The 57,671-nt window shown below is 69.6% G+C and carries 42 protein-coding genes and 1 tRNA gene (1 of these 43 only partly in view); 11 read left to right on the top strand and 32 right to left on the bottom strand.

Annotated features, from left to right (window positions below; translation table 11 throughout):
• Both ACFFIO_RS03770 and mfd read right to left on the bottom strand, forming a co-directional pair.
• Positions 1-318 carry the 5' portion of a GntR family transcriptional regulator gene (locus ACFFIO_RS03770; protein ID WP_378040262.1) on the bottom strand. 78 nt of this gene lie to the left of the window's left edge, so the window shows 318 of its 396 coding nt (coding positions 1-318); its start codon is at positions 316-318; its stop codon lies beyond the left edge, outside the window.
• A gap of 167 nt (positions 319-485) precedes the next feature.
• Complete coding sequence (mfd, locus tag ACFFIO_RS03765) at positions 486-4,211, bottom strand: transcription-repair coupling factor (protein ID WP_378040261.1); 3,726 nt, start codon at positions 4,209-4,211, stop codon at positions 486-488.
• A gap of 91 nt (positions 4,212-4,302) precedes the next feature.
• Between mfd and ACFFIO_RS03760 the strand changes: the two genes are divergently transcribed.
• Positions 4,303-4,809 (top strand): DUF2505 domain-containing protein, encoded by a 507-nt coding sequence (locus ACFFIO_RS03760; protein ID WP_378040260.1) that lies wholly within the window; start codon positions 4,303-4,305, stop codon positions 4,807-4,809.
• 154 nt (positions 4,810-4,963) lie between these two features.
• On the opposite strand, the gene ACFFIO_RS03755 is transcribed toward ACFFIO_RS03760, so the two are convergent.
• Entirely contained in the window at positions 4,964-5,944 is a 981-nt protein-coding gene (locus tag ACFFIO_RS03755) for a ribose-phosphate diphosphokinase (protein WP_378040259.1), read from the bottom strand.
• An 82-nt stretch (positions 5,945-6,026) separates the two neighbouring features.
• Positions 6,027-7,583, bottom strand: a complete 1,557-nt coding sequence (gene glmU, locus ACFFIO_RS03750; protein ID WP_378040258.1) for a bifunctional UDP-N-acetylglucosamine diphosphorylase/glucosamine-1-phosphate N-acetyltransferase GlmU — start codon at positions 7,581-7,583, stop codon at positions 6,027-6,029.
• A gap of 294 nt (positions 7,584-7,877) precedes the next feature.
• Here glmU and ACFFIO_RS03745 point away from each other — a divergent pair, with 294 nt between their 5' ends.
• Together ACFFIO_RS03745 and ACFFIO_RS03740 are read left to right on the top strand one after the other, a co-directional pair.
• A complete protein-coding gene (locus ACFFIO_RS03745) occupies positions 7,878-10,121 on the top strand; it encodes a hypothetical protein (protein ID WP_378040257.1) in 2,244 nt (747 codons plus the stop codon).
• 162 nt (positions 10,122-10,283) lie between these two features.
• Positions 10,284-15,113: a DUF4082 domain-containing protein gene (locus ACFFIO_RS03740; RefSeq protein WP_378040256.1), complete on the top strand. Its 4,830-nt coding sequence runs from the start codon at positions 10,284-10,286 to the stop codon at positions 15,111-15,113.
• Positions 15,114-15,146: 33 nt separating this feature from the next.
• On the opposite strand, the gene ACFFIO_RS03735 is transcribed toward ACFFIO_RS03740, so the two are convergent.
• Positions 15,147-16,526 carry an MDR family MFS transporter gene (locus ACFFIO_RS03735; protein ID WP_378040255.1) on the bottom strand — a complete coding sequence of 460 codons (1,380 nt, stop codon included), beginning with the start codon at positions 16,524-16,526 and terminating at the stop codon, positions 15,147-15,149.
• A gap of 240 nt (positions 16,527-16,766) precedes the next feature.
• On the opposite strand from ACFFIO_RS03735, the gene ACFFIO_RS03730 reads away from it, so the two are divergent.
• The 5 genes from ACFFIO_RS03730 to ACFFIO_RS03710 all read left to right on the top strand — a co-directional run bounded on the left by ACFFIO_RS03730 (position 16,767) and on the right by ACFFIO_RS03710 (position 19,254).
• The gene (locus tag ACFFIO_RS03730) at positions 16,767-17,351 is read left to right on the top strand and encodes a TetR/AcrR family transcriptional regulator (protein WP_378040254.1); all 585 of its coding nucleotides are present in this window, start codon (positions 16,767-16,769) and stop codon (positions 17,349-17,351) included.
• Between the two features lie 32 nt (positions 17,352-17,383).
• Complete coding sequence (locus ACFFIO_RS03725) at positions 17,384-17,854, top strand: hypothetical protein (RefSeq protein ID WP_378040253.1); 471 nt, start codon at positions 17,384-17,386, stop codon at positions 17,852-17,854.
• Between the two features lie 28 nt (positions 17,855-17,882).
• Positions 17,883-18,047, top strand: coding sequence for a hypothetical protein (locus ACFFIO_RS03720; RefSeq protein WP_378040252.1), 165 nt, complete (start codon positions 17,883-17,885; stop codon positions 18,045-18,047).
• Positions 18,048-18,100: 53 nt separating this feature from the next.
• Complete coding sequence (locus ACFFIO_RS03715; RefSeq protein ID WP_378040251.1) at positions 18,101-18,565, top strand: alpha/beta fold hydrolase; 465 nt, start codon at positions 18,101-18,103, stop codon at positions 18,563-18,565.
• A 380-nt stretch (positions 18,566-18,945) separates the two neighbouring features.
• A complete protein-coding gene (locus ACFFIO_RS03710; RefSeq protein WP_378040250.1) occupies positions 18,946-19,254 on the top strand; it encodes a DUF421 domain-containing protein in 309 nt (102 codons plus the stop codon).
• A gap of 42 nt (positions 19,255-19,296) precedes the next feature.
• Here the strand turns inward: ACFFIO_RS03710 and ACFFIO_RS03705 are convergent, their stop codons facing one another.
• The 3 genes from ACFFIO_RS03705 to ACFFIO_RS03695 are packed head-to-tail and all read right to left on the bottom strand — an operon-like array spanning position 19,297 to position 22,484.
• The gene (locus ACFFIO_RS03705; RefSeq protein ID WP_378040249.1) at positions 19,297-20,376 is read right to left on the bottom strand and encodes a TolB-like translocation protein; all 1,080 of its coding nucleotides are present in this window, start codon (positions 20,374-20,376) and stop codon (positions 19,297-19,299) included.
• The gene (locus ACFFIO_RS03700; RefSeq protein ID WP_378040248.1) at positions 20,373-21,746 is read right to left on the bottom strand and encodes an MFS transporter; all 1,374 of its coding nucleotides are present in this window, start codon (positions 21,744-21,746) and stop codon (positions 20,373-20,375) included. The genes ACFFIO_RS03705 and ACFFIO_RS03700 overlap by 4 nt, the downstream gene beginning before the upstream one ends.
• A 30-nt stretch (positions 21,747-21,776) precedes the next feature.
• Entirely contained in the window at positions 21,777-22,484 is a 708-nt protein-coding gene (locus tag ACFFIO_RS03695) for a hypothetical protein (RefSeq protein ID WP_378040247.1), read from the bottom strand.
• A gap of 385 nt (positions 22,485-22,869) precedes the next feature.
• Here ACFFIO_RS03695 and ACFFIO_RS03690 point away from each other — a divergent pair, with 385 nt between their 5' ends.
• From ACFFIO_RS03690 to ACFFIO_RS03680, 3 genes are read left to right on the top strand one after another with little or no spacing between them, the layout of a single operon-like run.
• Complete coding sequence (locus ACFFIO_RS03690) at positions 22,870-23,541, top strand: acyltransferase (RefSeq protein WP_378040246.1); 672 nt, start codon at positions 22,870-22,872, stop codon at positions 23,539-23,541.
• Entirely contained in the window at positions 23,538-24,083 is a 546-nt protein-coding gene (locus ACFFIO_RS03685) for a VanZ family protein (protein ID WP_378040245.1), read from the top strand. Before ACFFIO_RS03690 ends, ACFFIO_RS03685 begins: the two co-directional genes overlap by 4 nt.
• Positions 24,080-26,932, top strand: a complete 2,853-nt coding sequence (locus ACFFIO_RS03680) for a WecB/TagA/CpsF family glycosyltransferase (RefSeq protein ID WP_378040244.1) — start codon at positions 24,080-24,082, stop codon at positions 26,930-26,932. Before ACFFIO_RS03685 ends, ACFFIO_RS03680 begins: the two co-directional genes overlap by 4 nt.
• Positions 26,933-26,941: 9 nt before the next feature.
• Here the strand turns inward: ACFFIO_RS03680 and ACFFIO_RS03675 are convergent, their stop codons facing one another.
• From ACFFIO_RS03675 to ACFFIO_RS03560, 24 genes are all read right to left on the bottom strand, one after another.
• On the bottom strand, positions 26,942-28,273 hold the full coding sequence (locus tag ACFFIO_RS03675) for a hypothetical protein (RefSeq protein WP_378040243.1): 1,332 nt from the start codon (positions 28,271-28,273) through the stop codon (positions 26,942-26,944).
• Positions 28,274-28,327: 54 nt separating this feature from the next.
• A complete protein-coding gene (locus tag ACFFIO_RS03670) occupies positions 28,328-29,113 on the bottom strand; it encodes a YveK family protein (RefSeq protein WP_378040242.1) in 786 nt (261 codons plus the stop codon).
• 11 nt (positions 29,114-29,124) lie between these two features.
• Positions 29,125-30,501 carry an O-antigen ligase family protein gene (locus ACFFIO_RS03665; protein WP_378040241.1) on the bottom strand — a complete coding sequence of 459 codons (1,377 nt, stop codon included), beginning with the start codon at positions 30,499-30,501 and terminating at the stop codon, positions 29,125-29,127.
• Positions 30,498-30,734, bottom strand: a complete 237-nt coding sequence (locus tag ACFFIO_RS03660) for a hypothetical protein (protein WP_378040240.1) — start codon at positions 30,732-30,734, stop codon at positions 30,498-30,500. The genes ACFFIO_RS03665 and ACFFIO_RS03660 overlap by 4 nt, the downstream gene beginning before the upstream one ends.
• Entirely contained in the window at positions 30,731-32,041 is a 1,311-nt protein-coding gene (locus ACFFIO_RS03655; protein ID WP_378040239.1) for a CgeB family protein, read from the bottom strand. Before ACFFIO_RS03655 ends, ACFFIO_RS03660 begins: the two co-directional genes overlap by 4 nt.
• Entirely contained in the window at positions 32,038-33,201 is a 1,164-nt protein-coding gene (locus tag ACFFIO_RS03650; protein WP_378040238.1) for a glycosyltransferase family 2 protein, read from the bottom strand. The genes ACFFIO_RS03655 and ACFFIO_RS03650 overlap by 4 nt, the downstream gene beginning before the upstream one ends.
• Entirely contained in the window at positions 33,198-34,787 is a 1,590-nt protein-coding gene (locus ACFFIO_RS03645; protein WP_378040237.1) for a lipopolysaccharide biosynthesis protein, read from the bottom strand. Before ACFFIO_RS03645 ends, ACFFIO_RS03650 begins: the two co-directional genes overlap by 4 nt.
• Entirely contained in the window at positions 34,784-35,953 is a 1,170-nt protein-coding gene (locus ACFFIO_RS03640) for a glycosyltransferase (protein ID WP_378040236.1), read from the bottom strand. The genes ACFFIO_RS03645 and ACFFIO_RS03640 overlap by 4 nt, the downstream gene beginning before the upstream one ends.
• Positions 35,950-37,158 carry a DegT/DnrJ/EryC1/StrS family aminotransferase gene (locus ACFFIO_RS03635; protein ID WP_378040235.1) on the bottom strand — a complete coding sequence of 403 codons (1,209 nt, stop codon included), beginning with the start codon at positions 37,156-37,158 and terminating at the stop codon, positions 35,950-35,952. The genes ACFFIO_RS03640 and ACFFIO_RS03635 overlap by 4 nt, the downstream gene beginning before the upstream one ends.
• Positions 37,155-38,081 carry a DUF6492 family protein gene (locus tag ACFFIO_RS03630; RefSeq protein ID WP_378040234.1) on the bottom strand — a complete coding sequence of 309 codons (927 nt, stop codon included), beginning with the start codon at positions 38,079-38,081 and terminating at the stop codon, positions 37,155-37,157. The genes ACFFIO_RS03635 and ACFFIO_RS03630 overlap by 4 nt, the downstream gene beginning before the upstream one ends.
• Positions 38,078-39,274: a glycosyltransferase family protein gene (locus ACFFIO_RS03625; protein WP_378040233.1), complete on the bottom strand. Its 1,197-nt coding sequence runs from the start codon at positions 39,272-39,274 to the stop codon at positions 38,078-38,080. The genes ACFFIO_RS03630 and ACFFIO_RS03625 overlap by 4 nt, the downstream gene beginning before the upstream one ends.
• Positions 39,271-39,975: an acetyltransferase gene (locus ACFFIO_RS03620; RefSeq protein WP_378040232.1), complete on the bottom strand. Its 705-nt coding sequence runs from the start codon at positions 39,973-39,975 to the stop codon at positions 39,271-39,273. The genes ACFFIO_RS03625 and ACFFIO_RS03620 overlap by 4 nt, the downstream gene beginning before the upstream one ends.
• A gap of 2 nt (positions 39,976-39,977) precedes the next feature.
• The gene (locus ACFFIO_RS03615) at positions 39,978-41,141 is read right to left on the bottom strand and encodes a DegT/DnrJ/EryC1/StrS family aminotransferase (RefSeq protein WP_378040307.1); all 1,164 of its coding nucleotides are present in this window, start codon (positions 41,139-41,141) and stop codon (positions 39,978-39,980) included.
• A 17-nt stretch (positions 41,142-41,158) separates the two neighbouring features.
• Positions 41,159-42,211: a dTDP-glucose 4,6-dehydratase gene (locus ACFFIO_RS03610; protein WP_378040231.1), complete on the bottom strand. Its 1,053-nt coding sequence runs from the start codon at positions 42,209-42,211 to the stop codon at positions 41,159-41,161.
• Positions 42,208-43,326, bottom strand: coding sequence for a Gfo/Idh/MocA family protein (locus ACFFIO_RS03605; RefSeq protein WP_378040230.1), 1,119 nt, complete (start codon positions 43,324-43,326; stop codon positions 42,208-42,210). Before ACFFIO_RS03605 ends, ACFFIO_RS03610 begins: the two co-directional genes overlap by 4 nt.
• Entirely contained in the window at positions 43,326-44,954 is a 1,629-nt protein-coding gene (locus ACFFIO_RS03600; RefSeq protein WP_378040229.1) for a sugar transferase, read from the bottom strand. Before ACFFIO_RS03600 ends, ACFFIO_RS03605 begins: the two co-directional genes overlap by 1 nt.
• Positions 44,955-45,327: 373 nt before the next feature.
• Entirely contained in the window at positions 45,328-47,988 is a 2,661-nt protein-coding gene (locus tag ACFFIO_RS03595; protein ID WP_378040228.1) for a helix-turn-helix transcriptional regulator, read from the bottom strand.
• A complete protein-coding gene (locus tag ACFFIO_RS03590; RefSeq protein WP_378040227.1) occupies positions 47,985-50,699 on the bottom strand; it encodes a helix-turn-helix transcriptional regulator in 2,715 nt (904 codons plus the stop codon). Before ACFFIO_RS03590 ends, ACFFIO_RS03595 begins: the two co-directional genes overlap by 4 nt.
• A gap of 291 nt (positions 50,700-50,990) precedes the next feature.
• Positions 50,991-51,065, bottom strand: a tRNA-Gln gene (locus ACFFIO_RS03585).
• A gap of 129 nt (positions 51,066-51,194) precedes the next feature.
• Complete coding sequence (locus ACFFIO_RS03580; RefSeq protein WP_378040226.1) at positions 51,195-53,063, bottom strand: ABC-F family ATP-binding cassette domain-containing protein; 1,869 nt, start codon at positions 53,061-53,063, stop codon at positions 51,195-51,197.
• Entirely contained in the window at positions 53,064-54,032 is a 969-nt protein-coding gene (locus tag ACFFIO_RS03575) for a 4-(cytidine 5'-diphospho)-2-C-methyl-D-erythritol kinase (RefSeq protein ID WP_378040225.1), read from the bottom strand.
• Positions 54,029-54,958 carry a 16S rRNA (adenine(1518)-N(6)/adenine(1519)-N(6))-dimethyltransferase RsmA gene (gene rsmA, locus ACFFIO_RS03570; RefSeq protein WP_378040224.1) on the bottom strand — a complete coding sequence of 310 codons (930 nt, stop codon included), beginning with the start codon at positions 54,956-54,958 and terminating at the stop codon, positions 54,029-54,031. Before rsmA ends, ACFFIO_RS03575 begins: the two co-directional genes overlap by 4 nt.
• 95 nt (positions 54,959-55,053) lie before the next feature.
• Complete coding sequence (locus tag ACFFIO_RS03565; RefSeq protein ID WP_378040223.1) at positions 55,054-56,046, bottom strand: resuscitation-promoting factor; 993 nt, start codon at positions 56,044-56,046, stop codon at positions 55,054-55,056.
• Positions 56,047-56,233: 187 nt separating this feature from the next.
• Complete coding sequence (locus tag ACFFIO_RS03560; RefSeq protein WP_378040222.1) at positions 56,234-57,253, bottom strand: TatD family hydrolase; 1,020 nt, start codon at positions 57,251-57,253, stop codon at positions 56,234-56,236.
• Positions 57,254-57,671 lie beyond the last annotated feature (418 nt).

Here is a 57,671-nt window from a genome sequence, read left to right as displayed (position 1 = left end):
AGCTCTGGCGAAGGCCAGTGCCTCCGCCATCGCCGGTTCGGCCAGTCCCCGGCCGGGATTCACTCGCGTCCCGGCCGCTCGGCCGGTCCGGACCAAATCGGCCGCTTCCAGTTCCTTGTAGGCCTTGGCTACCGTGCCGACCGCCAGGCGCAGGTCCCCCGCGAGCTGGCGCACCGGCGGCAACCTGGTGTCCGCGGCCAGCTCTCCACTCTGGATCAACGCAGTGAGCTGGCCACGGACCTGCTCCGCCGGTCCTATCGGGCTGGCTGGGTCCACCGTCACCGCACCAGCACCGATGGCCTCTGAGAGCTTCGCCATGGCCGACCGTCCCTTCGTCGGTACCGAACAGGGCAGCCCCGCTTGTACCAGTGGATCAATACAAACAGCCGATCGCGTTGGTGTCAAGGGCATCGAGGCAGCTCGAGGGCGGAAGTCCCACGGGCTGGCCGGGTTGCCCGCGCCAGTCTGGTGGGTGCAGGTCAGGCTCAGGAGGCCGGAGCGTCCGGCAGGAAGATCGCCTTGAGGACCTGGGCGGCCCAGTCCAGCAGGGGCAGGTCCGTCAGGTCCTTGCCGCCCACCGGCGCCGTCTTCGGCCGCGGGATCATCACGGCGTTCAGGGCCGGCTTGACGGCGGCACCCTTGTACATGCGCTGGAGCCGCATCTGGCGGGACTCCGGCAGGTCCGCCGGGCCGAACTTCACGTTCTGGCCCATCAGCATGACCTCGGTGACGCCGGCGGCGCGGGCGGCGTTGCGGAATCGGGCCACCGCCACCAGGTTCTCGGCGGCGCCCGGCAGGTCCCCGTAGCGGTCCTTGAGCTCCTCCACCACGGCGTCCACGGCGGCGTCGTCGTTGGCCTGGGCCAGGTTGCGGTAGGCCTCCAGGCGCAGCCGCTCCCCCGGCACGTAGTCGTGCGGCAGGTGCGCGTTGATGGGCAGCTCCACCTTGACCTCGGCCGGCGTGGTGTCCTCCCCGCCCTTGAAGTCCGCCACGGCCTCCCCGACCATCCGCAGGTAGAGGTCGAAGCCGACTCCGGCGATGTGCCCGGACTGCTCCCCGCCGAGCAGATTGCCGGCGCCGCGGATCTCCAGGTCCTTCATGGCCAGCTGCATGCCGGAGCCGAGCTCGTTGTGCGCGGCCACCGCCTTGAGCCGTTCCAGGGCCGTCTCGTTGAGCGACTTCTCCGGGTCGTACAGGAAGTACGCGTAGGCACGGTCCCGGCCGCGGCCCACGCGTCCGCGCAGCTGGTGCAGCTGGGACAGCCCGTAGGCGTCGGCACGGTCGATGATCAGGGTGTTCGCGTTGGCGATGTCCAGCCCGGTCTCGATGATCGTGGTGGACACGAGCACGTCGAACTTCCGCTCCCAGAAGTCCTCCATGACCCGCTCCAGCCGGGTCTCGCCCATCTTGCCGTGGGCCACCACCACGCGGGCCTCCGGGATGAGCTCCCGGATCTCCCCGGCCACCTTGTCGATCGAGGACACCCGGTTGTGCACGAAGAAGACCTGGCCCTCACGCATCAGCTCGCGGCGGATGGCGGCGGTGATCTGCTGATTGGTCTTCGGGCCCACGTAGGTCAGCACCGGGTGACGCTCCTCCGGGGCCGTGGCCAGGGTGGAGGTCTCACGGATGCCGGTCAGGGACATCTCCAGGGTGCGCGGGATGGGCGTGGCAGACATGGAGAGCACGTCCACGTTGGTGCGCATGGTCTTGAGCACCTCCTTGTGCTCCACGCCGAAGCGCTGCTCCTCGTCCACGATCACCAGGCCGAGATCCTTGAACTGGATCTCCTTGGACAGCAGCCGGTGGGTGCCGATGACCACGTCCACGGTGCCCTCCGCCATCCCGTCCAGCGTCTCCTTCGAGTCCTTGGCGTTCTGGAACCGGGACAGCGGCTTGACCTTCACGGGGAAGCCCGCAAAGCGCTCGGTGAAGGTCTCATGGTGCTGGCGCGCCAGCAGCGTGGTCGGGACCAGCACGGCCACCTGCTTGCCGTCCTGGACGGCCTTGAAGGCGGCCCGGATGGCGACCTCGGTCTTGCCGAAGCCGACGTCGCCGGAGATCAGCCGGTCCATGGGCACGGTCGATTCCATGTCCTTCTTGACCTCGTTGATGGTGGTCAGCTGGTCCGGGGTCTCGATGAACGGGAAGGACTCCTCCAGCTCGCGCTGCCACGGGGTGTCCGGGGCGAACGTGTGCCCGCGGGAGGCCATGCGCGCCGAGTACAGGCGGATCAGCTCGCCGGCGATCTGCTTCGTCGCCTTCTTCGCCTTGGACTTCGTGGACGCCCAGTCGGAGCCGCCCATCTTGGACAGGCTCGGCGCCTCCCCGCCCACGTACCGGCTGACCTGATCCAGCTGGTCCGTCGGGACGAACAGCCGGTCCCCCGGTGCCCCGCGCTTGGACGGCGCATACTCCAGCACCAGGTACTCGCGGTAGGAGTCGGCGCTCCCGCCCGCACTGGCGCCCGCGCCCGCACCACCGGCACCCACCGTCCCGGAGGCGACCTTGCGGCGCTGCAGCTCCACGAACCGGGCGATGCCGTGCTGGGTGTGCACCACGTAGTCGCCCTCGGTCAGCGTCAGCGGGTCCACGGCGTTGCGGCGCTTGCGCGCCAGCGTCTTGGTGCCGCCCCGGGCTCCGGCCGCCCGGTTGCGGCCGAACAGGTCCTGCTCGGTCAGCAGCGCCACCTTGGCCACGGGCAGGGCGAAACCGGAACCGGCGACGGCGGTGGTGATGGTCACCTGCCCCGGTTGCCGCTCGGAGGGCACGGCATCCACCACGACGGCGGCCAGGCCGGCCTCACCGAACAGTTCCGCCAGACGGCGGGCCGGGCCCGGACCGTCCGTGGCGACGACGGCCTGCCAGCCGTCCTGGCAGCGCTCGGCCACGTGCCGGGTCATGGCCTCCACGTCCCCGGCGAAGCCCCGTGGCTCGGCCAGGGAGGTGCGCAGGGCGGAGGCATCCGGCAGCAGCTCGACATCCGTGCCGAGGCTGGTGAGCTGCCACCACCCCTGAAAGCGGTGCAGGGCCGCGGTGCGGGTCTCGGCAAGCGTGGCGAAGCCGCCGGCGTCCGCCTGGCCTCCCGGCCCGGAGCCCGGCCCCGCCGCCCCGGAGCCGATGTCCACGGGGGCGACCCCGCCCATCGCGGCGGTGGCCCAGGCGGCCTGGAGGAACTCCTCGTTGGTGCTCAGCAGGTCATCGGCGCGGTGACGAATCTTCTCCGGCTCCACCAGCACAGTCAGGGAGCCCTCAGGCAGCAGGTCCACCAGCGGGACCATGCCCTCGGCCAGGATCGGCGCGAGGGACTCCATGCCCTCCACGGCCATGCCCTCGGAGATCCGCTCGAGCATGTCCACGGCGCCGGGAAGCTGCGGCATGAGTTCCTTGGCCCGGCGCCGGACCGCGTCCGTCAGCAGCAGCTCGCGGCAGGGCGGGGCGTACAGGGTGGTGGGGTGGCCGGTGCCGTCCCCGCTGGTGTCCTCCAGGGAGCGCTGGTCCGCCACGGAGAAGTAGCGCAGCTGCTCCACCTCGTCCCCGAAGAACTCGATGCGCAGGGGGTGGGACTCGGTGGGCGGGAAGACGTCCAGCAGGCCGCCGCGCACCGCGTACTCGCCGCGGCGGGAGACCATGTCCACCCGGGAGTAGGCGGCGTCCGCGAGGGCCTGGACCACCCCGTCGAAGTCGTGGTCCTCCCCCACGGAGATCCGCACCGGCTCCAGGTCGCCGAGACCGGTGACCATGGGCTGCAGCACGGAGCGGACCGGGGCGGTGACCACGGCCAGCGGCGCACGGCCATCCTCCCCGGGGTGGGCCAGCCGGCGCAGCACCGCCAACCGGGTGCCGACCGTGTCCGAACGGGGGGACAGCCGCTCGTGCGGCAGGGTCTCCCAGGACGGGAAGTGGGCCACGGTGTCCGGGGCCATCCAGCCGGCCAGGTCGGCGGCGAGGTCCTCGGACTCCCGGGAGGTGGCGGTGACGAGCAGGACGGCGGCGGGGCGGGACAGGCCGGGGGCCTCGGCTCCGGCGATCCCGGCCGCAGCGCCGGCGAGCAGGGCCACCAGGGGCGGCCGGGCGCCGTCGGGAAGGCTGATCTCCAGGTCCTCGGTGCGGTCGGCACCGGTGCGGGCAGCGGAGATGGAGGCCGCAGCGATGGCCTGGTCCTGCAGCAGGGCGGGGAACATCCCTGCCAGAGGGTGGGGAGTGGTCATTCATCCCAGCATAGTTGGTCGATATAGGCTCGGGCGTGGTGTCCGCCGCAGGCGGAGACACCGGAACAGACCGAACCCCCAGGAGGACCCCATGGCGTTCAAGGAATCAACCACCATTGCCCACCCGCCGTCCGACGTGTTCGCGGCCCTGGTCGACGAGGCCTTCAACCGCAAGGTCACCGAGGGCCTCGGCGGAGCGCTGGTCGCCTTCGAGCGCCAGGGCGAGCTCACCGGGCCCGTGAGCGTCACCATGGTGCGCTCCGTACCGGTCAACAAGCTGCCGGACGCCGTGCAGAAGGTCGCCGGCAAGTTCCTCGGAGACAAGCTGAGCGTGGAGCAGCAGGAGACCTGGTCCGCCCCCGCTGCCGATGGCTCCCGCACCGGCCAGCTGGTCGTCACCGTGGGCGCCGCCAAGACCACGGCGACCGCCGAACAGCTGCTGCTGCCCACGGATGACGGCACCGAGGTGCGCGTCACGGGGACCCTGGAGTGCAGGATCCCACTGCTCGGCAAGAAGATCGGCCAGGCCGCCGAACCCAGGGTCGGCCACGTGCTGGGACGTCAGGCCCGCGAAGTGGCCACCTGGTTGAAGCGGTAACCGTTCAGACCGGCCAGACGGGCTGGCGACCACGAGAGGACATTGCCCCGGTGGATCCCACCGGGGCAATGTCCTCTCGTGGTGACATCGGGTGAGCCGGCGGCACGTCCCGCATGTCCCGCATGTCCCGCGTGGCTCTGGGTCAGCGGACGGCTCAGGCGTTGCCGTCGAACAGGCTGGTCACCGAGCCGTCCTCGAAGACCTCGCGGATGGCACGGGCCAGCAGCGGGGCGATGGACAGCACGGTCAGGGAGTCGAAGCGCTTCTCCTCCGGGATCGGCAGGGTGTTGGTCACCACGACCTCGCGGGCGCCGGACTCGGACAGGCGCTGCGCGGCCGGGTCCGAGAAGACGGCGTGGGTGGCGGCGATGATGACGTCCTTGGCGCCGGCCTCCTTGAGCACGCGCACGGCGCCGGCGATGGTGCCGCCGGTGTCGATCATGTCGTCGATCAGCACGCAGGTGCGGCCCTCGACCTGGCCGACGACCTGCTTCGACACGGCCTGGTTCGGGACGGTGAGGTCACGGGACTTGTGCACGAAGGCCAGCGGGGCACCGCCGAGGCGCTCGGCCCACTGCTCCGCCACCCGCACGCGGCCGGTGTCCGGGGAGACCACGGTGAGGTCCTCCCCCTCGGTCTTGGTGCGGATGTAGTCGCTCAGCAGCGGCACCGCGAACAGGTGGTCCACCGGGCCGTCGAAGAAGCCCTGGATCTGGGCGGTGTGCAGGTCCACGCTCATGATGCGGTCCGCGCCGGCGGTGCGGTACATGTCAGCGACCAGCCGGGCGGAGATGGGCTCGCGGCCGCGGCCCTTCTTGTCCTGCCGAGCGTAGGGGTAGAAGGGTGAGATGGCGGTGATGCGCTTGGCGGAGGCCCGCTTGAACGAGTCCAGCATGAGCAGCTGCTCCATGAGGTGGTTGTTCAGCGGCGCCGGGTGTGACTGCATCACGAAGATGTCCTTGCCGCGCACGGATTCACCTGAGCGGACGTAGATCTCCCCGTTCGCGAAGTCGTAGGCGCTCATCGGCAGCAGTTCGGTGCCGAGCTCCTCGGCCACCTGTGCCGCCAGCTCGGGGTGTGCCCGGCCCGCTGCCAGAACCAGCTTCTTCTCGCTGTGCTGGGTGATCTCGTTCATCACTGTGTACTTCCTGATTCTGACTGGGATGGCCGGCCGGTGGTGGGGTGATCGGGAGGGAGGTGTGACATCGGCCGGGGGCTCAAGCGCCGGCGTCGGGCTGTGGGGGGTTTGACGTGGCGTGGCCCACGCGGGCCTGGGCGGCGGCGTCGGCGGCCGGTGAGCCGGGGCGGCGGTCCTCGACCCATCCCTCGCTGTTGCGCTGCGGGGCGACGGTCAGGGCGAGCGCGCCGGCCGGGACGTCCTTGCGGACCACGGCACCGGCCCCGGTGTAGGCGCCGTCCCCCACGGTCACGGGGGCGATGAAGACGGTGTTGGACGAGGTCCGCACGTGGTTGCCGATCACGGTGCGGTGCTTGTTCACGCCGTCATAGTTGGCGGTGATGTTGCCGCAGCCGATGTTGGTGTACTCCCCGATCTCCGCGTCCCCCGCATAGCCGAGGTGGGAGAGCTTGGAGCCGCGGCCGATGATCGCGTTCTTGGTCTCGTAGAACGCCCCGATCTTGCCCTGCTCGCCGAGCACGGTGCCCGGGCGGAGGTAGGTGAAGGGCCCGACGGCGGCGCGGTCACCGATCACGGCGCCAGTCGCCTGGGTGCGGGTCACGGTGGCGCCGATCCCCACGGTGGTGTCCACGAGTGTGGTGTCCGGGCCGACGACCGAGTCCTCGGAGAGGTGCGTGGCGCCCTGCAGGTGCGTGTTCGGCAGGATGGTGGTGTCCGGCTCCAGCGTCACGGTGGAGTCGATCCACGTGGTGGCCGGGTCCTGGATGGAGGTTCCGGCGCGCATGTGCCGCTGGAGGGTGCGGCGGTTCATCTCCGCGCCGAGCGCCTGCAGCTGCACGCGGTCATTCGCGCCCTCCACCTGCCACTGGTCCGTGGTGGTCACCGCCGCCACGCGGCCGCCGGCGGCGCGGGCGATCTGCAGGACATCGGTCAGGTACATCTCGCCCTGGGCGTTGTCCGTGGTGACCTCGGCCAGGGCGGTGGCCAGCATGTCCCCGTCGAAGGCGTAGATGCCCGAGTTGACCTCGTTGACGGCCCGCTGCTCGGCGGTGGCGTCCTTGTGCTCCACGATCCCGGCGACGGTGCCGTCCGCCTCGCGGAGGATCCGGCCGTAGCCGGTGGGGTCGGCTAGCAGGGCGGTGAGCACGGTGACGGCGTTGCCGTCCGCCTCGTGCGTGGCGACGAGCTCGGCGAGCAGCTCGGTGGTCAGCAGGGGGACGTCGCCGTAGGTGACCACCACGGTGCCGAAACCGTCCACGGGGGCGGCCGGGCCGGCGTCGGGCGCGGGGGTTGCGGCGGCCGTGAGGGCCTCGAGGCCGCACTGCACAGCCCGGCCGGTGCCCGGCATCTCGTCCTGGTCCGCGATGACCGGAGTGGTGCCGAGTGCCTCGGACAGGGAGAGGATATGGTCGGCGACCAGGTCACGCTGGTGGCGGACCACGGCGACCAGCTCACCCGGGTTCAGCCCCGCGGCAGCGGTGAGGGCGTGGCCGATCATGGACCGGCCCCCGATCGGGTGCAGGATCTTGGGGGTCTTGGACTTCATCCGGGTTCCCGCCCCGGCGGCGAGGACGATGACTGCTGCTGGCGCAGCCGGTCCTGCCGGCTCTGCGGGTACCACGGTGGATTCGGTCAAGGATCTGCGCTCCTGCTTCGATCGTCCGGAGTCGGCCCAACCAGAGGTGGTAGACCGCCGCCGGTCAGTCTAGACCTTCGAGTGCGAGGGGTCCGAACCGAGTGGTGATACTCAGGTCCGTTGAAGGGAAGGCACGTGCTCCGTCCCGTGCCCACCACGTACGCCACGGCGGGGGCGAAAAGCCTGTCACTCCATTGATGCCTGATTCTCCCGAAGCCGGCTCCCTCCGTCCCCTCTTTGACCCAGACTGTATCCGGCACCTGAGGATTCGCACCGTAGTTAGGGATTCACACCGTGAGCACAAACGTGCGGTCACCGTACTCGCAGAAGATCCGGACCGTCTTGCTGGTCCTGGCCACGGTTCTGGCCTTGCTGACCACGGGCCTCGTGACCTTCTCCCTCGCGGAGGGCGCGCAGTCCGATTCGATGGCCCGCTACCCCGGGTCCGGCGCCCAGAGCGTGCCCCGCTCCACCGAGATCCTGCTGCAGCTCAGTCCAGGATGGGCGGATGCCGCGGATGACCTGTCCATACAGGTCACGGGTTCGGACGGATCGCCCGTGCCCGGGCACACGGCGGTGAACAGCTCGGGCATCCTATCCTTCGTCCCCGAGGACCAACTCGACGCTGGACGGACCACCGTGGAGGTCCTCCATCACACGGCGACCGGCGACGGCGAGGATCAGACGCTGGATTCCTGGCAGTTCACCGTCAATCAGGCACGGGACCTCACGGAGGGTGCGGGCGGCAGCCTGTTGCTCATCGCCCGTGACGGCACGGCGGACTCCTACCTGGCGGAGATCCTCCGTGCCGAGGGGTTCATGTCCTTCGACACCGTGGCACCGGACGAGGTGACGGCTGACCTGCTGGCCCATCATGCGGTGGTCGTCGTCGGTGCCGGAAGCGCCAGTGGCAGCCACGTGGAGGCCCTGGAGACGTGGGTGGCCAAGGGCGGTGACCTGGTGACCCTGCGACCCGAGGGACAGCTCGCCACCCTGGGCGGTCTGACGCCTGCCGGAGGAGCCGTGCAGGACGGTTACCTCACCATCGACACCTCGAGCAGCGTGGGTGCCGGGCTGACCGGTGAATCCATGCAGTTTCACGGTGCGGCCGGGATCTATGAGACCAACGCGGCTGCAGGCGAGGGCGCCGCTGACGGGCACTCCCCGGAAACCGCAGTCGTCGCCGTCCTTTCCTCCGCTGTTGACGACCCCACTGTCCACCCGGCCGTGACGTGGAATGACGTCGGAACCTCCGGCGGTCACGTGGTGACCTTCACCTATGACCTGGCGACCTCAGTTCTGCTGACCCGCCAGGGGAACCCCGCATGGGCCGGGCAGGAACGGGACGGTTCGGCGCCGATCCGCCCCAATGACCTGTTCACCGGGGGTGCTGACGAGGACGACTACCTGGACCTGTCCAGGATCGGCGTCCCGCAGGCGGACGAGCAGATGCGGTTGCTGGGCAACACACTGGTCATGCTCCATGACGACACCGGCCCGCTTCCCCGCTTCTGGTACCTGCCGCACGGGAAGAACGCGGCGATCGTCATGACGGCGGACGACCACGGGACCGACGACGGAACCCGGGAGTCCTTCGAACGGATGCTGGGCCTTGACGCACCCGGCTGTGAAGTGCGGCTCTGGGAGTGCCACCGGGCAACCTCGTGGTTCTACCCCGAGTCCCCCCTGACCGATTCCCAGGCGGCGAGCTACCAGGAACAGGGCTTCGACCTCGGTGTGCATGCCACCACCGACTGTGCCGACTGGACACCGGAATCACTCAATGCCGCGTTCCAGACCTCTCTGATGGAGTTCCGGGACAAGTACTCCTCGCTCCGGGACCAAAGGGGTCACCGCCTGCACTGCATCGCGAACTCACAGTGGCTGGAGCAGGCCTCCATCGGCCTCCGCTGGGGTATCCGGTTCGACATGAATTACTACAACTGGCCGCCGGGCTGGATCCAGGATCGTGCCGGTTACATGACGGGTTCCGCGCTGCCGATGAGGTTCTCCGACGTGGACGGACGGATCATCAACGTCTTCCAGCAGGAGTCGCACCTGGTGAACGAGACCTGGAACGGTTCCTCGGCCGCCATCGAGCAGCTGATCGATGCAGCCGAGGACGAGCGCGGCTACTACGGCGCCTTCGGCACCCACTACGACTTCAGCGACGCCTTCGACCGGCAGCTGATGGAGATCGCCGCGGAGCGGGACATCCCGATGGTTTCCGCCCAGCAGCTCTTGGACTTCACCGAAGGCCGCAACGCGTCCTCGTTCGCGAATGTCTCCTACACCGATCCCGGGGCTGCCGCGTCCGGTGCGGACGAGGACACCCTGGAGATGACCTGGGAGATCGACGTGGACGACCGGGCCAGTGACCTGCTCCAGGCCATGGTGCCGCTGCGGTCCGGTGACAGGCTCCTGGCCTCGATCAGCAAAGATGGCACGCCGCTGGACTTCCACGTGCGGCAGATCAAGGGCATCACCTACGCCTTCTTCCCGGCCGCCAACGGCAGCTTCGAGGCCCGGTACAGGTGAAAGCCCTTCCGATCCTGCGCCGGGGTCACCAGCCCGATGACACGGTGGGCATACTCGGGAACCACCTGTCCCGGCCTGAACCCGTGTGGCCCGTCACCCGTCCGACGCGAGTCCTGACGCGGAGTCGTTCCGGCTGGGCTCGGAGAGTCCTAGGTTGATGCCGTGGCCAATTTTCGAGAGACTCGCCCCTCCTTCCCGACGCGGACCCGGACCCCGTGGGGCACTTGGCGATTCGCGCGTTCGAAGACCGCCATGGTCCTCGCTCTCCTGGCGTCCGTGGCGCTCTTCCTGCCGTTCGCCATGGCACCGGGTGTCCAGGCCGCCGGCCCCTGTGGACCGGACTCGAATCCCATCGTCTGCGAGAACTCCAAGGCCGGTGCGCACTGGTCCGAGTGGGAGATCGACGGCGCCGGTGACGAGTCGATCCAGGGCTTCGCCACGGACATGTCCGTCAACGCGGGGCAGACGATCGACTTCAAGATCGATACAGACGCCAGCGACTATGACATCGACATCTACCGGACCGGCTGGTACCAGGGCCTGGGTGCCCGCAAGGTGGGTTCCGTCCAGCCGAGCGCCGCGCTGCCCCAGAACCAGGACGAGTGTCTGACGGACCCGACCACAGAGCTCACCGACTGCGGGACCTGGGCCGTCTCCGCCTCCTGGCAGGTGCCGGCCGATGCCGTGTCCGGCGTCTATCTCGCCAAGCTCACCCGCACGGACACGGGCGGTGCCAGCCACATCACCTTCGTGGTGCGCAATGACGGCTCCACCTCTGAGGTGCTGTTCCAGACCTCGGACACCACCTGGCACGCGTACAACTCCTACGGCGGCTCGAACTTCTACCAGGGCGCGGACAACGGCCGGGCCTACAAGATCAGCTACAACCGTCCGTTCGCCACCCGCGGCGGGATCGAGGCCCGGGACTTCTACTTCGGCAGCGAGTACCCCATGGTCCGGTTCATGGAACGCAACGGCTACGACGTCTCCTATTTCTCCGGGATCGACACCGACCGCTTCGGAGACCAGCTGACCAACCATGAGGTGTTCCTCTCGGTGGGCCATGACGAGTACTGGTCCGGCCAGCAGCGGGCCAACGTGGAGGCCGCCCGGGATGCCGGGGTGCACCTGCAGTTCCTCTCCGGCAACGAGATGTACTGGCGGGTCCGCTACGAGCCCTCCCCCGCAGATCAAGGCGGTGGCGACCACCGGACCCTGGTCAGCTACAAGGAGACCTGGTCCGATGACAAGATCGACCCGGCCCAGGAGTGGACGGGCACCTTCCGCGATCCCCGCTTCGCCGCCGTTCAGGACGGTGGCGGAGTACCGGAGAACACCCTGACCGGCACGGCGTACGTGGTCAACTACGGCGACTTCCCGGTGACCGTGGACGACCGGGAGGGAGATCTGCGGCTCTGGCGGGACACCGGCCTCGAAGACCTGCCCACCGGCTCCAGCGAGGAGCTGGCCCCGCACACCGTGGGCTACGAGTCCAACGAGGACCTGCTCAACGGGTTCCGTCCGCCCGGACTGATCCGGCTGTCCACCACCACGGGCTCCGTGCCTGAGTACCTGCAGGACTTCGGCAACACCGTGGCCCCGGGCGAGACCACCCACCACGTCACCCTGTACCAGGCGCCCTCGGGTGCACTCGTGTTCTCCGCGGGCAGCGTGCAGTGGACGTGGGGCCTGGACGAATGGCACGACGGCGACGGCGAGGCCGCGGACCCGCGCATGCAGCAGGCCCAGGTCAACCTCTTCGCGGACATGGGCGTCCAGCCCACCACCCTCATGGACGGCCTCGTCCCGGCGACGGCCTCGGCGGACACCACCGCGCCCACCGTCCAGGTGACCGAGCAGCCGACGGAACCGGTCCCCCACGGTCAACCGGTGACCGTCTCCGGAACCGCCACGGACGGCACCGGGGCGGGGGCCGGCGTCGTGGCCGGGGTGGAGTACTCACTCGATGCAGGATCCACGTGGGCCCCGGCCGAGGGCACCACGAACTGGTCAGTCAGCTACCTCCAGCCGGGCATGGGAGACCACACCGTGCTCGTACGAGCCATCGACGACAGCGCCAACTATCCAGCGGAGACCGCCGACGCTGCCGCCGTCACCATCGCAGTGGAAGGACCCTACAGCACCTTCGGTGAGCGCACCCCGAAACTACCGGACAGCGGCGACCCGGCCGGTGTGGAACTGGGCCTGCGGTTCAGCCCCACGGTGGACGGCCAGGTGACCGGGGTCCGCTTCTACGGCGCCGCCGCCAACTCCGGTGCCCATACCGGAACACTCTGGTCGCTCGACGGCACGGCGCTGGCCACCGTCGCTTTCCCTGCGAGCACCGGCGAGGGGTGGCGGACGGCTGAACTCTCCGAGCCCGTGGCGATCTCGGCCGGTACTGACTACGTGGTGTCCTACACGGCGCCCCAGGGCCGCTACGCAGCGGACTCTCACGCCTTCGCCTACCGCGGCGTCGACGGTCCGCCGCTGAGCGTGGCGGGCGGCTTCGGCGCGCCCGCGGCCGGTGTGTTCGCTGCTCCCGGCGAGTACCCGTCCACTGCCTGGTACAACACCAACTACTACGTGGATGTCCTGTTCGTTCCGGAGGCAGAGTCACCGCTGGCCGCACGATCTCAGCAGCCGGCCAACACGGCCGCCAGCGTTCCGGTGGACACACCCATCTCCGCTGTGCTGTCCCGTGAGATCGATCCGGACTCCCTCGCCATGACCGTCTCGGCAGCGGGCAGTGCCACCCCGGTGGCCGGGACGGCCTCGTACGCTCCGGCGACCCGTACCGTGACCTTCACCCCGGAATCGCCCCTGGCTGAAGGAACCGAGCACACGGTGTCGCTGGCGGCCGCGGACACGGCCGGTGAGAGCCTTGCCCACGGCGGTACGTGGACGTTCCGCACCTGGAGCACCACCACCGGAACGGCCCCCTACGGGTTGCTGGCCGAGACTATGGTGCCGGAGACGGCCTTGGTCGACGACGGCGTCTCGGTCACCCTGGGCACCGCGTTCACCGTCACGGAGGCCGGCACCGTCTCCGCCCTCGAGTTCTACCGCGCCCCCGGCAACACCGGGCCTCACACCGGGACCCTTTACGCGGCGGACGGCACGGTTCTGGCCACCGCTGACTTCCCCGACGATTCCGTCTCCGGGTGGCAACAGGCAGCATTGGCCGCCCCAGTCCGGATCGTTCCGGGGACCGAGTACACCGTGGCCTACACCACCCCCTCGAAGTACTCCCTGACCGCCGGCCACTGGGCCCAGCCGCGGACCTCCGGATCACTGCGGACCAGCGAGAATGCCGGGCGGTACACCTATCAGGGCGGCATGCCCACGGAGGCCGTGTCCACGGACTACCTGGTGGACGTCCACTTCACACCCGACCCCACCGCCCCGACGATCACCGACCGTTCGCCCGCCCCGGGAGCGCTGGACGTGGACCCGTCAAGCACCGTGACCGTCACCTTCGACCAGGCCGTCCACCCCGATGCCGCCGTGACCGTGGCGGTGGGCGGATCAACCGGTGGAACCGAAGCTGGAACCCCCGTGACTGGAGCGGCCTCACGCACCAAGGACGGGACCGGTCTGTCATTCAACCCCGCCGATCCCCTGCCGACCGGCTCCCTCGTCACCGTCTCCGTGACCGGTGCCACCGATGCAGCCGGATCATTTGAGGCACCGGTCCACACGTGGTCCTTCCGCACCGCCCTGCCGACGGGAGAGACCGCGTCCTTCCTCGACGATGCCGCACCCGAGACCCTGGTCTCCGGCGACGGTGCTGCCGTGGAGCTGGGAATGGCCGTGACCACCGACCGGGACATCACCGTCCACGCCCTGCGCTACTACCGGGGAACGGAGCCAGGCTCTGCTGGCACGGGCTCCGTGTGGGACTCAGACGGTGACCGGATCGCCCACGTGGCCTTCCCCGCCGGAACGGCTCCCGGCTGGTACACGGCCTTCCTGGACGCCCCGGTCCATCTGACGGCTGGAAGCACCTTCACGGTCTCCCGTCATGCCCCGGACGGCGGGTATGCCCATACGTCAGGCGACTTCGCGCAGCCGCGGACGGTCGGGGCCTTGACCCTGGCCGGAGACAACGGTTTGTTCCGGTACGGTGACGGCTCGGCATCCCCGAACGAGACCTGGGATAGCACCAACTACTTCGTGGACCTGCTGTACGCCGAGGCGGCGGCGGCCCCGCTGTCAGCGACCTCGCACCAGCCGGCGGACGGGGCCGCCCGGGTGCCGGTTGACGCCCGGATCAGCGCCGTATTCTCCGGAGAACCCGTGCCGGATACGGTGGAGGTCTCGGTGACGGCCGCGGCATCGGAGGAGCCGGTGGCGGGGTCCACGGAGTATGAGACAGCCACCAGGACTGTGACCTTCACGCCCGAGGGCCCCTTGGCCGGGTCGACCACCTACACGGTGACCGTGGCGGCAGAGGATGCCTCCGGGACGTCCATCAGCCGCGGACACCAATGGTCCTTCCAGACTGCGCTCGCTGACGGTGCTGCCACGTCCTTCCTGAACGATTCGACGCCGAGTTCCCTGGCCTCAGGTGAAACTGACCCGGTGGAGCTGGGAGTGGCGTTGGCCACGGACCGGGACATCACCGTCCACGCCCTGCGCTACTACCACGGCACCGACCCCGGTGCGGCCGGAACCGGCTCGATCTGGGACGCCGACGGAACGCGGCTGGCCCGTGCGGCCTTCCCCCCGGCCACCGCCCCCGGGTGGCAGACCGTCTTCCTCGAGACTCCGGTGCAGATGGCGGCGGGGACCACCTTCACCGTGTCCCGGTATTCGCCCCAGGGTGGGTATCCCCACACCCCCGGCGACTTCGCGACGTCCCGGACCGTCGGTGCCCTCACCCCGGCGGGAGAGAATGGGCTGTTCCGTTATGGCGACGGCACTGCCGTCCCGGATCAGACCTGGGAGAACGCCAACTACTTCGTGGACCTGCTGTACACGGAGGACTGACCGGCTCACTGCCGCTGATGGTCCCGCGGGAGGTCAGGCGCGCTGCGGGCCCTTGATGAACGGGGCACAGAGGACGGCGATCGTCGCGAGGATCCCGCCGACGATGAACGCGAAGTGGGCGCCGTGGAACAGCCCGTCGACCAGGGCCGAGCCGGCACCGGTCTCGGCGGCCGCAACGGCGCTCATGACGGTCACGAAGATCGTGGTTCCCACGGCGCCACCGAGCTGCTGTCCGGTGTTGAAGATGGCCGAGCCGTGACCGTAGAGCTGATGAGGGACTCCACTCAGTGCCGCGGAGAGCAGGCCGGTCATCAACATGGCCAGCCCGATGCAGAAGATCGTGTGGAAGGCGACGATCAGGCCGGGCTCGGTGCCCGGATGGATGGTGGTGAACAACCACTGGCCCAGCGCCAGCATCAGGGCGCCGGGGATCAGCACCGGTCGGGGGCCATGGCGGTCGAAGACGCGGCCGAAGATCGGGCCCACGGCAATCTGCACCAGCCCACCGGGAAGCAGCATCATGCCGATGGTCATGGTGCTCAGGCCACTGCCGTTCTGCAGGAGGATCGGCAGGATGACCACGGTGCCCAGCAGCGTGCCCATGGCGATCATGATCATGACGACGCTGAGCGTGAAGGTGCGGTTCTTGAAGGGCCGCAGGTTCAGCAGCTCACGGTCGGTGCGGGTCAGACGAACCTGGCGGGTGATGAACAGTACCAGTGCGGCCACGCCGATCGCGCCGCTGACGAGGGGAACGGTGGGGTTCTCCAGTGCGCCGCCGATCGTGGACAGTGCGTAGACCAGACCGCCGAAGGCCAGAGCCGAGAGGATCACGGAGAAAACATCGACCGGAAGCCTGCGGGTGGCCGAGGGCACCTTGATGAAGATGATGCCCAGCACCAGGATGATGACGACGAGTGGAGTCATGAGGCCGAAGATCCAGTGCCAGGACAGCGAGTTGACGATGATCCCGGACACGGTGGGTCCGATGGCCGGGCCGACCGAGATCACGATCGAGTTCAGGCCCATGACCATCCCTCGGTGCTGGAACGGCACGAGCGTCAGGGTGGTGTTCATGAGCAGCGGCATCACGATGGCGGTGCCGACGGCTTGAATGACGCGGGCGCCCAGCAGGACACTGAAGGACGGCGCGATGATGGCCAGGACGGTGCCGGCCAGGAAGCTGCACAGCGCGAAGACGAACAGTCCGCGCAGGGTGTACCGCTGCAGCAGGTAGCCGGTCAGAGGGATGACCACGGCCATCGTGAGCAGGAATCCGGTGGTGAGCCACTGACCCGCCGCCGCGGAGACCCCGTAGTCGGCCATGATCGACGGCAGTGCCACGGTGAGCACCGTTTCGTTGAGGATCATCACGAAGGCACCGAGGGCCAGTGCGCCGATGATGCCGGTCAATTGTTTCCTCGACAGGGCTGGCGGTGCCTGGTGAGCGGGGGCGGCCGGTGGAGAAATCGTGTCTTCGGCGGCGTGAGCCATCGGGATGTACCTCTTCTGTCAGATGCGAACAGTAGAATCATGTCACGGCCTGACAGCTTTCGGATGCCAAATCTGTCAGACTGTGACACAACAGATAGTTCCGGCGAGCCTCGCGGCCTGCCGGGCCTCTCTCCTCCCCTCCCAGAAACGAGCTGAGCATTGGGTATCCGTGAAGAACACCGCGTCCGCATGCTGCGGGACATCCAACGTGCCGCCCTGGATCTGGTGGAGGAGCAGGGCCTGGAGGCCACAACGGTGGGGGACATCGCCGTTCGCGTGGGCGTCTCCGAGCGCACGGTCTTCCGCTATTACCCCTCCAAGGAGCACGCGCTCGTGCCCGGCCAGCAGGGACTGATTGACGCCCTGGTGTCCTGCGAGAGCGCGCACCACACTCCCTCCGGGATCCTGGAAGACCTCTTGGCCGTGTGCCGCGAGCTCTTTTCCCATGAGGTCGAACAGCGCGATTTCCGCAGGATCTCCCGCCTACTGGTCCAGGAGCCGGAAATGCTGCGGGTCGTCACTCGGCAGGAGCGAAGCCTGGTCGAGGCGCTGAGCTCAGCACTGGTCCACCGCGGCGTGCTGGGGACCCTCCAGTCGCTCCTGGTTGCGGAGATCGTCACGGCGTGCTGGCGGGTCGCCTGGCAGTCCTTCGCCCGGGACGATGTCGACGGGATGGACTCCGACCCGGTGGCTCTGTTCGACCAGACCGTACGTGAGTTGGGCCAGCTGTTTCCCAGCACGTGAAATCTCGGGGTGATCCTTGCCATGATGGCGTCATGTCCGAACACGTTGGAGATCATCGTCCTTCATCAGCCGGCCCCGATGCGGAGCACCGGCGGCCACCAGGAGTCAGCGACGCGACCGTCGAAGCCCTCGGCAAGCTCTCCGAGGCCTTGGAGGTGGTGGAACACGCCCGCGGCCTGCTCTACGGGTTCCACCGGCTGACGGGGACCGCGGACCTGGCCCTCGACGACGCCGTAAGCCTGCTCCGCAGCGCCGGCCATGCGGACCTTGCCGAGCGAGTCGAGCAGGAGATCATCGGCCGTAATGTCATCCACGGCCGGTGGACGTTCCAGATCGTTGAGGACTACGACGATCACTACTACTCGGCCTTCAAGGACCTTGAACGACAGGTTCGAGACGAGTTGGCCGGGGGTAAGCGCCACCTGTTCGAGGCGGAGATGAAGGAAAGCCGCCGCTCGGCCGGCCGGCCCCACCACGAAGCGCTTCCGACTAGTGCAGACTGAAGCTCCGACCAATTCTCAGGAGGACACGATGAGCACTGATCCCCTCAACCCGGCTGCTGCCGAAGAGGAACGCCGCGACGAGACCCGATCCACCGAGGAGGCCCGATCCACGAACGGCCCGGACACGGAGCAGGAGTTGGACGAACAGGTCGAGGAATCGTTCCCCGCCTCTGACCCACCAGCCAATTACTGAGTCCACGAAAAGGGCCCCGGAGACCTCGTGACGGTCTTCTGGGGCCCTTTTCGGTGCCCGAGGTACCCCGTTGCCGACTCTCCGATGTGGCTCGGCAGCTGATCCATGGGTTGCACGGCCATCCCCGGACCTCCTCCACCTGGCACCTGGTGGCTCCGCGGCTCGTCGAGCAGGGGTTCACGGTGGTGTGCGCTGATCTTCCTGGCTACTGCCGGTCGGGCAAACCCACACCGACGCCTGACCACGTCCCTCACTCCAAGCGGGTTGGAGCCGAGTTGTTGGTGAGAGCCATGCAGGAGCTCGGCCACGGGCGCTTCGCCGTCGCGGGCCATGACCGGGGGGAGCTACGTCGCCCTGCGGATGGCACTGGATCACCCGGACCGCGTCACGCGCGTGGCGCTAATGGACTGTCTGCCGATCGGCATCGACTCCCCTCATCACATGGCCGAACAGGCTCCGGAAAACCTCGCGCGAGCACTCGGCAATTTCTTCATGACACCTCCAGCTGGCGAACGTAGTCCGGCAGGACGTTGACGTTCCACCTAGGCCGCTACACTCCGCGTCATGCTCGTGGCGTGATCGCCTGCGTCGCGGGTGCCGTGCCGATTGTTCCGCCTCCGCGGACGGTCCACCGACTATGGCGGTGCCAGGGTCCCTGGCTCGCCTCATACCAGAGGAGGACAGATGCTGGATTGGAGTGCATTCCTGGAGTTGAGTGTCCCCGTGGGCGAGCTCCTCGTCCGGGGAACGATCACGTTCCTGGGACTGATGTTGCTGCTGCGCCTCGTGGGCCAGCGAGAGTCCGGTGGCCTGGGGATGACGGACCTGCTGGTCATCATCCTCATCGCCGACGCTGCCAGCGCCGGGCTCACCGGAGACGCCCAGACCGTCGCCGACGGTGCCGTGCTCGTCGGCACGATCCTGTTCTGGAGCATCCTGCTCGACGCCGTGTCCTTACCGGTGGCCGACGGTCGGACGACTGCTCAAGGCCCGCCCCAAGCCGCTCATCGAGAACGGCCACCTCAACCGACGCGCGATGAGACGGGAGTTCATGGCCGAGGCAGAGGTCACCTCTCAACTCAGACTTCACGGGATCGAGGACATCCGCGAGGTCAAGCGCGCCTACATCGAACCCAACGGGATGATCAGCGTCATCCCACGCCAGGGCGCTGAGACCACCGATACACCCGAGTCGCCTGCGACCTGATCGAGTTGACCACTTTTCGTGGAGTCGACCGTTTCACCAGGACTACCGGACCACCGAGGGCGACCAGGCGTGCTCGATGAACAGCTCGGGTTCGGCGTCCGCCTCGGCCTCCAGTGCGAACACGTCGGCATCCCAGCCGGCCTCCTCGCGGGGCAGCCCGTAGAGCAGGGTGTCCTCGTCCAGCCATTCCAGCTGATCGTCGATGCCGCGCTCGAGCTCGATCACGGTCCGCTCCCCCGAGGCCAGGTCCAGTACGGCGACGTCCCAGTGCACGCCCGATCCGCCGACCATGTCCCCGCCGGAGTCCCGGCGGACCTTGAAGGCCACTCGGCTGCCGTCCGGGGACACCGAGGGGCATTCGGCCTCGGTCGCCACAGAGGTCATGGTCCGCGCCCCCAGGTCTCCCTCCATGAGCCAGGTCGTCCCGCCCGAGGCCACCGTGGCGAAGAAGCGGTCACCGCCGGCGAAGCTCACGCCCCACACGTTGCGATCGATCGCGGTCAGCGGTTCACCGTCCACGGTGATCTCGAAGTCCTGCAGGTTGCCGTAGTCCCGGCCGTCCGGGTCCTTGGCTCCCCTCACGGTGGTCTCGGTGGAGAAGGAGTCGGCGGCGTAGGAGTGCCCGGTGACGAACGCGGTGGTGGCGACCAGTCCGTCGTCGGACACCCGGGTCCGGCTGGGGATCCCGGCCAGCGGCCACGTGGTGACCGGGCTGCCGCCGAGGTCCTGGCCATAGTCGTAGACCTGCGTCTCGAACGTGGTGGGGATCCCGCGCAGGGTCCGCAGGCAGGACAGGTACTCCCCCGCCACGTCCACCCGGTCGCAGGCCTGGCCACTGACCTGCCGGGCCCCGTCCGGATCCGCCAAGGCCACCGAGGACACCATGCCGTACCCCTCGCCGGAGGCGGTGTTCCTGAACGTGACGTGCGGGCCGTCCGGGAGGGAGACGGCGAGTTCCGCGGCCGAGGCACCCGTGGTCCGCTCCTGGTGGTCCTGCAGGGCCTGGACACCGTAGACGCCCACGGCGCCGAGGGACACGGCGGCCACGCCCCCCAGCGCCCACCATCGCGCGCGCCGGGACAGCCCTCCCCGCACCCCTGCCCGCTCCTTCACCGGCTTCACCGGCGGACCACCAGCCACCACGCCAGCGGCAACACCAACACCAGCACGACGGCGGCGCCCACCATGGTGGGCACGGCGCCGAACAGCACCCACAGCGCCCCGAAGCCGGTGGAGGCCACGAGCCGGGTGATCGCGACGACGGTCTGAGCGGCCCCGATGCCCGTGGCCGTCCGGCCCTGTGGGGACAGTTGGCCGGCGAGCGCGGCGAGGACGCCGTCCGTGGCGGCATAGAAGATGCCCAGCATCAGCAGCGCCAGCCCGAGCGCGATCCAGCTCCCGCCCATCGCCGCCGCGACGTACGCCCCGGCCAGGAACAGGTGCCCGCCGATCAGGACCGCGGCGCGGGAGGTCCGGTCGGCGATCCGGCCCACGGGGATGGCGAGCAGCAGGAAGACGCCGTTGGTGCCGACGAAGAGTAGGGGGAACCACAGTGGATCGAGGTGGCCGTGGGACATGATGGCCAGGTAGATGAACCCGTCCCCCACGGTGAGCAGGCCGAGGACGCCCGCAGCCACCAGGAGCCGCTTGAGGGGACCGTCCAGGGTGTGCCAACGCGGGCGCCGGGGTGAACCCGACCGGGGTGCGCGGGACCGGAGCGTGCGGGACCGGAGCGTGCGGGGCCGGACCACCGGCGAGGTCTCCGCGGCCGCCGGGACCGGTGCGGCCGGCGTCGTGGTGGAGGTGGTGGTGGTTCTGCTGAACCGGACGTTGGGGACGAAGAGGATCAGTGCCGCCACGCCGATCAGGGCGGCGGCGAGGGAGACGGCGAAGACGACGCGGTAACCGTCCGGGACCAGCAGCAGCACCACGAAGGCCAGCAGCGGGCCGACGGTGGCGCCGATCGTGTCCAGCATGCGGTGGACCCCGAAGGAGCGCGCGAGGTGCTCGGACTGGGAGACCTCCTGGATCATGGCGTCCCGCGGGGCGGTGCGGATGCCCTTGCCGACCCTGTCGATCCCCACCAGCACGGCGATGCCCACGAAGCCCTGCACCACCAGCAGTCCCGCCCGCGTGAGCATGGACAGGCCGTAGCCGGCCACCGCGATGGCCTTGGGCCGGTCGGTCCGGTCCGCGGCGTAGCCGGCGGCGATCCTCACCACCGCGCTCACGCCCTGGTGGAGTCCCTCGAGGAATCCGTAGGCCACCATGGACAGCCCGAGCGCGCCGGTGACGTAGAGCGGCAGGATCGCCGCGACGGATTCGGAGGAGACATCCGTCAGCAGGCTGACCATCCCGAGCGCGACGACGGTCGGGGCCACCCGGAAGGCGACGGTCCGGCCGGAGCGCAGACCTGGAGGGCCGGGGTGAGCGTCTGCGCCGGAGTGAGAGTCTGCGCCGGGGCGAGGCCGGTCGGCCAGGGAGATGTACATGGGTCAGCCCCTTCGAAGTGCTGGTGTGGGTTATCCGGCGTCCACCACGAAGGCGCCGCTGGCCGAGAGGCCGACGCGCCCGGTGGGCAACGTGGGCGCCGTGACGGTCAGGGAGTCCGGGCCGAACCCGCACTGCATCCGCGGCGCCCCGTCCGGAGCCGGCGTCCGCGTGACGGGCCACCCCAGGTCCTCGCAGCGCCGGGCGTAGAAGTCCAGGAGCTCTTGCGGATCGTCATCGCTGAGGACGTGCAGGCCGACCACGACGCGCTGGCCCTGCGGGGACACGGAGGAGGACTGGACCTCCGAGCCGTCCGGCACCGGCACCACGTGGTCCGGGAAGCCGGCCACCAGCTCGTGGTCGCCGACGGCGGCCGCCGGGACCTCGGTGAGGGCCGGCTCCCGGGGGGAGGTGGACGGCAACCGGTACGGCTCCGTGCCCTCGCCGTTCGGCACCTTGGGCTCCTGGCCGGCGCCTGCCGGCTCCCCCGCGGCCGGGTCCCACGTGGGGTGGGATCCGTCGTCCACGCCGGTGGGGGCCACTGAGCCGGACGGCGCGGCCGCCACGGACCCCGGCGTGGGGGTGGCGGGTGATGAGGTCGTGGGCGTCGGCGAGGCCGGATGGCCCTTGTACCCGTCCGCGACCGGGCGGGATGGGTGGGTGAGGTGGACGGCCAGCACGGCGATCAGGGCCAGGACCACCACGGCGGCTGCTGCGGTGGCCCATCTGCGGACGGACATGGGGTCTCCCTGGCGTGGTTCCGGGTACTGGTGGCGGCGCTACTGAGCTACTGGTGGGTGTTGGTGACGAGCGCTGTTGGAGGGCGCTGATCGGGTTCTGCCGCCAGAATATGGCGGTTGTTCCGGCCGGCCCAGAGTGGTTCATCCTCGCCGTGACCCGTGACCGACGCGGCTCCCACGTGGTCTGCGGGTGTTGCCACCCACAGCCCCACGTACCCGGGCCGAACCGCTACTCCATTACCGCGCGATTCACCCGGATGACGGGGATTGCCGTTGCCCGGGGCAGAAATCCGGTCCTACGTTGAGACCCACGGCCCGCCCTCTCATCCCCAGCAGGGCATCCGGCCGACCGCCTTTGGAACCTGCCACCGCCCGGGAGCACGTGATGACAGAAGTGAATGAAGAGTCTTCTACGGCGAGCAACGGCATCCAGATGTCGGCGGATGTCGATCCCCGGGCCTGGATCGGCCGCCGCGTCCGGGTATGGCATCTGGCTCAGGTTCGCGAGGAGGCGGTCGTCGGTGACGGATGCCAGATCGGGCGCGGCGCCTACGTCGGCCCCGGGGTGGTGATGGGCCGGAACTGCAAGCTGCAGAACCACGCCCTGGTCTACGAGCCGGCCCGCCTGGCTGACGGTGTCTTCGTCGGCCCGGCAGCGGTACTGACCAACGACGAGTTTCCCCGGGCGGTGACCCCGGACGGAGCCCTGAAACGGCATGACGACTGGGTCCGGGTCGGCGTCACTGTCGGCACCGGGGCCGCCATCGGTGCCCGGGCCGTGTGCGTGGCCCCTCTGGTGATCGGCGCCTGGGCGATGATCGCCGCCGGTGCCGTGGTCACGCGTGACGTTCCGGACTATGCGGTGGTCGCCGGCGTTCCCGCTCGGCGCCTGGGCTGGGTCGGGGAAGCCGGCCGCCGTCTCGAAGCCGTGGGACTGGACGGCCCTCAGGCGTCCACCGGTGCCACCGCACCGGGCGGCCTCTGGCGCTGCCCTGCCACGGGGCAGCTCTACCGGGAGACCGAGGCCCGCCTGGAGAAGCTGGAGACGCGCTCATGACGGCCCTCCAGGGCAGCCCGGTCTCACGCCGCAACGTCACCTCGGAGAACGAGCAGGTATCCGCCCCTCCACGCAAAGAGCACCGAAGGTGGGCCGGTTGGAGCCTGCTCGCCTATCTGGTTCCGTTGACCGCTCTCGTCCTCTCGGCACGCCTCGGCGACCACGGCATTCCCCAGGTCGCCGAGTCCCTCTTGCAGTGGTTCAGAGAGACCCGCTGGTTCTCCGAGATACGGTTCGGTCATCTCGAGGCGGCAGCCAACGTCCTGCTCTTCATTCCCATCGGCTTCCTGTTCGCAGGGCTCTGGGGCCGCCGCACCCGCACCCCGAGGATCCTCCGATCAGGTCTCCCGGATTTCGTGGTGTGGCTCCTGGCCGTCCTCCTGTCCGCGGGGATCGAGCTGACCCAGATGTTCCTCCTCGCGGAACGCTCGGGTACCTTCCGTGACCTCCTCTGCAATGCCACCGGTGCCCTCGCCGGAGTCCTGACCTTCCGACTCGTCCAGACGGCCCGTAGCCGGACCTCCCGAAGGAACACACCATGATCCCCCCGCATCCCCGCGTAGACCTGGCCGGCATCGTCGTCGACCTGATGGACGAGCGGGCAGCCATCGATGCCCTCGTCCACCGGCCGGCCGATGGCAACCCGCTGGCCGTCATCTCGGCCAATCTGGACCACATCGTCCAATTCGGACAGGGTGGCCGCTGGCGCCGCACCCTGGGTGATTCCCTGCACCCGACCCGTACCGACGCCGATGGCCAGTCCCGCCCCCTGGAGTGGCTGACCCTGCTGGACGGTGCACCCCTGGTAGCCCAAGCCGATCGGCTCACGGGTGCTTCCTGGCCCCGCTTGGCCGGCAGCGACCTCGTGGGTCCGTTGCTGGACGCCGCTGAGAAGGAGGGACTGTCAGTGGGCTTCCTGGGCGGGTCCTATCTGATCCAGCGCCTCCTGTCCCGTCGGCTCATCGCGACCCGGCCAGGGCTCGTGATCGCCGGGATGTGGTCACCGGACCGCAGTGAACTGGCGGACGAGCAGTCCTCCCTGAAGCTGGCCGAGGACATCGCCGCAGCCGCTCCCGAACTGCTGATCGTCGGGCTGGGCAAGCCCCGCCAGGAACTCTGGATCTCCAAGTACGGACCCGCCACCGGGGCCACAGTCCTGTTGGCCTTCGGTGCCGTGGTCGATTTCCTGGCCGACGCGATCCAACGGGCTCCCGCTGTGGCGAGCGACCACGGCCTGGAATGGGCATGGCGCCTGGCCCGGGAACCACGTCGGCTGGCCAAGCGCTACCTCCTGGACGACCCGCCTGGACTGGTCCAGCTGCGGCGCCACAGCAGCCTGTTGCCGGCGGACGCCACTGTCTCGCCACCGCCTGCCGTTGCCGGTCCGCTCCGTTCCCCCCGCCGGACGCATCCCTCCAGCGGGACCGGCCACGATCCAGCACCGGCTGCCGTGCCCCACCACGGGAGACCGGGACAATTCTCGGCCTTGGGCCGTCCGGTGGACGTAGCCGTCCTCGTGGTGACCTACAACAACCAGGACCACCTGGGAGCCCTCATCTCCAGCCTCCGCCAAGAAGCCCGTACACTCCGGATCCGGCTGGTCATAGCGGACAACGACTCCACGGACGGCACCCTCGCTGAACTCAACAGGCACGCCGATATCCTGCAGGTCCAGACAGGCGGCAACCTCGGCTATGCGGCCGGAGTCAACGCCGCTCGGCGAATGGCTGGAGACGCCGAGGCGATCCTGGTGCTGAATCCGGACCTCGAGGTCCTCCCCGGTGCCATCTCGGCGCTGCTGGAGGTGTTGCGCTCGGGTGAGGCCGACGTCGTGGTCCCCCGCATCGTGGACGGGGAGGGGAACCTCACGCCGTCCCTCCGCCGTGAGCCGAGCCTGGGCACGGTCTTCGGCGATGCCCTCTTCGGTGGCCACTGGCCGCAGCGTCCCGCGGTGCTGGCCGAACAGGACTCCGCGCCCGAGAGCTATCAGTTCGGCCATGAGGTCGATTGGGCCACCGGAGCCGCCGTCATGACGAGTGCGGACGTGGACCGCCGGATCGGTGCATGGGATGAACGCTTCTTCCTCTACTCCGAGGAGACCGACTACTTCCGCCGGGCACGAGAGTCCGGTGCCCGGATCTGGTACGAACCAGCAGCCACCGTGGCCCATGCCGAGAACGGCTCCGGCTCCTCCGTGCAGCTGCAGGCCCTGATGGCCGTCAACCGGGTCCGCTACATCCGGAAACACCACACGGACGTCACGGCCGAGGTATTCCGCTGCGGCGTGGTCCTCCACGAGATGCTGCGCTCCTTCAACCGAGACCACCGCAGGACCTTGGCCATCGTGGCGGACGAGGCCTTGTGGGACGCCCTGCCCGGGCCGTCAGCCACCCGGTACCCGGCCAAGGTCCTCGGTGGGTTCCCCGCCGGATCCGTCATCATCCCGGCCCACAATGAGGCCGCCGTCATCGGACGGACCCTCGACTCCCTCGAACCGGTGCTACGGACCGGTCGGGTGGAGGTGATCGTGGTATGCAACGGATGCACGGACGGCACGGCTGCGCTGGCGGCCGCAGTGCCCGGGGTCCAGGTCATCGAGGCGTCGGTGGCCTCGAAGACGGCCGCCCTGAATGCCGGGGACACGGTGGCCACCCAATGGCCTCGGGTCTACCTGGACGCCGACACCGTCCTCAGCCCCACCGCCCTGCGCCGCGTGCTGGAGACCCTGTCCGAGTCACCAGTGCTGGCCGCGCGCCCGGCGTTCCGCTACGACGACTCGGGGGCCACCTGGCCGGTACGGGCCTACTACCGCGCCCGGCGCCGCCTGACGAGCACCCAGCAGGCCCTGTGGGGTGCCGGCGTCTTCGCCCTGTCCCGCGAGGGGCACGAACGCCTCGGCTCCTTCCCGGACGTCACCGCGGACGACTATTTCGTGGACCGGCTCTTCTCCGACGAGGAGAAGGCCATCGTCCCCACGCCGCCGGTCCCCGTCCAGACCCCCCGTGAGACCAGGTCACTGCTCAACGTCCTGACGCGCAACATCAGGGGCCCGGCAGAACAGCGTTCTTCGCCGGCGCGGGCGGTGGAAGCGCCCCAGGGAACGCTGTTCCACTCGGATGCCGCCGGACCCGCTGCACGGCAGACGGCAGTCGGGCGCACCGCTGATACGCCGGCTGATGCGGCCGTCTCCTCCGCCTCGTCAACGGCCTGGGAACTGTTCCGGTCCGTCAGAGGCCCGCGCAGCGCCGTCGATGCCCTCTCGTACTCCGGCTTGGCTGCCACACCACGGTTGGTCCGGCTCCGCCGGACGGGCGCAGGAACCCCTTCTTCCGCGCCCATCGCCTGGGAACGCGACGACAGCAGCCGCCGCCCTGAAGGACTGCCACGCTGAGGGAGGCCCTCACAGTCCACAGTCGTTGCCAGTGAACCGATAGAGGTGGACCGCGTTGCCATCGGCGAAGGTATCGGTGAAACGGCCCGCATGCACGGGAACGGTGCGGCCCTCCCCCACCACGGCGGCCCCCTCAGGCGCGGGTGCCGCGCCACCCTCCTCCCCGCCCGGAGCCCGAACACAGTCCAGGCGGAAGGACACCTCCCCCGGTGCCGGAGAGGCCGCGGTGGCCAGGACGTAGAGGTCACCTGCGTGCACCTTCACCACGGCGTCGGCAGCACCCTCCACGGTGAGTGCGCCCCGCAGGGAGGGAGAGTTGAGCACCGGGGCCAGGTCCGTCACACCGGCGTTGATCTCCGCGAGCCCCTCGGCTAGGTCGTCACCACAGTCACGCAACACGTGGAAGCTCGGGCACGGCCCACCGAAGCTGTGGCCGAAGTAGACGATGCCCCGCGCTCCATGGATCAGACTGGACCAGACCGCTGCACGGATCTGCGCCACCTCAGGAGGGTCCAGTGTGCCGAGATCCCAGGGCTGCCCCACCTCCACGAACGCCCAGACCGGCTTCGAACCGTGCGGATCCACGAGTGACCGGACCCGGTCCACCGTCCACCCGTAATTGGCGGGCAGGCGGCACTGCACCTCAGTCAGGTCCCGGGGCTCCGCCAGCATGGTCCCCCCTTCCTGGGCACCACAGATGTTCGGGTCCGTGAACCAGTAGTTGTCCGCGGACACCACATCATGGGCGCCGTTGACGAACCCGGCAGCCTCCGCATCCGTCTGCCAGAACGTCACGCCCTTGCCCAGGTTGGAGTAGGTCATGGTGTGTGGGGGAACGTTCGCCGCCAGATCGTCCTGCACCGAGTATCCGCAGTCAGTTCCCGGAACCGCGCATATCTCGCCCTGGCCGGGGAAGTTTCCCGTCCACGCCCCGTGTCCGGGGCCCGCCCACATGTCCACTTCGTCCCCCAGAACGGCCCCCCTGGCGGCCGGATCGGGCCACGAGGTCAGCGCGTACTGGCCCTCACCCAGGAATCCCAGCCCGGAATCCACGGACAGGTCCACGTACAGGTTCAGTCCAAGCTGCCGCTCTTGGAGCGCCTCCTCGTAGGAGGTCACTGATCCGAGCCACAAGCCGATCGGGACGTACTCCGGCCCGGACGGCAGCCCTGCCTCAAACCCCGTGAAGAAGTCGGTACCGCCATCGGGTTCCTCCAGCGAGACACCCTCCGGAAGGTGCGGACCGCGGGCGGTACTGGACCCGGTACCCGGTTCAGATCCGACGGGAAGGCACGCCGAGAGCACGAGGATGAGGGCCATCGCCGTGACCGTGGCCCTCACCCGTCTCCGAACGTGCCTCACGGTCACGACCACGCTCCGTGGAGCCCTGCTCGCCTAGCGGCTGACACTGTGCGGAACCGAGATGGCGTCCGCCAGGACTCGGTCCTCCCGGGGAGAGCGGTAGCCCGGGACGGCGTCGATGATCGGGCCGTCGGGCAGGAGTTCATGACGGTCCGCAGCCGAGTCGTCAGGGTCAGTCCGAGTCCGGCGGCGGCTCGCCGCAATCGACTCCGCCAGCGAGACCGCCGCGAACAGGAGCACCATCCCGGCGACGCCGAGGACCGCCGTGAACCGGAGCCGACTGGAGAACACCTCCTGTGCCGGTGCCGAACCACTGATGGGCAGGGCCTCGATCAGGTACAGGTCATCGGCCTGGTTGACCTTCTGCACCTCACGCATGATCCGGGTGAACTCCTCGCTCAGGAACGTCACGGTCTCGGTGGCCACCTCGGGTGAAGACCCCTCCACGGTCAGGTTCATCATGCCGGAGGACGTGCCATCCGGCGGCATCAGCTCGAACTCGGTGGCCAGGCCCCGTTCCTCGAGCTTCTCATCCACCTCGGTGGAGTTCACCCTGGCAATCACCACCTGGGCCAGGAGAGAGGTGTCCCGCCACCGGAGGTACGGATTGTCCGGATTCTTGGCCGCGAGCTCCGGGTCGTCCTGCAACTGTTCCTCACTGGGGACCGATGGCATGGCCAGCGCGAAAGTCGCCTTCGATTCGTAGCTCCGTGGAGCCCACAACATTCCGTAGGCGCAGGCCAGAACCGTGAGCAGCACCAGGGGGATGGTGACCCATTTGTGCGTCCACATGGTCTTGACAACTGTCAGCGGATCCATGGTCTACCTCCTTATTTCTTGCGGGTTGCGTGGTTTCCAGTGGATCGTTCGATCCCCGGGGTCTGATTGAGTTGTTGCAGGACGAGAAGCCACACTGTGCCCGCCAAGCCCACGAAGATCGGCACCAGCAGGGCAAAGGTGTTGAAGGACATCGAATCGAACGCAGCCGAGGAGGCGAGGGCCACGAACATGGCAGCGGCAATGCTCCCCGCCAGCAGCCGCAGTTCGGGGTCCGGAGCGAATCGGGCCGCCAGCATCGAGGCCAGCGCGGGCACCAACAGGTAGATCACCAGTCCGGCCAGTCCGACGGCGCCCATGGTGACGGCCGTGAAGAGGTATTCGTTGTCAAAGATGTCCATGGCATTGACGGGCATCCAGGTTCCGGGCCCGTGGCCGAAGACCGGCTGCTGGACCACGAGCGTCCACGCCAGTGGGTAGTCATCGGTCCTGGCCGTGATGGACGGGTCCGAGCTGCCCGCAGTGGCGGTGCCGAACAGCGTGGACACCATCCCCGGGATGGCCACGAACAGCACGATCAGGAAAGCCGGGCCAGCCACCAGGGCCCACCGTCGCGCGGTCCGGGGAAGGTACGGGATCATCACGGCGGCGCTGATGAACAGGCCCAGCATGGCCGATCGGGAGACGGTGGCGACGCAGCAGACCGCCAACATGACGGCCGGGACCCACCGCCGCCAGGCCTTGGACCAGGTGGAGTACAGCCCCCACCAGATCGAGAGGGGCAGCAGCATGCTGCTCACCACGCCCAGTTCGATAGGGTGCATGGTCATGCCGGCCACCCGGGTGAAAGCCCCGCGCGGCTGGAACGGCGTGCCGGACCCGTTGTCCTGGAAGCCCGGCAGGAACGTGGCAAGCCAGTCGACGGGATTCGTCAGGGTCGTGAACTGCAACGCCGCCACCAGGCCGGACACGCTGGCTCCGGCCAGCATCCAGCCCACTGCACGCCGGACGTCCTCGCGGGTCAGCAGGCACTGGGTGATGGACAAGGTCAGTCCGATCCCGGCCATCAACAACAGCAGCCATCGGTCAGCAGCCGCACGTTCCACCACCGTCGAGGTTCCGCTCATTCCTGCCATCAGCGAGGCGTAGCTCAGCAGCGAGACCAGGAGCCAGACCATCATGCCCACGCGAGCCGGATGCCGGAACTCCCGGAGGGAGAACCGTCCGAACACCGCCGATGCCAGCCAGAGCCCGAGCAGGGCGAGTGCGAGAAGCTGGGCCACCCCGCCCGAGGCCCCGGCCGGTTCCCAGACCAGGTAGGCCGGGAACCCCACCACCAGGAACATCGTCCAGCGCAGCACCAGGGGCCCGCCCGTGGGGCGAGCTGCCAGGTGGTCCGGCGGTGCCGGGGCCGTGCTGAGCGCGGTCATCGCGGTGACGCCCCGCTCAGCCGCTCGACGACGGTGTCAAAGACCCGGTCGTCTGTCTCCGTATTGGACTGGATGTGGACGGCACGGTCCTCGTCCGGGACTGCATCCCGGCCAGGGACGATCACATGGTGTTTCACATCAGCGTCCGTATGGCGACGGACCGAGCTGTGCAGTCTGCGGAATCCGGCCAGGTCCGGACGGCAGGAGGGAGTGATGACGGCCATGGTGGTCATGAAATATCCCTTCCGTGAGTGCGGAGTTCGGCCCGATCGCTTGAGCTCTGTGCAGGCTCTGATGGCGGGCGGTGGTCGCCGGGCTTCGGGACGGTGCCGCGCCGTATCGTGTCCTCGATGAAGTCCGCGGTCATCGACTGGGCCACCGCCCAGGACGGCCGCGGACGTAGGGCCAGGCGCCGAGCGCGACTGGCGATGCCCGCAGCGTCCACTCGCACCACCTCGGCGAGCGCTGAGGCCAGGTCGTCCGGACGTCCTGGGACCCACACGGCGTCCGGCGAGTCCAGGTCAAGGCGGGGCCCGGGCAGATCATTGAGGACCGGGACGTTGCCCGCGGCCAGCAGTTCGCCGGGAACCAGCGAAACGTTGGTGAAGGACATGGCCAGGGAGGCGATCGTGCGGTTGTACAACCGGTTCAGTGCGGCGGGGGGAACGGATCCGTGCTGCTCCACGGGGATGTCCCAGCCGCGAACCCTGTCTCCCACGATGTGGATCGGCTGGTCCGGGCACAGCTGATGGAAGCGCTCCAAGGTCTCCTTGGCCAGCATGTAGCCCCGCCGGTCCACGGTCCTCTTGGCGTAGTAGACGATGCCATGCCGGGGTTCTGGGGATTCCAGCAACCGGTAGGTGGCGGTGTCGCAGCCGAACGGCACCAGCAGGTCCGGTTCCAGGTCCCGCTGGCGGCGCATCTCCGTGGCCACCATGCCGCCGAGTGCGATGCTCTGCAGGCCGAGGGTGTAACTGGACTCCGCCAGGTCGTACAGATACCCATGGGGGAAGAAGAAGGGCTCATAGTCCTGGATGAAGTAGAAGCCGATCGCGGCCCGGTTCCTGCTGGCGACCACGTGGGCGGTCTCCCAGGAGCTGGCCACCACGGCGTCGTAGCTGCCGAAGCCGTCGTCCACACTGGCGATGCCCGCCTCCAAGTCCGGCCAGGCACGGCGGATCACCGGCTGGTGGCGGCCCACGCCCCCGGCGAGGGGGTCGTAGAACACCAGGGTGCAGTGATGTCCTCGTTCCTCGAGGGCGCGGACCATCCGGAACAGGGTCGTATGCCCGCCGGAACCGGCGCTGGGGGGGAAGCAGACGATCCCCACTCGCAGCCGGTCCACCGTGCGTCCCGGCTGGGCGGGGACCGGGCCGGCGTCGTAGATGTCCTCCGCTGCCAAGGGCAGCGAGGGTTCGTCCCAGGCCAGACGACGGCCGGCGAGTTCGCCGGCCTTCCGGGAGGCAGACCGTGCTGCGCTGGCCCAGCCGTCACGCTGGATCCGTTCGCCCAGAGTCCTGATGACCGTGCTCGTGCTCATCGGGAGTACACCCCGTTCTGGTGCCAGTTGCGGAACTCCCGTTCCCGCCGGAACCGGGCGGCGGCCCGGCGGCTCAGGGACATCGCGCGGTCGGCTGGGCCGCGGGAGCGTGCGGCACGGCGCTGGATGCGATCACGCGAGGTCAGGTTTCGCCGCGTGGGGGTCAGCTCGAGTTCGAGCAGTCGGGCGAACACCGGAGAGCTCCCGCCGTTGGCGTCCACCTCGTGTGAGAGCGATTCCAAGGTTTCCCGGTCCAACCGGTCCATCACCGTCCGGCACGCCTCCGCGGCCCAGGGGAGGCTGCCGACTGCCCCCGAGAACAGCGTGCTGAAGGCCAGCCGCCGTTCTGCCAGGTCCACGGCGATGTCCACCTCACGGGCGGAAAGACTGGCCGGGTGGTCCCGATGCCACGCCTGGTCCGCCCCATGGACGTACCCGACGTCACTGAACGAGGCCAGCCGAAGCCACATCTCCATGTCATGGGTGTGGGCCAGGTCCCGTTGGCCCCCCACACGGTCCACCACGGAGCGGCGCATCAACACCTCGGCCGAGGTGATGACATTGCGACCGTCCGCACAACGCTCCTGCACCCAGCTGGCTCCGGGCCACACGGTCCACGAGGTGGCCCGGCCCCGGGCCGGAGGCAGCTGCTGCCCATCCATGAAGTGCACCGGGTGGCCGTACACCAGGCCCACGGAGGGAAAACGTCGGGCCAGGCGGACGGCCCGGGCCAGCGAACCCGGGGTCAGCAGGTCATCCGCGTCCAGCCGCACGAGGAACTCGCCCCTCGCCTCAGCCAAGCCGTCATTGAAGGTCTGCACAGCGCCCAGGTTCCTCGCATGGCGCACCACCCGGACACGCTCGTCGGCAGCAGCGAGGCCTTCGGCGACCTGGATGCTGTCGTCCGTGGAGCAGTCGTCCACGATCACCACGTCCACCTCGACCTCGTCCTGGGACAGCACGCTGGTGACGGCACCGTGGAGGAATCGGCCGTAGTTGAAGCACGGGATCACCACGGTGACCGTTCCGATGACTTCGGTGGTCTCCGGAGGGGCGGCCAGGGGGCGGCCGGTGCCGGGGAGGGCGGCGGCGTTCCGGTGGGTGGGCAGGGTGGGCAGTGTGAGCGTGCGGTGGTAGATCACGGCGGTCTCAGGGCTCAAGACGTGGCCTCCGATGTGGTTGCAGGGTGCTGGACAACAGGGTCAGTGGTCTTCACGGTGACCGGCCGGGCGGTGGGGACAGCGGTGTCAGGCTCCTCCTCGAGGACTTCGTCCGCTCCCAGAAGGCGTGCTTCGGAGAGCCGTTGGCGCATCCACCGATACAGGACCATCCCGTAGACGGCGGTGCCGGCGGCGCCTCCGCCCATCAGGTCCACGAGGGGATTCGGTCCGGCCAACGTGATGAGCCAGGTGGTGAGGGCGGCTGGAATGACGGCCACCAGCGGCGGCCAGAACACGGCCCAGACGGCGGCGATGTCCACCCCGACCACGGTCAGGGAGCGCGCGTACAGCGCGAGCAGAACGATGCTGGACGCCACATGGCCCACGGCGGCACCGATGCCGCTGCCGGTGAGGGTGCCGGCCACCAGCAAGGGCAGCAGCACCACCATCCAGGCGACCTGCAATCGCAGCACCCGGCCGGACTCACCGCGAGCCAGCAGGTAGGAGGTGGACAGGTCCAGGACGGTGCGCAGCGCCCCGAAGGCGGCCAGCACCATCAACAGGGGTGCCGCGGCCAACCAGCGGCCTCCGTAGACCAACTCGATGACCGGCCCCGCCAGGAACATCAGCATGCTGCCCACCAGTACCGAGACGGCCCACACGGGGGCCAGCGCTGTGGCCAGCGAGCGGTCCTTCGGACCAGAGGCGACTCGTGAGAAGGCCGGCAGGGAGACAGAGCGGACGACCTGCCCGAGCACGCTCATCGGCCAGTTGGAGATGTTGAACGCCAGGAAGTAGAACCCGAGTACGGTGGCACCGGCCAGGGAGGAGACGAGGACCTTGTCCGCCCCGAGCAGCACCCAGGACAACAGGTTGGCCCCGGCCACCGGCAGCCCGAAGAGCCAGACCCCTTTGGCGAGGGAGCGGTTGAAGCCGTAGCGGGGACGTTCTCCCGACAAGACGAACTGCAGGATGACGGCCACGAGTTGGGCGATCACGCGGGACACGGCAAGGGCCATGACTCCCCAGCCGCCGAGCACCAGGGCCACCAACAGGACGGTGCCGACCACGAAGTCGACCACCGCGATGACGAAGACCTGCTTCTGCCGGAAGGTCCTCTGCAGGGTGGCATAGGGGACCACACCGATACCGGCGATCAACAGGGTCAGTGACATCACCGCGAGGACCGGCCCCGTTCCGGGTGCGCCCAGCACGTCCGCGAGCCAGCCCGACCCGGCGGCCATGGCCCCGGTGAGGACCGCCGAGATGAGCACTCCCATGGTGGCCACGGTGGGTGCCTTGGCGCGGTGGTTGGCGGAGCGGATCAGGTCCGAACTCAGCCCGAAGTCTGCCAGCGTCATCATCACCGTCTGCACCGTCAGCACCACGGCATACAGCCCGAACTGCTCCGGGGAGAACGTCCGGGCCAGGAAGATGCCCACTGAGAACGTCCCCAGGCGGAGCACCATGCTGCTGACGGTGCTCCAGGCGAGGCCGCGCCGGATGCCGGCGCTGACGGTGGTGTGGACCTCCGTCGTAGCGTGGTGCCTCCGTATGCCGGGGGCCCGCACGGTCCGGATGCTCATGCCGCGGCGCTCCCGTCCAAGATCCGACCGGCCAGGAAGGATCCGAGCCCCGCGGCCGAGCGGGCCAGCGAGGCCGTCCGGCCGGCCACACCGCTGCGGCGTTCCCGGGCGTTGCCGTAGATGTTGTCGAGGAGCAGCGCGGCCCGGCGCAGGCTGTGATGGTCCTCCACCACAGAGCGGGACCATTCGCCGCGGCGGCGTCGCTCGGCGGCATCACGGGCGAGCTCGGTCAGAGGAGCCAGCAGTGGGTACTCCCCTCCGTCGCCGATGCCGTAGAAGCCCTGCCAGCCGAAGGCGCCCAGTGTCCGGGCTGTGACCGGCTCGCAGAAGCCGTCGGCCCCGAGCACGATGGCCGGCTTCGCGAAGGCCATGCCGCGCAGGACCGAGCTGCCCATGCCGAGCACGATGTCCGCCGCGGCATAGGCCGGGACCGGGTCCGCGAGGCTGCCCGGGGTCAGGACCACGCGGCGACCGTGCCGGGTGTTGACCCGGTTGGCCACGGCCCGGATGCGTGGCAGCTCCGGTCCGTCGCCGGCGACCAGCAGGACAGCGGGCTCCCGTGCCGCCAGGCGATCCACGGCGTTGATGGCCGCGATGACGCCACCGGACTTGTCCAGGTCGGTGGTCATCCGTCCGACCAGGGAGATCACCAGGTCCTCCGGAGAGATCCCGAAGACCTGCCGGGCGGGCCACGGGTCCGTGGGCGTATTGGCGACCGTGTCGATGGGCGGTCCCATCAGGTGCCGGTGGGGATGCTCCGCGGCGGCAGACCACAGTTGCCGCGTCCCGACGACCAGGTCCAGGTGCCGCGGCAGGAACCGCGGAACCTCCATGGACAGCACGGTCATGACCTGCGGGACGCCGAAGAGGCCGTGGGCCCCGAAGGATGCCCCGATGGACGGAGCCCACTCGTAGGTGTGCACCACGTCGGCCCGCCACGAGCGCGCCAGCCGCACCAGCCCGGCCGCCCAGCCCGTCGAAAGGCGCAGACCGGTGTTGGACAGGGTCAGGTCCAGGCCCAGGACGTGTGCCCGGTCCATCAGGGGCCCGGGTGCGGCGTACAGCATGACGTGGTGGCCGCGGTCCCGGACCGCTGCCGCCAGGTCAAGGGCATTGAGCTGACTTCCCCCCATGCCCATGTCATGCGGGCAGACGATGATCCTCATGGTGTCGCCACGGATGTCGATCGGCTGCGGCCGATGGCCTGGTCCAGGGCCGTCACGACGCGTTCCTGCTGCTCCGCCGTGATGTGGGGGAAGATCGGCAGGGAGAGCAGCCGGTCCGCCGCGGCCTCCGTGACGGGAAAGGCTCCCCGGGTCAGGCCCAGGTGCTCGTAGGCGCCGGTGAGGTGCACGGGGACGGGGTAGTGCACCCCGGCCCCGATCCCCGCGGCGCGCAGGGCCTCCAGCACGGCGTCTCGGTTCTCGAGCTGGACGGTGTAGAGGTGCCACACGTGGTGGTTGCCGTGGGCCGCGGTGGGCAGCCACACGTCACCGGAATCGGCCAAGGGCCGCAGCAGCTCCGCGTACCGGGCCGCAGCGGCCCGGCGGCCCTCGTTCCACCGGTCCAGCCGGGCCAGCTTGGCCCGCAGCACCACGGCCTGGACTGTATCCAGGCGGGAGTTCATGCCGACCGTGCTGTGCCGGTACTTGGACGGGCTGCCGTGCTCGCCCAGCACCCGCACGCGGGCCGCGAGCTCGGGGTCATTGGTCACCACGGCACCCGCGTCCCCGGCCGCGCCGAGGTTCTTTCCCGGATAGAAGCTGGTGCCGGCCGCCAGACCCAGGCTCCCGGCCATCCGCCCGTGCCGGAAGGCACCCTGGGCTTGGGCGGCGTCCTCGATGATCACGACGCCGGCCCGCTCGGCTTCCGGACGGATCCGCTCGACGAACGCCGTCTGGCCGTACAGATGAACCGGCATGACGGCCTGGGTGCGCTCCGTCATGGCGGCGAGCGCCGCCTCGGGGTCGATCAGCAGGTACTGCGGGTCCACGTCCACCAGCACGGGCACCGCGCCGATCCGACTGACGGCCTCAGCGGTGGCGATGAAGGTGTTCGCCGGGAGGATGACCTCTCCCCCCGGCTCGACCCCGGCGGCCCGCAGCGCCAGTTCGAGGGCGTCCGTGCCGTTGCCGACGCCCACGCACGAGGAGACCTCGAGGTAGGAGGCGTACTCTTTCTCGAACGCTTCGACGTCCGGCCCGCCGATGAAGGCCGTCGTGTCGAAGACGCGGCGCAGGCCGGCCTGGACCTCGGCGTCGATCTCGCGCTGCTGGGCGCCGAGGTCCACGAAGGGGATGGATGTCGGCCTTGGAGGCGCGGTCTCTAGAGAGCCCCCATGAGTTGTTGTCACCTCGACCAATCCCGTCATCCAAGTTCTTCCTCTCCCACTCGCTCCAGGACGATGCGAAACGTGTCCTGGTCTGTCATTGATTTCGATTGCACATGGACCGCTACATCCTCATTCGTGAATCCCTCCGAGAACTCCAGAGCTTCCTTGGAAGTCATGGGCGTCTGTGACCAGTAGCTGTGGCAAAGCGTCGATTCTCGTTGGAATCCCTTTTCCTGGTCGGACCCGAAGTGACGCACATAGGTCCCATAGAGCATCCACTCACTGAAGTGACGACGTTCGGCAATGACTTGTTCCCAGCGACGGCCTGCCACCTCTTCGACCCGGAGTAGGCATCGGCGAAGCACCTCCCGATCCCATGAAACGATCCCGGCGACGTGATCCGGGTACATTCCCTCGTCCAACCACGGCAAACCCAAAATCTCATGGGCGGCCAGGCTCCATTGGTAATGGCGTTCCATCTCGGGAGTAATGGCATTGGCTTTTCCGTACAGCCGGACGGCCCCTTGTTCGTCGATAAAGGTCCGGCTGAACACCGGACGGACGAGGACCACATCCGAGTCGAGGAACAGCAGAACTCGTTCCTTGACACGGCTGCCGATGGCCAGCTTCAAGATCTGCTGCAAGAGCCACCCTCGTACGGGGATCCACGGTCGGTGCCAGTTGATGGCCGCGCAATTGATGCGTGACGGCACGATCGGCAGCCGACGCATCCCGGCGGCAATCCGGTCCGTGGATTTCAGCCCTGGAGGCAGGACATCCTGATGGGTCCACACGACCAGGCGTGGCGAAACGATGGACCGGAACATTTCTGCATCGGTGCTCGGGACGATGATGTGGTGCATCACGTCTTCTTCGGTGTACTTGACTACCGATTCGTGGAGCCGTTGGAAGAGGCTGAAATCGGGACGGTATGACGGAGTGATGATGGCCATGTCGCTCATGCGATGGCTCCTTCCCGGGCCCACTGTTCGCGGTCCACCACGGACCCGAAGCGCATGGAGGTGAAGTACCGGGCGCTGGTGGCCGCGGAACGTGCGAGGGACCGGGCCACAGCCGCTCGGGGCGGCCGGCCCAGGACCGTGTCCACGTACAGGGCGGCCAGGTGCTCGGCGGCCCGGTCGAAGTCATAGCGCGTGGCCACGAGGTCCCGGCCGAAGGCGCCCAACTGCCGGCGCCGCGCGGGCGACTCCGCCAGGGACTCCAACGCCCCGGTCAAGTCGCGGATGCCGGCCCCGCCCCGCCCGTACCAGCCGCTGTGCAGGAAGCCTGCCGCGGTGGTCTCGTCCAGGTTCCGCCAGAATCCGGCCTCGCCGTGGACCACGAGCGGCTTGGCGTGGGCCAGTCCCTTGATGGCGGAGGATCCCATGCCCAGTACGATGTCCGCTGCCTCGTAGGCCGGGGAGGCGTCCAGCTGGAAGCCCACCGGTTGCACCACGGTCCAGCCGTGGTGGGCGTTGACGGCCGCCGCCCGCCGCTGAACGGCCTGCAGACCCTCTCCGTCCCCGGCGATGAGCAGGCGCACCGGACGCGTTGCCGCCATCCGGTCCACCACGCGGATGGCCTCCAGCACGCCTTGGAGCTTCTCGAGGGCCGTGGTGAGCATCGAGACGATCGAGATCACCAGGGCGCCGTCCGGGATGCCGAACCGGGCGCGGGCGGCGGCGATGTCCGTGGTCCGGTACCGGTCCATGTCCACGGGCGGTTCCAGCAGGTGGGCCCGGCGGCCCTGGTCCAGCATCCGCTGGTGGAGTTCCGGGGTCCCGACGACGAGGGGCACGTGGGTGGGCAGGAACCGGGGCACGTCCATGGACATGACGGACATCAGCAGGGGGACCTGCCGCCCGGCGCCGAAGGCCGCCTGCAGGCAGGGCCGCCACTCGTAGGCGTGGATCAGTTCGATGCGGCGCTCCCGGACGATCTCCTCCAGCCGCCGGGACCATCCCAGTCCCGGAACGTCCGGGGCGGGGGCCTCGGCCCACTCGAGGCCGCTGTCCCGCAGCAGCTCCGTGAGAACGCCGGGGGCTGAGTAGATCATCGGCTCGTGGCCGTAGTGCCGCATGGCCGAGGCCATCTCGATCGCGTTCAGCTGGCTTCCGCCCATGCCGAGCTGGTGGGGGCAGATCAGGATCCTCATGACGCGGTTCCTTTCAGGGTGCGAAGACTGGCGTGGGCGCCTGGGCTCTGGCCCACGACGCCGGCCGGTTCCGTTCTGCGGAGCGGTCCGGCCGGGTTTCCGGCCCAGGTCTGGGCGTCCGGGACGTCCTGCAGCACCACGGCCCCCATCCCGATGACGGCGTCCTCCCCCACCCGGACGTCCTGCCGGACGGATGACTGCATGCCGAGATAGGCGCGGGAGCCCACGTGTACCCGGCCGGCCAGCGTGGTGCCGGCCGCACAGGTGACGTGGTCGGCGAGGACGTCATCATGCGTGAGCACGGTGCGCGGCATCAGCACCGTGTGGCGGCCCAGGGTGACATCACTGGTCAGCACGCAGCCGGCCAGGAGGATGGACCCCGCTCCGATCCGGCTGCCTCCGCCGATCACCACCGAGGGGTGCACATGGGTGGCATAGCGCCCCACATCCACGCCCAGCCCGGCCAACCGGGCCTCGATGGCGGCACGGCTACGGCCCTGGCCGGCGCACAGCAGCAGCTTCTCCCGGCCTCTGGCCGCTTCGTCCAGGCCCCCGAGCACGGGGACACCGTCCAGGACGGTGCCGTGCAGCGCCTCGTCGTCATCGAGGAAGCCCACCACCGTGTCCCGGCCCGAGGACCGGATGGACGCCAGCGTCTCGCGCGCCAGGCCGCTGGCGGCCACCAGCAGGATGCGTGTCATGGCTATCGGCTCCCCGTGCTGGTGGAGCGGTGGCGGGTGTTGCGCGGTGACTCCGCGGCGGCCCTGAGGCTCGAGGTCACCCGGCGGTGCTCCTCCTCGGTCATGGAGTGGAACACCGGCAGGATCAGCGTGTTGTCGGTGAGCCTCTCGGTCATGGGCAGGGGGCTGACCCGGCCCGAGTGCCCGGCGTAGGCGCCCTGGCGGTGGGCCGCCATGATCCCCCGTCGGGCGGAGATCCCATCCGCCGCCAGCCACTCGAGCAGTTCCTCGCGGTTGAGCGGGAAGTCGGGCAGGACCTCGATCCAGAAGGACTGGAAATTGGAGGTGCCGTACTCCGGGTCCGTGACGTAACGCAGCCCGGCCAGCGTGGACAGCACGGCCCGGTAGTCCTCTGCCAGGGCACGGCGCCGGCGGACCATCTCCGGGAGCTTGCCCAGCTGGACCAGGCCCATGGCCGCCTGCAGGTCCGTCATCCGGAAGTTGAACCCCACTTCGGGGTAGCCCTCCTGGACGGGCAGCACGGACGTGTGCCGCTCGGCCGCGGACACGTCCATGGAGTGCTCCCGCAGTCGCCGGGCGCGGGCGGCCCACTCGGGGTTGTCCGTGGTGAGCATGCCGCCCTCCCCGGTGGTGAGCAGCTTGCGCGGGTGGAAGGACCAGGCGGTCACATCGGCCCCCACCCCCACGGGGTATCCGCGGTAGGTGGAGCCCGCGCCGCAGGCGGCGTCCTCGACCAGGGCCAGGGAATGCCGGTCGCACAGGGTCCGGATCGGGTCCAGGTCCACGGGGACGCCGCCCTGGTCCACGGCGATCACGGCCGTGGTCCGGGGGGTCAGCACGGCGTCCAGGGTCTCGGCGGTCACGTTGCCGGTCAGCAGGTCCACGTCCGCGAACACCGGACGGGCTCCCACATAGGTCACCGCGTTGGCCGTGGCGATGAAGGAGAAGGAGGGGACGATGACATCGTCGCCGGGCTGCACCCCCGCCACGAGCAGGGCCAGGTGCAGGGCGGTGGTGCAGGAGGAGGTGGCCACACCGTGGGACACCCCGTGGGCCGTGCTGAAGGCCCGTTCGAACTCGACGGTCCGGGGCCCCTGGGCGACCCAGCCCGAGGCGATGACCCGGGAGACGGCTTCGGTCTCCTCCGGGCCCAGCCAGGGCTTCATCACATCAATCCGGTTGCTCACGTCGGCACCGACTCCCCAGACCAGTTGGTTGCTGAGACTTGATCCAGCAGTTCGTCCGGACTCTTGCCGCAGGTGCGGAACCACTCGACCAGATCGCTGATGCCAGCCGAGAAGTCCTGGGTGGGGCGCCACCCGGTCAACTCGGTCATTCGTCGGTTGTCCACGATGAGCCGGCGGACATCACCTGGGCGATCCGGCAGCACCTCGGGCACGAGGTCGGAGCGTCCCACGGCCTCCGAGATGAGGTCGCACAGGGTTCGCATACTGACCTCCCGCCCCGTGCCGAGATTCACGGTCTCGCCCACCGCCCCTCCGCACTCGGCCAAGGCCATCAGACCAGCGGCTGTATCGAGTACATGCATGAAATCCCGGGTCTGCTCCCCGTTGCCGAACAGCACCGGAGCTGTTCCTCCCAGGAGCCGGACGATCGTGCGTGGGATGATCTCGCCACTGTCACCCTCGTGGTGGCTCCGCGGTCCATAGGTGTTGAAGGGGCGGGCCACAATGGTCGGTACGCCGTATGTCCGGTACATGGCCCGGGAATTCGCCTCACCGGCGAGCTTGCCTGCCCCGTACACCGTTTCCGGCCAGGTCGGATGGCGCTCATCCATGGGCGCGTACTGGGCTGTGCCGAAAACCTCGCTGCTGCTGACGTGAACGAGGAGTCGAACCCCGGCGTCGCGGGCAGCCAAGCCGACGGTCAGGGACCCCTCGGCATTGACTGCATGGTTCTCCTCAGGGGAATGGAGACTGTGCCGAACGCCCAGGCAGGCAAGGTGGAAGATGACGTCGGCACCAGTACAGACGGCGTCCATCGCCTCTCTGTCCCGGACATCGGCGACCTTCAGCGCGAATCTGTCGTCGCCATGCCAGTGCTGCACGTTGCCCTCTGACCCGTTGGCGAGATTGTCAACCACCGTGACGGCGGCCGGAGTCCGGTCTCTCAGGAGCGCATCCACGAGGTGGCTTCCGATGAAGCCGGCTCCGCCGGTGACGACAATCCGGGCACCGTCAAGGATGCTCGTGTCAGTGGATTGGACAGTTTTCACAGTGCAGACTCCATCGTTGTGTTCTTGGCGGCATCAGAGGAGATGCCCCCGCCCAGCAGGGCCTTCGCCCCGCCGGCGGCCAGGGAGGCGCTGGCGGCCTCCAGTACGGCGAGCACCCGCAGCGCGGAACTGCCGTCGGTGGGCGCCGGCTGGTCCTTGCGGATGGCTTCGGCGAAGGAGGTGACCATCAGGCCCAGGGGCTCAAACTCGGACAGCGCCGGGGACCAGGTGTCCCCCAGGCGGTAGGAGATGGCCGCGCCCTTGCGGGAGGCCGCGTCCCCGAACACCTGCTCCTGGCGGCCCAGGTCCACGCCCCGGTCGAAGACGCTCAGCCGCTGCTGCGGGTTCAGATCGTCCCAGACCAGGGTCTTCTTGCTGCCGCCGATCACCATCTGCCGGATCTTGGTCGGGGACAGCCAGTTGACGTGGACGTGGGCCAGCGCGCCGTTGGCTAGCGGCAGGGACAGGTAGCCCACGCAGGACTTCCCGGAGCGCAGCGGGTCAGCCCCCTGGGCCGAGACGGACACCGGTTCCAGGCCGCCCGGGAGGATGAAGTCCAGGATGGAGAGGTCATGCGGGGCCAGGTCCCAGAAGACGTCCACGTCCGGCTGGACCAGGCCCAGGTTGATGCGGACCGAGTCCACGTAGAGGATCTCACCCAGCTCGCCGGAGGCGATGAGCTCACGGATCTTGAGCACGGCCGGGGTGTAGCAGTAGGTGTGGTCGGCCATCAGGACGGTTCCGGCGGCACGGGCGGCCTCCACCATCTCGCGGCCACGCTCGGTGGTGTCCGCCAGGGGCTTCTCCACCACCACGTGTTTGCCGGCCGCGATCGCCTGCATGGCGATGCCAAAGTGGGTGCGGGCCGGCGTCGCGATGGCCACGGCGTCCACCTCGTGCTCGGCGAGCAGCTCGTCCACGGAGGTGACCACGGCCGGCTCGCCGGTCTTCCGGGCCAGCTCCTCGGCCCGCTCGCGGTCCATGTCACAGATGGCGACCAGCTCCCAGTCGGAGCTCATGGCGAAGTTCCGGGCCAGGTTGGGGCCCCAGTAGCCGGCGCCGATGACGGCGACGCGGAGGGCGGGGTTGACGGTGGAATCGGCGGCGATACTCATCAGTACGCTCCTTCGGGTTGGATCATGACCTTGAAGGTGCGCCACATGATCTGCAGATCGCCCGTGACGGACCAGTTCTCGACGTAGTAGAGATCGAGGCGGACGCTTTCGTCCCACCCCAGGTTGGAGCGGCCGTTGATCTGCCACAGACCGGTGAGTCCGGGCTTGATGAACAGCCGGCGGCCCTCGTGGCCGGCATACGCAGCCACCTCGTCCGGCAGCGGGGGCCGGGGGCCGACGAGGGACATGTCCCCCTTGAGCACATTCCAGAACTGCGGCAGCTCGTCCAGCGAATGGTGCCGGAGCCGGGTGCCGATGCGGGTGACCCGGGGGTCGTCCTTCAGCTTGAACAGCGGCCCCGCGCCCTCATTGGTGAGGGCGAGCGCGGCTTTCTGCTTCTCGGCGTCCGCCCTCATGGTGCGGAACTTGTACATCCGGAACGGCGTCCCACGGCGCCCGGTGCGCGTCTGGGCGAAGAGCACCCCTCCGGGAGAGTCCCGGTGGATCATCAACGCCAGGGCCCCGAAGAGGGGCAGCATCAGCAGCAGCGCCACGGCGGAGACGGCGATGTCCATGGTGCGCTTGACCAGGTGGCGTCCGCCGTCGAAGGTGGGCTGCTCCACGTGCATCAGCGGCAGTCCCTCCACGGGGCGGACGCTGATCCGCGGGCCGGCCACGTTGGTCAGCGAGGACACCAGGATCAGCTCGGCCCGGGATGCCTCCAGGGACCAGCCGAGATCACGGAGGGCCTGGTTCCCGCCGGTCAGCGCCCCGGCCACGATCACGGCGTCGGCGTGCAGGCGTGCCACGGCGGAGGTGACGTGGTGGGCGCCGAGGAAACTGGGGGCGTGACCGGAGGCGAGGGAGGTCTTCTCCTCGTCCTCAGACGTGGCCTCCCCGTCCAGGACCACCCCGACCACCCGGTAGGCGCCACCGGACTTCCGCTCGATCTGGCGCAGCACGTACTGCACGTCGGCCGGTTGGCCGACCACCACGACGTCGGACAGCGCGCAGCCGTGGATGCGCTGCCGGTGCAGCCACACACGCCAGAGCCACCGCCCCGCCAGCAGTCCGGCCAGCCCGGCCGGGAAGGCGATGAGCAGGAAGTACCTGCCGCCTGTTCCGCCCACCAGCAGGGCCAGGATCGCGTAGAGGCCGGCGGTCGCCGCGGTGGCATCGAGGACCCGCTTGTACTCGGTCGCCCCCACGGCCATGCTCCGTGCCGAGCGTGTCCGGAACAGTTGCAGCATGCCCACCCACAGCAGGGCCACGACGCCGGCCACCACCACGGCGGGCCGGTCCGGGTCCGTGAAGGCCAGTGCGGAGACTTGACCGCCCACAGCCGTGGCCAGGACGACCAGGACCACGTCGGTCACGAGCACGCTGCGCCGGTAGCGGTCCCGCCAGTAGGTGGACGGGACGGTGCCGGTCAGTTGGAGCGCGGCCGGCCCGTCCACGGTGCCGCCAGGGGCCGCGATGCTGTGTCTGCCGGCGGGCCCGATTCCCCAGAGGGTGCGGAAGGGGCGGATGGCGCGAACGGCGATCCGCAGGGACGAGCGTCGAGACCCGGGTGCCATGCCGGCGGCGGGGTGGTGCGGGGCGATCAAGCGTTCGGTGGCGTGGGACATGATCACATCCCAGGCCCATGCCGGCGCGCGGCGGCAACGGAGTACTGCATCGGATCTCCCACCGGGGGTTGGTGCGGGAGCCACCCATGAGCGTGGCGACGGACGGTGACCGTTCAGGCGGGCCGGGGATGGCCTGCCGTTCGGACACCTTGAGCGTAGGTTCGGGAGCCCCTGCCCCACACCCGTAGCGGCCTACTCGATTCGCTTCCGTGGACCGCGTGCGGTACACCCGCCCGCTCCCTACGAGTACCCGGCCCCCACGTGGAATGACGCCGGCCACACTGGTCCGGCCGCCCATGAGAGAGGCACCCGCCCCTCAGGTGGGGGCAGGTGCCTCAGGTGGTCCGGAATCCGGACGCGCTCGTGCTGCGATTCAGAACTGGAGGTCCCGCAGCTCGGATCGGTCGGCGATGCCCAGCTTGGTGAACACCCGGTACAGGTGTCCTTCCACGGTCCGTTGGGAGACGAAGAGCTTCTCTGCCACGGCGGCGTTGCTCAGTCCCTGGGCGGCCAGGTCCACGATCTCCTGTTCGCGTGCGGTCAGCTCGCCCAGAGCCAGGGCCCCGGCGATGTACGGCGGGAAGTCGAGCCCGGACCGGACCTGCAGGTGCTTGAGCCGCCGCAGTGCCTCCCCCCGGCGGCGCAGGTCGCCGGCCCGGTGGTGGAGCAGGATCAGCCGGGACCAGCAGAGCGCCGCCGGCAGGAGCGCCCCTGAGGCAGCCGTCTCCTCGGCGGCCTCCGCCAGTCCCCGCGGGTCCCGCGCCAGGGACGGGTCCAGTGCCCGGGCGATGGCCGTTGAACGCGGCCCCTGCGTGACCGTGGCGATGCCGTGCAGTTCCTCAAGCAGGGCCTCGTCCAGGTCCACGGGGTCCCGCAGCAGGATGAGGCTGAACAGGACCTCCCGCCGGATGACAGGGTCCTGCTTCAGCCGAGGGTCATCGAGGATCCGGCGCCACAGCGGTGGTCCCTCGTCCGCGGCATCCGGATTGCGGTCCTCGGCGATGCTGAACACGGCCAGGGACATCAGCCAGCGGCTCTCCGGGCCGCAGGGCGTTCCCGCGGCACGCTCCTCGGCGGTGGGACTGGGCAGGCCCACGGTGACGGCGGCCCGCTGCGGTGCCAGCAGGGCCTCGGCGAGCGGGAGCATCTGGACGGGATCGTGGTGCCGCAGCTCAACAACGGCGTCCTCCAGCCACGCGGAGGCCTGCACCGGCGCCCCGTCGCCCGTCTCGACCAGGTGTTGCAGGATCAGGACGGTGCCGGACCGCTCATGCCACTGGCGTGGTAACAGGCCCAGCTGGCCCTGCAGGACAGCCCTGGCCCGGTCCGTGTATCCGGCGGCGGTGTAGGCGAGCACTAGGTACACCAGCGCGTCCAGCCCGAACCGGGCGGAGAAGACGGGGACGGTGGCCGCCAGCTCGAAGGCCCGCTCCGCGGCCGGGATGGCCGCATCCGGTTGTCCGGCCATGGCGTGGGCATCAGCCTGCATGAGCAGCATGATGGCCCGGGTGAAGTCCGTGGTCTGCGGGTCGTCCACCAGGAGCTGGGCCTGCTCCAGCAGTTCGGGCCGGTGCAGGTGGACGGCGTCATGGACCAGCATGTCCACCAGCGTGGCCAGGGACGGCGGGGTGACGGTGTGCTGCGGCAACCGCTCCCGGAGCTCGGCCATCAAAGCGGGCAGGGCGGCCCAGGGGTTGGCCGCATCCCCGGTCCGCACCCGGTTCAGGGCCATCAGGCTGAGAGCCTCCAACCTGAGGTTCAGATCCGTGGTCCGGACCGTCAGTTCCTCAAGCTCCGTGCTGGCCGCCCAGGTCCGTCCGCCCACGAGCATGAGCTCGGACACGAGCAGGGCCGCCCGTGGATCCTGTGACTCGGACAGGAGGGGGGCCATGGCGCGGGCGGTGGGCCAGTCCTTGGCCATCAGGGCGCGGTAGCCGGCGTCCATGATCTCACTGAGCGGCACGGGCTGTCCGCATTCCAGCGCCCAGAGGACGCTGCGGGCGGTCCGGTGCTCTGCTGCATTGCCGCCCGCCGCATGCCACCTCTTGTACAACTCGTAACTGCGCCCCGGCGGGATGCGGGTCCGCAGCACCTCGGCATGGATGGCCGCGGCCGGGCCCACTGTGTCCGAGGACTTCCCCTCGCGGAGGAAGCCGGCGTCGAGCAGGTCATGGACGTGCTCCCCTGCCACCGTCCGCAGGAGGGACCGCGGAGCCCACCCGGCCAGGGCCACCAGATCGAGTGTCTCGCGTTCGCCCGGCAGCAGGGAATCGTGCATGGCCTCCACCGTGTCGATGAGCCGTCCGTCCGGATCCGGTGCGGCCCGCAGCAGCATCCACGGTGCCGACCTCCCCGGGAGCGCCGCCCCCTTCGGAGTCCGCACGAGGATCCCCTGGTCATGGGCGGAGGCCAGGTAGGCGTTGATCAGCCGGGGGTTGCCACCGGTCATCCCGTGGATGGTCCGCACGGCGGCCTCGGTCAACGGCCCGTCAAGCACCCCCGTGCACTGCCGCCGGACCTGGTTCAGATCAGCGGGTTCCAGGTGTATGGTGCTCAGCACCCCGGTGTCCGCCAGGGCCGCGATGCCTGATTCGCGGCTCAGCGAGCCGGTCCCGATCGTCAGCAGAGTGGCGGCCCGGTTCTGCACGAGCTGCGCCAGCACGAAGGCACTGGCAGCGTCGAGGTGCTGGACGTCCACCACCACGATCACGGGGTCCTGTCCGAACTGCTGCAGGGCGCGCAGCACCTCCACGGGGGTGGTCAGCTCGGGCAGATCGGCGAGCAGCGGTGTCAGGGCGCCGTACGGCACCTCGCGCAGGTTGGGACTGCATTGGACGGTCTGCACGTCCGCCGTGCGTCCGCTGATCTCCAGTGCGGTCTGGACGAGGGAGGACTTGCCCATACCGGGTCCGCCGAGGATCACGGCACCGGCGAAGCGGTCGCCCTGCAGGATGTCCACCAGGATCTCGACCTCCGGCGTCCTGCGCGGCAGGGTCCGCGGAGGGACCCGCCGCCCCGGGGCCGCTGCCGTCATGATGCGTTCCGCTGCGGGGCGTGCGCCGCAGCCAGGCGGGTCAGTTCGGCCCTGCCCTTGAGCTGGAGCTTGGCGTAGATCTGGTACAGGTGTCCTTCCACCGTCCGGATGGAGATACCGCTGATCCGGGCGATCATGGCATTGCTCTTGCCTGCCACCACAAGCCGCGAGATCTCCTTCTCCCGGCGGGTCAGCTCAACCATCCAGTCCGGCTCTCCCGCCGGGTCCTCGGTCTCCGCGCCGCCCCTGCGCCCTGCGGCGGCCGCCGTCTCAGCCAGTCGCCGCATCTGGGCCTGCGGCAGGTCCTTCAGCAAAGGCGAGTTGATTCGTTCGAAGTGCGCCGCGTATCCCGCTCCCGCCAGCTGTTCCAGGGCCCGGTACAGCAGGTCCTGATCGTCCTCGAGCACCGAGCGGGCCATCAGCAGACTGGGTCCGGAGGTCAGCGTCTGGGTGCTGGCAGCCGTCTCGGCGAGCCGCGGTGCCAGCCGGGTCTCGCCGAACTGGAAGGCGCTGGCCACCGCGTAGAACTCCACGGCGTAGAGCCCGTCCGTGGCGGCCCGGTCCGCGAGTGCCAGGATCCTCGCTGTCCGCGCCCGGTTGGAGTGGATCTCGCCCGTGGACCAGGCCAGGAACAGTTCGGCCAACCAACCGAGCCGTCCCAGGGATGAGGCCGCCGCTGCTCGAGGATGGCCCTCCGCCCGGGCGTCCAGCAGTCGCGAGGCGTCCACTCCGGACGGGTCGTTCCGGTCCGTGGCGCAATAGGCCTGGATGGCCAGCGCCAACTGGAGGTCCTGGGGTCGGCCGGCCACCTCCAGTTGGGCTGCCGCGTGTGAGGCCCCCAGTGCGGCTCGATCACGGAGACCGGTCATGGCGTCCAGGGCGGCGATGACGAGGTCGGCATACAACACCGCATGGGGGTTTCCATGCCTGCCGGCCAGGATGGCCTCGGCCAGTTCCCGGCATCGCTGGGTCTGGCCGCAGGTCAGCAGCACGGTCAGCATGGAGTCCGCCACCACTGCCCGCTCGTAGGGGCTGAGCACGTCATTGATGATCCCGAGGGTCCGGAATCCGGCGAGTTCCCGGTCCACCGAGACCACCAGGTCGAGGGCACCGGCCTGGTCGTCTGCCATGGCCAGCGCTTCGGCACGCACGGACCTGGCGCGGAAGTGGACGGCCTCGCCCGTGAAGAACGCCCCGCCGGCGTCGAGCAGCTCCGGACAGTGGTCGGCGGAGATCGTCTCCAAACGAGACAAGGCCTCGCGGAGGTCCCCGCGGGCAACGGACAGTGCCGCGGCCTGGACACCGAGCACGGCGGAGGACTGTTCCGGGGATCGGCGGATCACGGCTTCGGCGCCGTCCAGGTCTCCCACCACGGCCCGTGCCTGTGACTCTGCCCAGGCCAGGTGGATCCTGCCCGTCGCCAGGGAGGCCCGCGGGCGGCTCTCCGAGGCTCGGTCGACTTCGGAGAAGAGCGAGATGGCACCCTCGGCGTCGCCGATGGCCACCAGGTCCTGGGCCGCTCGGATCACGCTGAGGTATCCGGGGTCGAGGGCCTCGAGCGTACTGGCCAGTTCGCGGTGACGGTCCGGCTCGATGGCCGCCAGGATCTCGGCCGCCTGGACGGAGGTGACCAGGGCCAGCCGACCGCTGTGGTCGTTCCTGATCTCGAGCACCCCGTCCTCCTCGAGGTCGTCCAGTTCGGCGGCGAAGCCCGTGTGGATGAGGTCAGCGACGCGCATGGGCCCGCAGATCGCGAGCATCTCCAGCAGAGCTCGGTGGCGCACCGGCAGGTCACGCAGCACCGCGGTCGAGGCCCCTCCCGAGGTGGAGCGGGGCAGCGCTCCCGGGGCGAGGACCCAACTGGAGTCGATCCGCCGCAGCTTCCCGGAGACCACGCAGTCCCGGGCCAGCTGCCGCAACCGGTGGACGGATCCCGAGCTGTGCTGCCACAGCACGGTCGAGGCGAAGCGGGACACGGTTCCCCCGAGCACCTCTTCGAGCAGACCGTGACTCGCCGTGGGGGTCAGCGGCCAGACTGTGATCCCGGTCAGGGTCCCCAAGCGACGCAGGGCCGCCAGGTCGACGGGAACCTCCGTCGGCCGGTCGCAGTGCACGACCAGGGTGATGCGGTTGATCTGGGACAGCTGTGCCAGGACGGTGATGGTGTCCGGGTCGATCTGATCCGCCTGGGACACGATCACGATGGCCGGCTGACCTCCGGGCGATCCCAGATAGTCCGCCAGGGCGCGGACCATGCCGTGGATGTGCGCCGGGGGAGCCTCGTTCAATCCCGAGAGCAGGATGGCCAGGGCTCCGTACGGGGTGGTCGCCGCGAAAGGGCTGCCATGGAGCCGGAAGACCGAGCGGTCCGGGCTGACCCCTGAAAGCGCTGATTCGATGGTCTCGCGGCGATCACCGAGTTCGCCGGTCACGATCGCCCCGCCGGCCCCGTGGCCGGTGAGGATGCTACCGAGAGCCCGGGTCGCCTCGTCTGGGGATTCCATCCAACGTCCGTCTGCTCCCGGGTCGAGCCAGGAGAGGTCGAGCGGTGCCAGGTCGGGGATGGCCACGGCAACGGACACCGACCGTCCGGTGAGGTGGATTCCCGGTGTGGGGCCGGGACGTCGGGGCTGGTCCTGCTCGACCGAAGGGGGTTCGGTGACGAGCCGTTTGGGCGCGATGGACGGGGACGGGATGGGAGACGGCTGCATGCTGTGAGCTTCCGGTTCAGTACTGACCATCCGGAGGGGGATCCGGACGGACCGCCGGGTGAACGGCGGTCAAGGGGCGGGGATGCCTCTAGCCACCACATACTATGGAGCGCCGGTGTGGAGTGGAAGGTTCGTCCACGGGAATGCGGCCTGCCGGGGCGAATTCAACCCTCAGACTTAACCCTTGACATCGGGCCAGGACGATGCATCAGCCAGTTTTCCCTGACGCCTCTCCCGACAGCTCTCCGACAGAGAGGCAGGCGTCCGCGCCGTGGGCGGCACGGCGACGCGTGGTTCCGCCCATAGGATTCGAACCTATACTGCACAGCTCCAAAGGCTGGCGTGCTGCCGTTACACCAGGGCGGACCGGCCAGCGATGACCCATCGCGGGGACCAGCAACTTATTCTTCCACAGTGTCCGGCCCCGTGCAGACTCGGCGGGCAGGCAGGTGTCAGCCGGCAGCTGGCCCGAGCCGCCAGGACGGAGGAGCCGGTCTAGCCCTCGGCGATCTCACCGGCCTCGAGCCAGGCCATCTCGGCCTCGTCCTTGCGCTGGTGCAGGTCCTGCAGTTGGGCGTTGGCCTCGGCCAGGGCACCGAAGTCGCCGGCTGCGGACAGGGTAGCCATCCGCTCGTGCAGCGCAGCCTCCTCCCGGGTCATCCGGGCCAGCTGCTTCTCCAGCTTGGCGGCCTCCTTGCGGGCGGCCCGCTTCTCGGCCTCGCTGACGCCGTCCTGCCCGGCGGCTCCCTCACCGGCCTTCCCGACGCCGGCCCCAGGACCGCCAGCGCCTGTACCGCCCGTGCCCGTGCCGGTCCCACCGAAACCGGTCCCGCCGGCCTCCTGGGCCGCGCGCAGCTGCAGGTACTGCTCCACGCCCCCGGGCAGGTCACGGATCTGCCCGTCACCGAGCAGGGCCAGCTGGTGGTCGGTGACGCGTTCGAGCAGGTAGCGGTCGTGGGACACCACCACCAGGGTGCCGGGCCAGCCGTCCAGCATGTCCTCCACCGCGGCCAGGGTGTCCGTGTCCAGGTCGTTGGTCGGTTCGTCCAGCATGAGCACGTTCGGGGAGCCGACCATCAGGCGCAGCAGCTGCAGCCGGCGGCGCTCGCCGCCGGAGAGGTCCGCCACCGGCGTCCATTGGCGGGAGGTGCCGAAGCCGAGCTGCTCCAGCAGCTGGCCCGGGGACAGGTCCTTGCCGCCCACCTGGAAGGAGTTGCCCTCCTGGGCCATGACCTCGGCCACGCGCAGGTGCCGCACCTCGTCGAGTTCCGTGACGTCCTGGGTGAGGATGGCCGTCTGCACGGTCTTGCCGCGGCGGATCCGGCCGGAGTCCGGGGTGAGCTGGCCGTCGAGCAGGCGCATGAGCGTGGACTTGCCGGCGCCGTTGACGCCCACGATCCCCACCCGCTCGCCGGGGGCCAGCCGCAGCGTGACGTCGTCGAACAACGTGCGGCTCCCGCCGCCGTCGGGCACCGGGACGGAATAGGTGACGTCCTCCAGGTCCAGGACGTCCTTGCCCAACCGGGCGGTGGCCATCTTGGAGAGGGAGACGGAGTCCCGGGGCTCCGGGACGTCCGCGATGACGGCGTTGGCGGCCTCGATGCGGAACTTGGGCTTGGAGGTGCGGGCCGGGGCGCCGCGGCGCAGCCAGGCCAGCTCCTTCTTCACCAGTTGCTGGCGCTTGCCCTCGATCACGGCGGCGGCACGGTCCCGCTCGGCGCGGGCCAGCATCCAGGCGGCGTAGCCCCCGTCGAAGGGCTCCACCGTGGCGTCATGGACCTCCCACGTGCGGGTGCAGACCTCGTCGAGGAACCAGCGGTCGTGGGTGACCACGAGCAGGCCGCCGTCCGTGGCGCGCCAGCGGGTCTTGAGGTGTTCGGCCAGCCAGGCCACGCCCTCCACGTCCAGGTGGTTGGTGGGCTCGTCCAGGAAGATCAGGTCGTCGCTGCCGGCGAGCAGGCGGGCCAGGGCGGTGCGACGGCGCTGGCCGCCGGAGAGGGTGCCGACGGTGCGGCCCCAGTCCAGTCCGCCGAGCAGCCCGCCCATGACGTCGCGGATCTTGGGGTCCGAGGCCCATTCATGGGCCTCCGCGTCCCCGACCACCGCCCGCTGGACGGTGTCCTCCGGGTCCAGGTCGTCCCGCTGGTCCAGGACCCCCAGGGTGGTGCCGCCGCGGCGGGTGACCCGGCCGTCGTCGGGATCCTGTTGGCCGGCGAGGATGCGCATCAGGGTGGACTTGCCGTCCCCGTTGCGGCCGACGAGGCCGATCCGGTCCCCCTCGTCCACGCCGATCGAGACGGAGTCGAGGACGGTACGCGTGCCAAAGGAGATGCCGATGTTCTCGGCGCCGAGCAGATGAGCCATTTACAGCACTCTAGCCCCGTGGACCGGCCCGTGGACGGCCACGGCGGCCACCCCGGTGCGGTCCTCGATGCGGGCGGCCAGCTGGAAGCTCTCCTCCGCGCTGCGGGCCAGGAACATCACGGTCGGCCCCGAGCCGGAGACCTGGCCGGCCAGGGCCCCCTCCTCGAGCCCGACGTCCAGCATCTCGGAGAGCTCGGGCACCAGGGTGGCGGCGGGGACCTGCAGGTCGTTGGCCAGCAGCAGGGCCAGCTCCTCGGCGTCACCGGAGGTCAGCGCCTGGACGAGGTGGGGGTCCACCTCGGGGTCCACCTCGGGCATCGGCAGCCCGCCCTCCTCGCGCAGCTGGTCCAGCAGACCGTAGACCTGCGGGGTGGAGAGTCCGGTGGTGGCGGGCACCAGGACCAGGTGCACCGGGTGGCGGGCCAGCAGGGGCGTGAGCTCGTCGCCCACCCCGAGCCCGACGGCGGCCCCGCCCATCACGGCGAAGGGCACGTCCGCGCCCAACGGCGCGGCGATCTCGGCCAGGGCCTGCCGGGACAGGCCGGCGTCCCACAGGGCGGCGCAGGCCAGCAGTGCGGCGGCGGCGTCCGCGGATCCGCCGCCCATGCCCCCGGCCACCGGGACCTGCTTGGTGATCTCCAGGTGCACGCCGTGGGTCTGCGGATCCCGGCCCAGGTGCTCCCGCAGGCGCAGCGCGGCCCGGGCGGCCAGGTTCGAGGAGTCCACGGGGATGGCGTCCGGATCCACGAACGCACTGGACTGCTCGGAGAGGGTCACCGTGATCTCGCCGTCCTGGCGCGGGGTGGCCGTCACCTCCTCCAGCATCGAGACCGCGAGGTAGACGCTTGCCACCGGGTGATAGCCGTCCGCGCGCGGGGTGCCCACGCGCAGGGAGAGGTTGACCTTGCCGGGGGCCTGCGCCGTCGCGTGGCTGAAGAGCCGGGTGGTCGAGGGGGCAGGAAGGCTCACAGGCCGGCTCCTTCAGTGGGGGTCTCGGCGGCGCCGTCCACCCGGTGGGCGGCGATGCGGGCGAAGTCCTCGATGCCGAGCACCTCACCGCGGGCACGGGGGTCGACTCCGGCGGCCCGCAGGGTGGCCTCGGCCGCGGTGGGCGAGCCGGCCCAGCCGGACAGGGCGGCCCGCAGGGTCTTGCGGCGCTGGGCGAAGGCGGCGTCCACCACGGCGAAGACCTCCTGGCGGCTGGCCGTGGTCTCGGGCGGCTGGCGCCGGGTGAAGGCCACGAGCCCGGACTGGATCTTGGGGGCCGGCCAGAACACGTTCTTGCCGATGGTGCCGGCCTTGCGGACGGAGGCGTACCAGGCGGCCTTGGCGGAGGGCACCCCGTACGTCTTGGACCCCGGTCCGGCGGCGAGCCGGTCCGCGACCTCCTCCTGCACCATGACCAGTCCGTGCTCCAACGAGGGCAACTCGGCCAGCAGGTGCAGCAGCACGGGCACGGCCACGTTGTAGGGCAGGTTGGCCACCAGCGCCGTGGGTGGGCCGGACGCCGCTGCGGGCCGGGCGGCCTCGAGCTCCGCGGCGGAGACGTGCATGGCGTCGGCCAGCACCAAGGCCAGGCGTTGGCCGGCCCCAGGCCGGAACTCCTCGGCGGTGCGGGCCAGCCGGCCGGCGGGAACCGGGTCGATCTCCACGGCGGTGACGGCCTCGGCGGCGTCCAGCAGCCCGAGGGTCAGCGATCCCAGGCCGGGGCCGACCTCGAGGGCGTGCTCGCCGGTACCCGTGCCGGAGACGGCCGTGATCCGCCGGATGGTGTTGGGGTCGATCACGAAGTTCTGCCCCAGGGTCTTGGTGGGCCGCAGGTCCAGTTCCGAGGCCAGGCGCCGGATGTCGGCGGCGGAAAGCAGGGGGGCGTCGGGTGCGGTCACGCATTCCATCCTACGTGGGGAAGAGACGCCAAGGGCCCGCCATGGCGGGCCCTTGGGGATAACGGCGTCCGGCGGACGCCGGTGCAGCGGTGCGCTTCAGTCGCTCAGCGCAGGCCGAGCTGGGCGGAGCAGTGCGGCCAGTGGCCCCAGCCGCCGTTGGCCCGCAGCTTCTCGGCGGTGGCGATCTGCTCGGCCGGCGTGGCCTGATGCGGCAGCGCCGCATACTGGGTGCCGCCGGCACCGGCCCACGAGGAGGCCGAGAACTGCAGGCCGCCGTAGTAGCCGTTGCCGGTGTTGATGGACCAGTTGCCGCCGGACTCGCACTCGGCCAGGGACTGCCACACGCCGGACGTCGGGGCGCTGGCCTGCGAGGCGGACGAGGTGCCGGACGACTCAGATGAATCGGCGGAGTCCGACGATGAGCTGGCGGCGGAGCGGGTCGGCTCCGGTTCCTTGGTCCCGACGGCGATGCGGCGCTCGGCCGGTTCGCGCACGGTCTCGGTGGACGTTGCCTCGCGGTCGGTCTCCTCGCCATCCACGGTGGTGATGGTCCAGGTGGTGGCCTTCTCGCCGGGGGTGCCGGCGGCCAGGACGGAGGTCTTGCCCTCGGCCAGGTTCTCGTCCTCGACCTCGACGGTCTCGAACGGCACCTCCTCGGAGGTGGTCTCGGTACTGGTGCCCACCCGCTGGACGGTCACGTCCACGTCCTGGGTGATCTCGGTGTCCAGGGCGGGCGAGACCTGGTCGTCCTCATCGAAGGACACCTCGTTCTCCCACAGCGCCTGTTCGATGGTGGCGGCGTTGGTGGCGAAGGTCGTGGTCTCCCCGCCGGCGGTCACGGTGACCACCTTCGGCAGGTCCACGGTCACCTGGGATGCGCGCTCCAGCTGGAGGACGGATTCGCCGAGGCCTTCGCCCGGCGCCGTCCCGTCCTGACCGGCGGCCCCGGCGGAGACTTGGCTGGCGGTCTGCTCCGAGGCGGTGACCTCGGCGCCGCGCTGGGTGGCCACGAAGGCCACCAGTCCGCCGACCACCAGGGCCAGGGCTGCTACTTGGGCGATCACCTTGGCCAGGCGGCCCTTCATCACTCGTGCCATGTACGTCCAGACGTTGTCATCTCCGGTCACGGGGCTTCAGGGCCGATGGCACAGGCACACTGAACGGCCCGATCCGGCCAATTGAGGGACAACAATAACGGCAAGATAACGAAGATCTCAAACTGATCACGATGGCGTGCGTGTCCGGGACCCTTCGGGCGCGACCACGGGGAGTCGAAAGCGCTGGTCAGAAGTCCCCGTAGACGCGCCTCGTGTTGTTCGCCACAGCCGCCGCCAGCACGTCCGTCTCCAGCCCGCGGGTCTCGGCCATGCCGCGCAGTGTCAGCGGCACCAGGTAGGGCGCATTGGGGCGGCCCCGCCAGGGATGCGGCGTCAGGAAGGGGGCGTCGGTCTCCACCAGGAGCAGGTCCTCGCGGGCCTCGGCCAGCGCCGCGCGCAGGCCGTCATTGGCCTTGAAGGTCACCGGACCGGCGAAGGACATGTACCAGCCCTGCTCGTTGCAGATCCGGGCAAGGTCCGCATCACCGGAGAAGCAGTGGAACACCACCCGGTCGGGGCGCTGCGGGGTGTCCAGGAGGATCCGGACCACGTCGTCATGGGCGTCCCGATCGTGGATCTGCACGGCCTTCCCAAGGCGGTGCGCCAGGTCCAGGTGCCAGCGGAATGCCTCCTGCTGGTCTTCCACCCCCTCGGGGCCCGTGCGGTAGTAGTCGAGGCCGGTCTCCCCCACGGCGCGCACCCGGGGATGGGCCGCGAGCGTCTCGATCTCGGCCAGCGCGGCGTCCAGGTGGCCACGGGAAGCCAGCCGGGCGGCGTCGTTGGGGTGGATGGCCACGGCCCCCAGCAGCCGGGGCTCGGCCTCGATGGCCTCGATGGTAAACCGCGCCGACTCCACGTCACAGCCCACCTGGATGGCCCCGGCGACCCCGACGGCGGCCGCGGCGTCCATCGCCTGGTGCACGTCCACGGAGACCAGGCCGTCGCGGAAGTCCAGGTGGGTGTGGTTGTCCACCACGGGCACCCCCAGCGGCTCGGGGGCCGGCGGGTACTCCAGCCGGCGCTGGCGCTTGGACTTCTCCTCGGTCGGTTCACGACGACGGCCGGCTCCCGAGACCTTCGTCTCGCCCGCACCGGTGGCGTGGTCGCCGGGCAGGCCGGAGGCCTCGTCGGCGGCCGGGGCCGGCCGGTAGGCCTCGGGGACGGTGCTCTCGGCTTCGGCGGACGGTGTGGGTGTTTCGGAGGCCATGTCCTCCATGCTGGCACATCGGGAGATTCAGCCCTGCGTGATCAGCCTTGTGTGAGGGGGCATGGGCTCCCCGCCGGAGACATCTTCCACTAGACCTCTTCCCCGTTTCTCGAACCGCCACCAGACGCCTGAACCGGACCATTGTGGCGGGTGTTGTCGTGTCCGTTAGCGGATCCTCCTCCGGTCACTTCTCGCCGGTTGGCCGCGTAGCTAGCGAGGTGCTCGTCCGCGACGGTGGGGATTCAGGGTCATTGGAAGGGAATCACGCGGCGCGTCCCCTCTACAGGTCCCTCGGTTTCGCGGCCTCCGGCGATCGCGTATCCGTCCACGTCGGGCAGACGACCTGGACTAGCCTTGAACTGGAGCTCATCCTTGCCACTCCAAGGCAGAATTCCGGCCAAGTAACCGAGAAGGGCGG

The sequence above is a fragment of the Citricoccus parietis genome (genome assembly GCF_042433045.1).
GTDB lineage: Bacteria > Actinomycetota > Actinomycetes > Actinomycetales > Micrococcaceae > Citricoccus > Citricoccus parietis.
Note: the sequence above shows the minus strand (reverse complement) of the source record. Positions and strands in the feature narration are given on the sequence as shown.

Coding starts and splice junctions, on each gene's coding strand:
- mfd (WP_378040261.1), bottom strand. CDS start 4,211: ATGACCACTCCCCACCCTCTGGCAGGGATGTTCCCCGCCCTGCTGCAG.
- ACFFIO_RS03760 (WP_378040260.1), top strand. CDS start 4,303: ATGGCGTTCAAGGAATCAACCACCATTGCCCACCCGCCGTCCGACGTG.
- ACFFIO_RS03755 (WP_378040259.1), bottom strand. CDS start 5,944: ATGAACGAGATCACCCAGCACAGCGAGAAGAAGCTGGTTCTGGCAGCG.
- ACFFIO_RS03725 (WP_378040253.1), top strand. CDS start 17,384: ATGTCCGAACACGTTGGAGATCATCGTCCTTCATCAGCCGGCCCCGAT.
- ACFFIO_RS03720 (WP_378040252.1), top strand. CDS start 17,883: ATGAGCACTGATCCCCTCAACCCGGCTGCTGCCGAAGAGGAACGCCGC.
- ACFFIO_RS03700 (WP_378040248.1), bottom strand. CDS start 21,746: ATGTACATCTCCCTGGCCGACCGGCCTCGCCCCGGCGCAGACTCTCAC.
- ACFFIO_RS03695 (WP_378040247.1), bottom strand. CDS start 22,484: ATGTCCGTCCGCAGATGGGCCACCGCAGCAGCCGCCGTGGTGGTCCTG.
- ACFFIO_RS03690 (WP_378040246.1), top strand. CDS start 22,870: ATGACAGAAGTGAATGAAGAGTCTTCTACGGCGAGCAACGGCATCCAG.
- ACFFIO_RS03685 (WP_378040245.1), top strand. CDS start 23,538: ATGACGGCCCTCCAGGGCAGCCCGGTCTCACGCCGCAACGTCACCTCG.
- ACFFIO_RS03680 (WP_378040244.1), top strand. CDS start 24,080: ATGATCCCCCCGCATCCCCGCGTAGACCTGGCCGGCATCGTCGTCGAC.
- ACFFIO_RS03670 (WP_378040242.1), bottom strand. CDS start 29,113: ATGGATCCGCTGACAGTTGTCAAGACCATGTGGACGCACAAATGGGTC.
- ACFFIO_RS03665 (WP_378040241.1), bottom strand. CDS start 30,501: ATGACCGCGCTCAGCACGGCCCCGGCACCGCCGGACCACCTGGCAGCT.
- ACFFIO_RS03660 (WP_378040240.1), bottom strand. CDS start 30,734: ATGACCACCATGGCCGTCATCACTCCCTCCTGCCGTCCGGACCTGGCC.
- ACFFIO_RS03655 (WP_378040239.1), bottom strand. CDS start 32,041: ATGAGCACGAGCACGGTCATCAGGACTCTGGGCGAACGGATCCAGCGT.
- ACFFIO_RS03645 (WP_378040237.1), bottom strand. CDS start 34,787: ATGAGCATCCGGACCGTGCGGGCCCCCGGCATACGGAGGCACCACGCT.
- ACFFIO_RS03640 (WP_378040236.1), bottom strand. CDS start 35,953: ATGAGGATCATCGTCTGCCCGCATGACATGGGCATGGGGGGAAGTCAG.
- ACFFIO_RS03635 (WP_378040235.1), bottom strand. CDS start 37,158: ATGACGGGATTGGTCGAGGTGACAACAACTCATGGGGGCTCTCTAGAG.
- ACFFIO_RS03630 (WP_378040234.1), bottom strand. CDS start 38,081: ATGAGCGACATGGCCATCATCACTCCGTCATACCGTCCCGATTTCAGC.
- ACFFIO_RS03625 (WP_378040233.1), bottom strand. CDS start 39,274: ATGAGGATCCTGATCTGCCCCCACCAGCTCGGCATGGGCGGAAGCCAG.
- ACFFIO_RS03620 (WP_378040232.1), bottom strand. CDS start 39,975: ATGACACGCATCCTGCTGGTGGCCGCCAGCGGCCTGGCGCGCGAGACG.
- ACFFIO_RS03615 (WP_378040307.1), bottom strand. CDS start 41,141: ATGAAGCCCTGGCTGGGCCCGGAGGAGACCGAAGCCGTCTCCCGGGTC.
- ACFFIO_RS03605 (WP_378040230.1), bottom strand. CDS start 43,326: ATGAGTATCGCCGCCGATTCCACCGTCAACCCCGCCCTCCGCGTCGCC.
- ACFFIO_RS03600 (WP_378040229.1), bottom strand. CDS start 44,954: ATGTCCCACGCCACCGAACGCTTGATCGCCCCGCACCACCCCGCCGCC.
- ACFFIO_RS03595 (WP_378040228.1), bottom strand. CDS start 47,988: ATGACGGCAGCGGCCCCGGGGCGGCGGGTCCCTCCGCGGACCCTGCCG.
- ACFFIO_RS03590 (WP_378040227.1), bottom strand. CDS start 50,699: ATGCAGCCGTCTCCCATCCCGTCCCCGTCCATCGCGCCCAAACGGCTC.
- ACFFIO_RS03580 (WP_378040226.1), bottom strand. CDS start 53,063: ATGGCTCATCTGCTCGGCGCCGAGAACATCGGCATCTCCTTTGGCACG.
- rsmA (WP_378040224.1), bottom strand. CDS start 54,958: ATGGAATGCGTGACCGCACCCGACGCCCCCCTGCTTTCCGCCGCCGAC.
- ACFFIO_RS03565 (WP_378040223.1), bottom strand. CDS start 56,046: ATGGCACGAGTGATGAAGGGCCGCCTGGCCAAGGTGATCGCCCAAGTA.
- ACFFIO_RS03560 (WP_378040222.1), bottom strand. CDS start 57,253: ATGGCCTCCGAAACACCCACACCGTCCGCCGAAGCCGAGAGCACCGTC.